The sequence below is a fragment of the Prevotella sp. HJM029 genome (genome assembly GCF_000599605.1).
Taxonomy (GTDB): domain Bacteria; phylum Bacteroidota; class Bacteroidia; order Bacteroidales; family Bacteroidaceae; genus Prevotella.
In genome coordinates this window covers 1-47,788 of sequence record NZ_AZHT01000015.1, presented here as the reverse complement: position 1 = coordinate 47,788, position 47,788 = coordinate 1, and the positions used below count along the sequence as shown (strand labels likewise).

The window sequence follows — 47,788 nt, the reverse complement described above, 5'->3', positions numbered from 1 at the left end:
CGGCAATGTGAAAGTGCACTTTCCATTGCCCTCATTTGCAAACTCATTTGAGCATCGTTGAGAGGCTTGGCGGGTTCTAGCGGTGCAAAGATACAGTATAAATCCTATCTATCCTCAATTCCGCAGCATTATTCCTTGTGAGGTACTTTTATATATTGAAGTGACATTTTGGGGATTTATCCATTGATATGGGGATTTCCTGGGGTTCTTGGTTCTTGCATAAGCATGAAATCCCCCACCCAAACCAATGGGGAAGTATGAAAAGCCACAAAGAAATGATGTAAATTCCACCGAAAGAAGTGATATTCTCGTTTTTAGTTGCTACCTTTGTCCTGTCAGTTTTTTGCTTACTTGTTATGTTTGCAGCACCAAGATAGGTGAAAATTCTGACATATCAAAGTGTTTTGAGAACTTTGTTCCCCAGGCACTTGGATTTCTCACAAGAATTTATGCTGCGGAGTTAAGGTAATAAAACAATGAAATATCAGAGTAAATAACTACATTTGCAGTTGTGTACTTTTGTTTGACAACGTACAATATAATTCATACTAAAACCCCAAACTTAATTGAGGTCCCAGTTGTAATACAAATTTCAAAAGAATCAGAATTAATTAATACATACTATTTTATGAAAGAAAATAAAAATTACATCCTACCCCTTGCCATTTTGGGATTGATGTTCTTCTCAGGAGGCTTCGCAGCAAGTGTAAATGGAATCTTAATTCCTATCCTAAACCAATCGTTAGAAGTGTCTTTTGCAGGAGCATACGCCATCATTGCAGCTATGTTTATACCTTTTGTGCTGTTCGGTTACCCAGCAGGTCAACTTATAAAGGCCATTGGTTACAAGAAAACAATTGCCTTTTCGTATGCTATTTACGCTGTTAGTTTCCTCATCTTTGTGGTTTCTGCAAAGCAAGAAAGCTATCCTCTTTTCCTTACAGCATCATTCTTAGGCGGTATTGGTAACACCTTTTTGCAAGCAGCAATTAACCCTTATATCACCATATTAGGTCCTATTGAGAGTGCAGCAAAGCGCATAAGCATCATCGGAATACTTAATAAATTGGCATGGCCAATATCTCCTTTGTTCATTGCAGCAGTGCTTGGAAGTACTCTCGACATCAAAGTTACACAATTAGATGTTCCTTTCTATATTCTAAGCGGATTGTTCTTGCTTCTTGGTTTGATTGCTCTTGTTTCTCCATTACCTGAAATTAAGGCTACAGGAGAAGACGATTCAAACGAAGAAGAATCACAAGAAGTGGCACAATATGCTAACAGCAAGACTTCTATTTTGCAGTTCCCACACCTTGTATTAGGTAGTATTGCTATTTTCTTCTACGTTGGTGTAGAAACAATTGCATTGGGTTCAGTTATCGACTATGCTAAAACACTAGGACTTGCAGCGGCTGAAAACTACTCATGGATTACCCCTATTGCAATGAGTATTGGCTATATTTCGGGCGTATTGCTCATTCCTAAGTATCTAAGTCAAAACACTGCGCTTAAAATTTGCGCTATCGTTGCACTCATAGGAACCATATGTGTGGCTACTCTTCCTGCACATTTAAGTATCTATAGCATTGGTATTGTGGCTCTAGGTTGCTCGTTAATGTGGCCTGCACTGTGGCCTTTGGCAATGAAAGATCTTGGAAAGTTCACCAAAACAGGTTCTTCTCTTCTAACAATGGGCTTGTTCGGAGGTGCTATTCTAACTGTTCTTTTCGGTTGGTTTAAAGATCTTTTCGGCGCACAAAACGCTTATTGGCTTTGTCTTCCTTGCTTCATTTACATTGCTTTCTACGCATTTAAAGGTTGCAAGCTAAGATAATTACAAATAAAAGATACTCTCGAAGGTATCTATAAGACATAAGAAAAGGGGTCTAAAACGAATTGCTTTAGACCTCTTCTTTTTGTGTACGTTGTCAAACGAAAGTGCACAACTGGGACCTCAATTAAGTTTGGGGTTTAGTATGAATTATATTAATAAAAAAGTATATTTGCACAATGACAACAAAAAAGAATCTTTCAGCAGGTTCTCAGCAGAGGACCTCAGAATCCATGTTAAAGGATATCCGTCGTAATACGAAACGAATTTTCACTTCAGAACAAAAGGTTTTAATTGTGATGGAAGGAATCCGTGGTGAAATTCAGATACTATAACTTCCGTATAAGCTGTTTTCAAGTATAGAATGCAGATTTTCGGCAGGAAAGTCTCGTGCATATCAAGAAAATTATGTAAGTTTGCAGCTATGCAAGAAGTAACAAAGCAAGAGCAGCCACGCTGGAATGGCATACTTGTGGAGGTGTTTTCCACTTTCATCTCGTTTTGTACGCGTCATCAGTTGCGTTATTTTTGTGCGGGTGGGACGGCTATTGGTGCCGTACGCCATCAGGGAATGATACCTTGGGATGACGATATTGACGTGTGCATGCCGCGTCCCGACTACGAAAGGTTCAGAGAATTGTGGCATGAGCAGCCTGTGGAGGACTATGAGTTGATAGGGCCTGAAAGCGATGATGCCTATCCGCTACCTTCGCTTAAGTTGTGCAATGCGCACACGACACTCGTCGAGTTTGCCGAAATTCCGTGCCTGACGGGGCTGTATATCGACATTTTCCCCGTGGACGGTGCGCCCGATGATGACACGGAGGCCTTGCAGTTGCTGCGCCGTTATCAGCGGTTAAAGAATCGATTAAGTGCTATCAGTCACCGCTATTCGTTTGCAAAATACTTAGGGTTGTTGGCTCAGCCACAGCAATGGGGGCAGTTTTGCTACAAGACAATAGGTTTTCTGTGGCGGAAAGGCTATCGACAACGGTTGCTTAAGCAGATGAACGCCATCAGCAGCAGCTATGCTTTCGACCGTGGTGAGCGTGTGGTGGTGTATGCGGGTTCGTATGGGGCGCGTGAAATCTTTCCCAAATCATGGGTTGAAACGCAGGTTATGGGCGCGTTTGAAGGGCTGCAAGTGGCGCTGCCCCAATGCACAGACGCTTATCTGCGCCACTATTTCGGCGACTACATGCAGTTGCCACCCGAGGCTGAACGTGTGGCCAAACATGCCAAAGCCTATTTTAATTTGAATGAGCGCAAGTCGTTCGAAGAAGTAAAACATCAAATAAAGTAACATGAATTATGCATTATTAATTGCCGGCGGAAGTGGGAACCGCATGGGACAAGAGATTCCCAAACAATTTATCCATGTGGATGATTGCCCGATTATTGTGCACACGATGAAGGCTTTTGAGCGCCATCCCGACATTGAAGCTATTGCAGTGGTGTGTTTGGAAGGCTGGGAAACGGTGTTGCGCTCGTATGCCAACCAGTTTTCGATCACCAAACTGCGGTGGATTTTCAAAGGTGGCGAGACGGGGATGGAGTCGATTCACAACGGCATCTATGGGCTGAAGGCTGAGGGATGCAACGACGACGACCTCATTTTGGTGCACGATGGTGTGCGCCCATTGGTGTCGCAAGACATCATCTCGTCGAACATTGCTACGTGTAAACGCTTCGGCAACGCCATCACAGGCATTCAATGTCGGGAGGCTATCTTGGTGAGCGATGATGGTTTCAACGCCGAAAAAAGTATTCCGCGCGATAAACTCATTCGCACCCAAACGCCACACACCTTCCCTTTGGGCGAGCTTCTTGCTGCACACGAGGCCGCCAAGCAACGCGGCATCACCAATTCGGTGGCCACATGCACGTTGATGGCCGAACTGGGTGGGCATAAGATGTTTATCATTCCGGGCTCGGAGCGCAACATTAAGATTACGACTGTTGAGGATTTGGAGATTTTAAAGGCGCTGATGCACACGCAGAAAGACACATGGTTGAAATGAATAGCTATGCGGAAGACTTACAGGCCATAGCGCAGGAACCGCTGTCCTGGGCACAATTAGCGGGCAAATCGGTGTTGGTGGCCGGTGCAACGGGCTTGGTTGGAGCTGCCCTTGTCGAAGCATTATTGGCCTTGCCCGTGCCCGTTGAGGTGTATGCAGCGGGACGGAATGCCAAGCGAGCTGCGGCATGGTTTGCTGCTTATGTAGACAACCCACGGTTCCATTTCGTGCAGATGGATGTGTGTCGACCCATTCAGGGTGCACAGTTGTTTGATTACATCATTGATGCAGCCAGCAGTGCCAATCCAAAAAGTTTTGCCACTCAGCCTGTGGAGGTGATGCTTTCGAACTTCGAAGGCGTGAGAAACCTGTTGGACTATGGGCTGCTTCACGGCATGCAACGCTTTCTCTACGTGTCGACGGGCGAGATTTATGGTGAGGGCGAGGGAAACTTCTCTGAGCACGATAGTGGCTATGTGGACTGCGCCACGCCACGCGCATGCTATCCTTCGGCCAAACGTGCGGCCGAAACCTTGTGTGTGGCTTATGCTGCAGAGCACCAAGCCGACGTGGTTATCGCACGCCTCTGCCATGTTTATGGACCGCGTTTCACCGAGCACGACAACCGCGTCTACGCCCAATTCCTACGCAACATTGCGGCAGGCAACGACCTGATTTTAAAGAGCTCGGGGCGGCAGTTGCGCTCTTGGTGCTACGTGGTCGACGCCGTTCGCGCCCTGCTCTATGTGCTGTTGAAGGGCGAACGCGCAGCAGCCTATAACGTGGCCGACCCCAACTCGGTGTTCACCATCCGCCAGTTGGCCGACACCTTGGCTGCGTTGGGTGGAAAACGCGTGGTGATGGCCGAAGCATCGGCAATTGAAAAGCAAGGTGGAACGCCCATCACCTTAGCCACTTTTAACACCGAAAAGCTACAAAGTCTGGGCTTCACGATTGAAGGAACGTGGCAGGAAAAACTGCAAAAGACGCTCGAAGCCTACATCTGTTAGCCGAATATCCCTGTTTTGGTTGGCGCAAGCATAAGGTTATGCCTGCTGTTCCTTGTTTCGGTTGGCGCAAGCATAAGGTTATGCCAGCGTTCCTTGTTCCGGTTGAGAAAAGCATAAGGTTATGCCAGCTGTTCCCTGTTTCGGTTGGCGGGAGCATAAGGTTATGCCTGCTATTCCTTGTTTCGGTTGAGAAAAGCATAAGGTTATGCCAGCTGTTCCTTGTTTCGGTTGGTGAAAGCATAAGGTTATGCCAGCCATTCCCTGTTTCGGTTGGCGGAAGCATAAGGTTATGCTAACCATTCTGCAAATCGGGTTATCGTCTACAAGTCTTCTGATGAAACATTTGCGTTAAACTATCTAAAAACAAAACAAGCTAACGATTAATTTGATAATTTCGTGGCACTAACAAACAAATAACGAACCTTAAAACAAAGATTTAACAATGACGATTCCATCCGTTTTTTGGCTTGTGCCGATAGCATCTGTGACAAGCCTGTGTATGGCGTGGTACTTCTTCCGCCAAATGATGAAAGAAGAAGAGGGTAATGACCGCATGATTGAGATTGCTTCGCATGTCAGAAAGGGTGCGATGGCCTATCTCAAGCAGCAGTATAAGGTGGTGGGTGCAGTGTTTATAGTGCTCGCTTTGCTCTTTGCTTTCATGGCTTATTACTTGAAAATACAAAATCCTTGGGTGCCTGTGGCTTTCCTCACCGGCGGTTTCTTCTCGGCTTTGGCAGGCTTCTTTGGCATGAAGACCGCTACCTATGCTTCGGCTCGCACAGCCAATGCCGCGCGCAAAGGCTTAGATCAGGGGCTGAAGGTGGCTTTTCGCAGCGGTGCTGTCATGGGACTCGTGGTGGTAGGCTTAGGTTTGTTGGACATTGCGCTGTGGTTTTTCATCCTCAATGCAGTCTATGCTGACTCGCCTTTGGCACTTGTAACCATCACCACCACGATGCTCACCTTTGGTATGGGCGCATCGACGCAGGCGCTATTTGCACGTGTTGGCGGCGGCATCTATACCAAAGCGGCCGACGTGGGGGCTGACTTGGTGGGTAAGGTGGAAACCGATATTCCCGAAGACGATCCGCGTAATCCTGCCACCATCGCCGACAATGTGGGTGACAATGTGGGCGATGTGGCTGGTATGGGAGCCGATCTCTATGAGAGTTATTGTGGTAGCATCCTTTCAACTGCGGCTTTGGGTGCCACGGCCTTCGCGCTATCGCCCGACCTTCAGCTGCGTGCCGTCATTGCACCGATGCTCATTGCCGCCGTGGGCATCTTCCTTTCGCTCATCGGTATCTTCTTGGTGCGCACCAAAGAAGGCGCTACCATGAAGCAGCTGTTGCATGCTTTGGGCGTCGGAACCAATGTCAGTGCAGCACTTATCGCCGTAGCCTCGTTCGCCATCCTCTATCTGTTGGGCATGAATAACTGGCTGGGACTGTCGTTTTCAGTTCTGACTGGTTTAGTCGCAGGTGTCATCATAGGGCAAGCTACCGAATATTACACCTCACAAAGCTATCGCCCTACCCAGCGTATTGCTGAAGCCAGTCAGACAGGTGCTGCCACAGTGCTCATCAAAGGTTTGGGCACAGGCATGATTTCCACCTGCATTCCCGTGCTTGTTATTGCCGTAGCCATCATGCTGAGCTATCTTTTTGCCAACGGATTTAATTTAGATATGCGTGCCGACGCTATCGCTACCGGCCTCTATGGCATCGGCATTGCCGCCGTGGGCATGCTCTCAACGCTTGGCATTACCTTGGCAACCGACGCCTATGGGCCGATTGCTGACAACGCCGGCGGCAATGCTGAGATGAGCGGTTTGGGCGAAGAAGTGCGTCATCGCACAGATGCTTTGGATGCCTTAGGCAACACTACTGCCGCCACAGGAAAAGGCTTTGCCATCGGTAGTGCGGCACTCACTGCCTTAGCCTTGTTGGCATCGTATATTGAAGAAATCAAAATTGCTATGGTGCGTGCGGTGGAGAAGGGACAAACCTTTATCGATATGGCTGGGCAAACCTTCGATCCCCACACGGCCACTATGCCCGACTTCATGGCCTATTTTCAAGTTAATCTCATGAATCCGCGCGTGCTCATCGGCGTGTTTATCGGCGCAATGGCGGCCTTTCTCTTCTGTGGTTTGACCATGGGTGCTGTGGGGCGTGCTGCACAATCTATGGTTGAAGAGGTGAGGAGGCAGTTCAAAGAAATCAAAGGTATTTTGTCGTATGAAGCAGAACCCGATTATGGACGTTGCGTAGAAATATCCACCCGCAGTGCACAAGCCGAGATGATTGTACCTGGTTTGCTCGCTATTGCCATCCCCATTGTGGTGGGCATATTGCTTGGTGTGGCTGGCATTTTGGGACTGTTGGCCGGCAGTTTATCCACCGGGTTCACCTTAGCTGTGTTCATGGCTAACGCTGGTGGCGCATGGGATAATGCAAAAAAAATGGTTGAAGAGGGGCACTTCGGTGGCAAAGGTTCATCCTGTCACAAAGCGACTATTGTGGGTGATACCGTTGGTGACCCCTTTAAAGACACTGCAGGGCCAAGTCTTAACATTCTCATCAAGCTCATGTCGATGGTGAGTATCGTGATGGCAGGCCTCACTATAGCCTTTCTATAAAAGGGGATACAAGCTCTTAGCTACAATAAAAGGCGTTTGATTGCTTTTTATTGTAGCTTGTAGAAGCGGGTTAGGTGGATGCAGAAAGAATGCTTCGTGCCATTGATTGCACTCGACTTTATCAAGACAGCGTGAATTTTATGCTTGATTACATTCACCTGTACTTGTTTCTTGTAGAGAGAAAGCCAAATTCTAATTGCACCCATTCCGATTTGATGTTGCCATCTTCGGTCACCGAATTTGATACGGTCAAGCCCATCAGACGGATAGGGTGTATGTTGCTGTAGTGTATTTGTTGTAGCAATTGTTTGGCTAAAGGTAGGATATCATTTTTCGTTCGCAACCTTTTGTGGGTGGTGATACTACGTGTGATTTGTTGAAAATCATTGAATTTTATTTTCAAGGTCACAGTCTTGCCCACAAATTTGCTTTTCTCTAAGCGTTCGGTAAGCTCCACAACCAAGTGATAGAGCTCAATTAAGATGGCCGATGGTAGGCTGAGATCTTCTAAAAAGGTGCGTTCGCAGCCCACAGATTTGCGCGCATAGTTGGTTACTACGGGGCGTTCGTCGATGCCTCGAGCATAGTTGTAAAATGCAGGACCTATTTTTCCGAAGACGGCTTTGAGATGGTTTTCTGAGCATTGTCGCAGTTGCTCGCCGTTGAAGATGCCCATTTTGTGCATCTTTTGTGCGGTCTTTGGTCCCACGCCCCATAGGTCTTCCACAGGTAGCTGTGCGATAAAGTCGAGTGCCTGATGAGGTCGGATGATGTATAAGCCATCGGGCTTGTGAAAATCAGATGCGATTTTAGCCAATAGTTTGTTGTAGGAGATACCTGCTGACGCGGTGAGATGCAGTTCCTTTTTGATGCGCTGTTTGATCTCTTTAGCTATTTCGGAAGCAAATGGTATATCTTTTTTGTTGTGCGTTACGTCTAAGAATGCTTCGTCAAGCGAGATAGGTTCTACTAAATCTGTGTAGTCATGAAAGATAGAATGGATGGCTAATGACACCTCTTTATAACGATCATAGCGTCCTGGAATGACTATCAAATCCTTACATATGCGTTTGGCTATTTGCATTGACATAGCTGAACGCACACCATATTTTCTTGCTTCATAGCTGGCTGTTGACACCACACCGCGTACACCATCATAGCCAACTGCAATGGGTTTTCCTCGCAGTTCGGGATGGTCGCGTTGCTCTACGCTGGCGAAAAAGGCATCCATGTCGATATGAATAATCTTGCGCATGTGCCGAAGGATGATGCTTTATGTGGCGATGATGGTTTGGAATATTGCCGTTAGAGTTGAAAGAAAAAGGTCGCAAGCGTAACCTCTACGCTCGCGACCAACGAACTATTTAAATTCCTAATAATATTTTAGAAACCAAATTATGAGTATCTTAAAATCATTCCTGGGCGTACCTTAGCGTTAGCACTGAGGTGGTTGAGGCTGCAAATCTTTTCTATGGTTACCCCTCTGAGTTTAGCTATTGACGCAAGTGTCTCGCCATTCTTCACCTTGTGATAGAGCAACTCGTCATTACTTGCGTGCGTCTTGTTCTGGTAGCTACCGAGTTCGCCATTCTGTACTAAATCACGTGTGTAGCCACCATTGCCCACTTTTCCGCGAAGACGTGTTGCTTCAACTGATTCTTCATTGTAGGTGTTCACGTTATATACATAGTAATCGCCCGTGACATCTTGGTTTCTGAAGTCGAACATCAGCGCAGGATTGAGTGCCACACCACACAATCGTGTCTCGAAGTGCAGGTGAGAACCAGTGCTTCGCCCTGTGTTTCCACCCAAACCAATCACTTCTCCAGCTCTTACCGATTGGTTTTCGCTCACCAATTGCTCTGAAAGATGTCCGTAAATGGTCTCCAAACCATTGGGATGTCTGATGACGATATATTTGCCATAGCCACCTGCCTCATAGCGTACGATGCGCACTTTGCCACTGAATGCAGCACGAATAGTGTCGCCAATATACACCTTGATGTCTAATCCTTTGTGAGGTCTTCCCCAGCGGTTACCAAAATTACTGGTCACCACACGGCTGGGAGTAGGCATGCAAAAATGGCGCAAGTCAATCTTAAAGGTGTCAGGCATCTCAGTTCTTTTGTGTGCATAGCGATTGTCCCACTCTTGATAAAGTTCAGAAGCGGGTGATTGTTCTTGCTCTTTCTCTATGATACTTCTCAGTGTGAGTGTATCGACAGCCTTCATTTTCCTATCAATAGGTGCCTGACGTGCTAATAAGTCCTGTGCATGTGCAGGAAGAATTGCACAAACGAATGATGCAATTATTGTAATCTTTTGAATGCTCTTTTTAAAACTCATATACCAGTTTTTAGATTCAGACCCGAACAAGATGAAAGCAAAGTGCATCAAGAAAGCATCGGGTAAGGCCTAAATACAGACCTGTTTTCTAATGAAAAGCGAAGCAAAGTTAGTAAAAAAAATAGCACATGCCCTTATTGTTAACCTATTTTAGGTAAGTTTTAGAAACGCCATTTGCCTGTTTTGGATAGCTTTTGGTTGTTTACGAGGTGTGTTTTTAAGAGATAGCCGCCCAGTTGATGTTGGTTTTACGCAAGGCTTTTAGACGTTGCCACAGCATCTGGTGTGCAGGATTTTCACCTAAGGGGTCGCTTTCTATAATCTTTTGTGCCACCTCTCGTGCCATTTGCACCAATTGTCCATCGCGTGCAATGTCGGCAATCTTCAGGTCAAAGGCAATACCACTTTGTTGTGTTCCCTCAAGGTCGCCGGGACCACGCAGCTTTAAATCGGCTTCGGCAATGCGGAAACCATCGTTGGTTTCGCACATAATGTCAATGCGTTTACGAGTCTCTTCGCTGAGTTTATAGCCTGTGACGAGAATGCAATAGGATTGTTTGGCGCCACGTCCCACGCGCCCACGCAATTGATGAAGCTGCGAAAGGCCAAACCGTTGAGCATCCATGATGACCATTACCGATGCATTGGGCACGTTGACTCCCACTTCTATTACTGTTGTTGCTACTAAGATTTGGGTCTCGCCCTGCACAAATTTGCGCATTTCCTCTTCCTTTTCTGCTGGTTTCAGTTTGCCATGCACTTTGCTAATGGCATATTGTGGAAAGATTTCACAGAGGCTTTCATAACCTTTTTCTAAATCTTTTAAATCGTTTTTCTCATTCTCTTTGATGAGCGGGAATACCACATAGACCTGCCTTCCCTGTTCAATCTGCTGACGTATGCCTTGATACAGACTCGTGATTTGGGTGTCATATTTGTGAAGTGTCTCAATAGGTTTGCGGCCAGGAGGCAGCTCATCAATCACACTTACGTCCAAATCGCCATAGATGGTCATGGCTAAGGTGCGCGGAATGGGAGTTGCTGTCATCACGAGAATGTGGGGTGGTTGTTCGCTTTTAGCCCACAATCGTGCACGTTGTGCCACACCAAAGCGATGTTGTTCGTCGACAACAGCCAAGCCAAGGTGTGCAAATTGCACGGTGTCTTCGATGACAGCGTGGGTGCCAACGAGAATATTTATTTCGCCTTTGGCTAAGCGTTCGAGCAGGTTTTGGCGGCGTTTTCCTTTTACGATGCCTGTCAACAATGCCACTTCTACGGGCATATCGTGTAGAAATTCCTTGATGGTGGCAAAATGTTGCTCGGCTAAAATTTCAGTAGGAGCCATGATGCAGGCCTGAAAACCGTTACCAATAGCAATCAACATTGTCATCAAAGCAACCAGTGTTTTGCCCGAGCCCACATCGCCTTGCAGCAGTCGGTTCATCTGTTTCCCACTATCCATGTCAGCTCTTATCTCGTGCATGACGCGCTTTTGCGCACCCGTCAGGGCAAAGGGCAAGTTGTTTTTGTAGAACTGATGAAACACTTGTCCCACCTGATGGAAGCGGTATCCCCTATATTTTTGCCGGCGGTCGTGCGCATAGCGCAAGATATTAAGCTGCACATAGAAAAGCTCTTCAAACTTCAATCGCACTTGTGCGCGCTGCAATTCGTCCAAAGAGTGGGGGTAGTGAATGCCATGAAAGGCTGCTTCGCGAGAAAGAAGATGCAGTGGTTGCGTGATGAATGGTGGTAGAGTCTCGGATAAACAGCCTTGCGGAAGCCTTGCAATGAGCGTCTTGGTGAGCTTCTCTATGGCCCGACTTGTGATGCCCCCGTTCTTCATTCGCTCCGTAGTCATATAATAAGGTTGCATGCCCATCTCGTTGAGTTGCAAGGCGGTTGCCTCCTCCATTTCGGGATGTGCAAACTGAAAACGGCCACCATAGACCGATGGTTTGCCAAAAACAATATATTCAACGCCTAACTTATAGGTCTTGCTGACATATTGAACGCCACGAAACCACACCAAGTCGACCACGCCATGCCCATCGCTGAAATGTGCCACCAAGCGCTTTTTGCGTGGCGTTGTGGCAAACTCCTCGAAACTGAGTATCTTACCTTTGAGTTGCACAAAAGGCATATTGCCGTTCAACTCGTTGATGGTGTAAACCTTACTTCTATCCACATATTTATAAGGATAGTATTCTAAGAGGTTACCCCACGTGTTGATTTGGAGCTCTTTCGCCAAAATTTCTTTGCGTTTGGGTCCCACTCCGGGCAGATACATGATGTCTTGTTCGAGAATGTCGGGCATAGTTACAGCAGGGTTTCAGCCACTTTTAAATCAAAGGGGGTCGTGATTTTGATGTTCTCTCGCGTTCCCTCTACCAAGGTTATTGGCTCTCCCAAGGCTTCAACTACCGATGCATCGTCGGTGAAATGGTCTTGGAAGGGCTGTTGATAGGCGCGCCGAAGAAGGGCGATGTCAAACACTTGTGGGGTTTGCGCCAAGCGGTATTGCTCGCGTGGCACATGCCGTGCCTCGCCATTCTGCCCCACATGGCAGAGCGAGTCGTGGGGGAGAAGTGCCGGTAGTGCAGCTGCATGCTCGCGGGCGGCTGTGAAACAGCGGTCAATGAGGTCGGGTGTAACGAACGGACGCACGCCATCGTGGATGCCCACCACGCCGCTTTCGCCTGCGGGAATAGCGGCTAACCCATGCTTACACGAGTCGAAACGGGTCTGTCCTCCATCGACAATATGATGCGGAATGGTGAAATTGTAATCGTTACACAGTTGTTTCCAATGGTGCTGTTGTGCTTTGGGGAGCACCACAATCAGCTGTAAGTCTGCCGAATAGTTGTAGAACTGCTCCATGGTGCGCATGAGAATGGGTCTCCCCCCGAGCAAAAGAAACTGCTTGGGAATATCGGCTCCCATGCGCATGCCTTTGCCACCAGCGACGATAATGATATAGTCCATAATAACGTTAGCGGCACCATGTCTTGCAAAAGCTATGCTTTTAGGCGGTAAAAGCATGGCTATTGTGGCTCAATTTCCATGCTTTTATCAACCAATGGCTATGCTTTTGTGTGACGTGTGCCTTATGCTTTGCTGTTTTATCTTTGTTTGCCCGCCCACAAAGGCCAGGCCGTTGGTTTATTTTTGGCTTAGCAAGTGGGTATATTGCATGCCATCCTGCAGCTGTTTCACAGCAGACTTGTCAACGAAATAACTTAAAATTTGATAAGCATAGGGTAGGGTAGCTGCCGGACCTTCGCCCGTGATGACATTGCCATCCTCTTGAAACAGTGTGCCGGTGTAGGTGGTTGACGTATTGAAATAGCGTTCAAACCCTGGACTACACGTCGCTTTCTTGCCATCGAGAATACCACATTCAGCTAAAACTGAAGGTGCAGCACAGATGGCTCCTATACGCTTCGCAGCTTGATGGTGGCATTTGAGTAGTGTTTTCAGGCCTTCGTGCTCTTTTAAATGTGTCGTACCTGGCAGACCACCTGGCAGCAAGAGCATGTCGGCATCGTCGAAATGTCCCGCCTCTTCAAAACGAAGGTCGGCCAAAATAGTTATGCCATGTGAACCTGTTACTTCTAACTGACCAGTGAGACTAACGGTTTTTACCTCTACACCGCCGCGACGCAGGATGTCAACAGCAGCCAATGCTTCTATTTCTTCGAAGCCATCGGCTAAAAACTCATATACTTTTGCCATTATCTTTAATATTTTGTTTATATTTGCAAATATAATAATAAAAATTGATTTAGCAAAGCATTTCTATCCATGCAACGGCAACTAACATTTGCTTTCTTAGGCAATGAATATCGAAGTGAGGCAATTGCCCCCTATCTCAAGCAAGCCATGAGTTTTTTAGCAGCGCACCATGCACAGCTTTTTATTGAGCCAGAGACATTGGAACAGGTCGATTTTGTACTCTCAATGGGTGGTGATGGCACCTTTCTGCGTGCTGTAAATCGCATTGGTGCACGCGAAATCCCTATCATTGGGGTGAATATGGGGCGTTTAGGTTTCTTGGCTGATGTGCATCCTGAGCAGTTTTTGCCGATGTTGTCAGAGGTGCTTGCAGGCCATTACACCCTTGAAAACCACACTGTGATTCAGCTTCATGCCACCTGTTCGTTGGGTGAGTGGAACCCATTTGCACTGAATGATATTGCCATTTTGAAGCGCGATACGGCCGCTATGATACGCATTTCGGCACGTGTTGATGGCGCGTTGTTGGGAGAATATCAAGCCGATGGTTTGATTGTCGCAACCCCCACGGGCAGCACGGCCTACAGCTTGTCGAATGGAGGCCCCATCATTGTGCCCCAGAGCGGTAGCCTTTGCCTGACGCCTGTGGCACCCCATAGTCTCAATCTGCGTCCCATCGTCATCAATGATAGCAGCAAGATTGATTTAGAAGTGGAGTCGCGGTCGCATAGTTTCTTAGTAGCCATTGATGGACGCAGCATGAAAATGGCTGATGGTGTGCAGCTTTCGATTACCAAGGCACAGCATGTGGTGAAGGTGGTGAAGCTGCAAGGGCAAAGTTTCTTTACCACGTTGCGTGAAAAATTGATGTGGGGTGTAGATCAACGATGAAGGCATGCGAATAAAGACATTATTAAAGATTCCTGATTTCAAGTACGATGCACGTACCATTATGAAATGGTTGTGGCATGCTTGGCGTGGCAACCAGTTGCAGGCGGTGCTCAATGCGCTCATTGGTTTGTTGGGAGTTGTAGTGAATTTGGCACAGGTGTGGGCCATCAAACATGCGATTGACGTGGCCTCAGGCACACTTCCTGGCAGCATTTATGGTGCGGTGGGGCTGATGGCAGCCTTGATATTACTCGACTTTTCGCTGAACATTGCTGGCGTATGGGTGCGCAACATTTTGGGCATTCAAGCGCAAAATCGGATGCAGCAACGTATGCTCGACCGGCTGTTGAAAGCTGTTTGGCAGGGTAGGGAGCATCATCACTCTGCCGATGTGCTCAATCGTTTGGAGTTTGATGTGAATAATGTGGTGACTTTCTTAACTGAAGTTATTCCCAATACCTTGTCTGTTCTGGCATTGTTTATTGGTGCTTTTTGTTATCTTTTCTCGATGGATAAGTTGCTCTCCATCATAGTTATTGCCATTTTTCCATTGTTTTTGCTCTTCAGTAAGCTTTATGTTGGACAGATGCGCAGGCTCACTCGACAAGTGAGAGATAGTGACAGTAAGGTGCAAAGCGTGCTGCAAGAAACACTGCAACATCGCATGTTGATTAAGACTCTGGAACGCAATCGCACAATGGTTGAACGCTTAGAGGATATACAAAGTGAGCTGCGCCACCACGTTGTGCGGCGAACAAAGTTCAGTGTCTTTAGCAATGTCATCGTGAATTTGGGCTTTGCTGTGGGCTATTTGATAGCTTTTTTGTGGGCAGCTTTGCGCATGTTGGATCACACTTTGACTTTTGGTGGGATGACAGCTTTCTTGCAATTGGTGAATAAGATTCAAGGACCAGCGCGCAATTTAACGAAGCTCTTTCCTGCATTTGTCAGTGTTTTCACCGCTGCAGAGCGGTTGATGGAACTCGAAGAGGAACCCTTGGAAGAGCAGGGTGCACCTATTTATATGAAAATGCCATGTGGTATTCGGTTGAATGCTATTGGTTATACCTATGCCGATGGTACAGAGAAGGTGATTAATCAACTCTCATTCGACTTTAAACCCGGCAGTTGTACTGCTATCTTGGGCGAAACGGGAGCCGGAAAGACAACGCTCGTTCGGATGTTGCTGGCGCTCTTGTCGCCACAAGAGGGAAAGGTTGAGATTTATGATGGGCGACATAATGAGGTTCTCACACCGCGACACCGCTGTAATTTTGTCTATGTGCCACAAGGTAACACGCTGTTGAGTGGCACGATACGCGAAAATTTGCGTTTGGGTAAACTCGATGCTACCGACGAAGAGATGTATAATGCCTTGCATACCAGTTGTGCTGACTTTGTGAAATTGCTGCCCTTGGGGCTCGATACCCTTTGTTCGGAGCAAGGAGGTGGACTTAGTGAAGGTCAAGCACAGCGCATAGCTATCGCTCGAAGCCTGCTCAGAGATCGTGCTATCATGCTTTTTGATGAGGCAACGAGTGCATTAGATCCCGTAACAGAAAAGCAGTTGTTGACAAATATCCTCTCTGATCATACCAAGACCATTATCTTTATTACACATCGTCCTGCAGTGATAGATTATTGTGACGCAACCTTAAAAATAAAAAAAATATAAGTTTTGAGGTGTAAGAAATTATAGATTGTGGAATATTCTGTTTAACTTTGGAGTCAAACAATCGTATGATACATTTAAAAAACATCCACAAAACCTATCAAGGTGCACAACCTTTACATGTACTGAAAGGCATAAACCTCGACATTGCTGATGGTGAATTCGTTTCTATCATGGGGTCTTCGGGCTCGGGTAAGTCGACTTTACTCAACATTTTAGGTATCCTTGATAACTATGATTGTGGAGAGTATGTGCTCGGTGGCACGCTCATACGCAATCTTTCTGAAACAAAAGCTGCGCATTATCGCAATAAAATGATTGGTTTTATCTTTCAGAGTTTCAACCTTATCGGATTTAAAACGGCTGTGGAAAATGTTGAATTGCCGCTGTTCTATCAAGGGGTGGGACGGCGAAAGCGTAGGCAGTTGGCCATGGAATATCTTGAGAAGATGGGACTTCTGCCATGGGCAGAGCATTATCCTAATGAAATGTCGGGTGGACAACGACAGCGTGTGGCCATCGCGCGCGCCTTGATTACGCAACCGAAGCTCATCCTTGCCGATGAACCTACGGGTGCACTGGATAGTAAAACGTCGGTTGAGGTGATGCAGTTGCTCAAGCAACTCAATGCCGAAGAGCATAAGACTATAGTCGTGGTGACGCATGAAAGTGGTGTTGCCAACGAAACCAATAAGATTATTCATATCAAAGATGGCATCATAGGGCGCATTGAAGAGAACTGCAATCACGATGCTTCACCCTTTGGTATCAATGGTATGATGAAATGAAAAAGGCTCCAAATCTTGCAATATGCGTTGTCACTATTGGGTAAGGACATTCGTATGAGGCATGATTTATGAAGGCTCATCGGCTCATTTGCCATGTCATTCATGCGCATGGGAGTAATAAATAGCAAGTTATGAGAGATATCCTATTCGAAATTTGGTCTACAGCAAAGCGTAATAAGTTGCGCACTGCGCTCACAGGTTTTGCCGTGGCGTGGGGTATTTTTATGCTCATCTTCCTTTTGGGTGCAGGAAATGGACTCATTCATGCCACCGAACAAAACACCAATCAGTTTTTGGCTAACTCGATGGAGGTATCTGGTGGAGAGACTTCTAAAGCCTATAAGGGATTTAAAGAAGGACGTAGTGTGCAATTAAACGATAAGGATTTTGTTCTGACCCAACGTCATTTTGCACAAAATATTGATGAGATGGGATCACAAGTGTCGGAAGGACCGCTCAATATGGCTTATAAAGATAATAGCACAACCATCACTTTGATGGGCGTCTATCCAAGCGAACAGCATATCAATAAGATTGTTATGCGCTATGGAAGGTTCATCAATGCTATTGATAATGCACGACAACGGAAGGTTGTGGTGCTGCCCGATCAGTATGCAAAAGAGCTTGTCTCGCATGGCATACAGCAGCTTGTTGGGCAGGCAGTCAATGTAGGCGGCTATGCTTTTCAAGTGGTAGGTATTTATAAACAAAATGAAGCGATGAGTGCAGCTCCTACTTATGCTCCCTTCCAAACAGTGAGGGTGATGTATGGTGGAGGGGATAAGATGGGACAAATCAGTTTTTCTTTCCACGGTTTGGAAACCGAAGAGGCCAATGAAGCTTTTGAAAATCAATTGCGATCGGCCATCAACAACCAGCATGATGCGGCTCCTGATGATGACCGTGCAGTGTGGATTTCAAATCATTTCACATCGAACATGCAGATGAATACAGGGATGGATATCGTTCGTACAGCACTATGGATTGTGGGATTGTTCACATTGTTGAGTGGCATTGTGGGCGTTTCCAACATCATGCTCATCACAGTAAAAGAACGAACGCGTGAGTTTGGTATCCGTAAAGCCATAGGAGCTACTCCCTGGGCTGTGCTGAAACTGATTATCATCGAGAGCGTAATCATCACTACTTTCTTTGGTTATATCGGTATGGTACTTGGCATTGTGGCCAACGAATATATGAACATCATGTATGGTAACAAAGAAGTTGACACAGGATTGTTTCATGCTTCGATGTTTGTTAACCCCACTGTGGGTTTGGATGTGTGTGTCAAAGCATTGCTTGTGATGATTGTTGCGGGTACATTGGCTGGGTTAATGCCAGCACGAAAAGCGGCCAAGATTCGTCCTATTGAGGCATTGAGAGCCGAATAAATGGCATGATGGTTACACCTTATTATATATATGGGGAGAAAGAAATGGTCGTTTGGCAACGCAATTTAAAATAAAACGCAGCATGAAATTAGACATAGATACCTATAAAGAGATTTTTACAACCCTCTCACGTAATAAGAGTCGTTCGTTCTTAACAGGCTTTGGCGTGTTTTGGGGCGTGTTTATGTTGCTCGGTTTGATTGGTGGCGGAAACGGATTGCAGCAATTGTTATCGCGCAATTTCGAAGGCTTTGCTACCAATTCTGTGATTATTTTTGCACAGAAAACAACGAAACCTTATGCGGGTTTCCGCAAAGGTCGTTTGTGGACGATGAACTATGACGATATTGAACGCCTGAAAGCGCAGGTTAATGGATTAGATATTGTTGCACCAGTGTTGGCAAGGTGGGGACCAAATGCAACCCATGGTGACAAGAAATATTCATGTAATGTGAAAGGCGTATTGCCCGAATATCAAGGTGTTGAGACGCCTAAACTCAAGTATGGACGTTACATCAATGCCATGGATATGCAGCAAAAGCGCAAGGTATGTGTCATTGGAAAGCGCGTTTACAAAACGCTTTTTCCTAATGGTGACAATCCTTTAGGGAAACTTATCCGTGTAGATTCTATTTACTATCGCGTGGTGGGCGTCGACTATGCCAGTGGAAATATCAGCATCGATGGAAGTAGTGAAGAGGCCATAGTGCTGCCCATTACACTTATGCGTGAGGCTTATAACTATGGAGATGAGGTGCCTCTCATCTGTGGAACGGCGAAACCAGGAGTACATGTGAGCGACATCATGCCCAAGATACGGCGTGTCATTGCGCAAAATCATCAGCTTGATCCCACTGATGAGAAAGGAATCAGCATCTTTAACACAGAAGTGATGTTTGGAATGGTTGATAATCTTTTTCGCGGTGTAAACTTCTTAATTCTCCTTGTGGGCATTGGAACGATACTCGCAGGTGCTATTGGTGTCTCGAATATTATGATGGTAACGGTGAAAGAACGTACCAACGAGATTGGAATACGGCGAGCCATTGGAGCCACACCGCGCATTATCCTCGGACAAATTATTGCTGAAAGCATCGTCCTTACAATTTCTGCCGGCATGGGTGGACTGCTTTTTGCAGTGGGAATCTTGCAGTTAGCCGAGTTAGCTTCGACAACAGACGGCATCGTTACGACGCATTATCAGATAGGTTTTTGGACGGCTTTGGGCGCCGTTGCTTTGCTGAGTACTCTTGGTGTGTTGGCGGGTTTGGCACCAGCCCTGCGCGCTATGGCTATCAAACCTGTTGATGCGATGCGTGAAGAATAATAAAGTTTGACATAAGAAAAAAATAAAACTTTCGATAAACAGCATGAAAAAGTATCTAAAAATCATCGTAGCAAGCCTTGTAGCCTTGCTTTTTGTGGGCACATTTGTGTTTCTTTGGGCGAAATCGCGTCCAAAGGAAATGGTGTATGAGGAGTTTACACCACGTGTGTTAGATTTGAAAAAGACAACAGTTATTACAGGTAAAATTGAGCCGCGTACAGAGATTAACGTAAAACCGCAGATGAGTGGCATCATCTCTGAGGTGTTGAAAGTGGCTGGACAGACTGTAACTGCAGGCGAAGTGATAGCTAAAATCAAGGTTATTCCCGATATGGGGCAACTCAGTTCAGCACAGGCACGAGTGCGATTAGCCAATATCAATGTGCAGCAAGCAAAGGTTGATTATCAGCGCATGAAGACACTTTTTGACAAGGGTCTTATTGCAGCTGAAGAGTTTGAGAAGACAAAACAGGCCTACAAACAGAATCAAGAAGAAGTGAAGTCGGCAGTAGAGTCGCTCGAAGTAGTGCGCGATGGTGTTTCGAAGAGTAATGCTAAGTCGAGCTCTACGTTGATACGTTCGACTATTAGCGGGCTGATTCTCGATATTCCTGTGAAGGTGGGAAACACCGTTATTTTGAGTAATACCTTCAATGATGGTACAACTATCGCTACGGTTGCAGATATGAGCAATCTCATTTTCCGTGGAAATATCGACGAAACCGAAGTAGGACGTTTGGTAGTAGGCATGCCGATGAAAATTACAATCGGCGCGTTGCAGGATGAAACGTTAGAGGCACGTTTGGAATATATCTCGCCAAAGGCAATCGATAATAATGGTGCTAATCAGTTTGAGATTAAGGCTGCTGTGACTAAATTAGGCAAATCACAGATACGATCAGGCTATAGTGCTAACGCAGAAATCATTTTAGCTGCAGCCAATCATGTGCTAACGATTCCTGAAAGCGCAGTAGAGTTTGAAGGAAATAACACATACGTGTATGTAGTGCAAGGTTCAGGAAAGACGAAGACCTATGTGCGACGCAAGATAGTCACGGGGCTAAGTGATGGCATCAATATCGAAGTGAAGCAGGGATTGACGGCAAAAGACCATGTTCGTGGAGCACAGAAGATGGATGATGCGGCGAAATCGACCGATTGATAGTTGTCATAATAGCTACCAGATAGTTTGCTATAAACAGTTCTTAAAGATAGATAATCACACTCTTACAGGAAGAATACCCTATAAGGGTGCATGGAGTGAGTCATAGATGGAACTCACTCCATACTAAAAGATATCTTTTTAGTGTGTATTATGCAGCATTATTGATGCAAAACAAGCATACTTTGTGCATCAATTAATACGTGATTACCTTCCACGGTTCCTAAACCTGTTTCATTGATTTCTCCATCACAGGCTGCAATCGTATAACGACCTTGGGGAATATGAACGTCACGTGCCTCGTTATTGGCATTGAATATCACAATGATATTCTTCCAAGTGTCACCGCCAGCATGGCCTGATAGCATGAATCCAACAAGGTTAGGCTGTGTCGGTAGGAATGATAAATGCTGGCGTATTAAGTCGGCATTGCCCAAACGAAAGGCAGGATGGTGATGACGTAGAGCGATGAGCCGCTGATAATAATTGAATACTTGTGGATAGCGCTGCAGGTTTTGCCAAGGTAGTGCATTGATTTCAATGGGCGAATTATAGCTGTTATGCACACCTTGCTTATCGCGCAGCATCTCTTCACCACTTAATATGAAAGGTATTCCCTGTGAAAGCATCACAACACTTTGCGCCAAGCAATCGAGGCGCACGAGCATTTCGGGTGTAAGGTTTGATACAGATGCGCGCAGACGGTCGACTAAGCACATGTCATCATGGCAGCTTACATAGCTGATGAACTGCATAGGATTGTTGTTCCACGGCAGATAATCACCTCCCACCTGTTGCATATTGACCTGCGGATGAGCTATGCCGCCCACAATACCAAACTTGATACGCTCTTCTGCACCAGGTAATCCTGCGAGGAAAGCCCCTTGCTTGTCGTCATAGAATGGACCACGCAATCCGTCGCGTAGCTCATCACTGAATGCAGCTATGCCCGGCATTTGCTTCATGTGAGCCTTGATTGCGAGTAGATGAGATGGATAAGCACATTGTCCTGCGCTCCATCCTTCACCATAGATGAACATAGTTGGGTCGATTTTATCTAAAGCTGCACGTATTTTGTTCATGGTAGTGATGTCGTGTACGCCCATTAAATCAAAGCGAAAACCATCAATATGATATTCTTTTACCCAATAGTTTACACTTTCAATCATGAATGCTTGCATCAAAGATTTCTCTGAAGCTGTTTCGTTGCCACATCCAGAACCATTAGAATAGGTGCCATCAGCATGTTTGCGATAATAATAATCAGGGTAGGTGCGTTGGAAGTTGCTGTTTTGAATATCTGCAGTATGGTTATAGACCACATCTAAGATGACGCGAATACCCGCACGATGTAGTGCCTGTACCATTTGTTTGAATTCCTTGATGCGCGTGGCAGGCTCATAAGCATTGGTGGCATAACTCCCTTCTGGAACATTGTAATTCTGCGGATCGTAGCCCCAGTTGTATGCTGGGAACTGGGGTTTCGTCTCGTCGATAGAGGCGAAATCAAAGCTCGGAAGCAAATGTACTGCTGTCACCCCGAGCTGCTTTAGGTGGGCAATTGCCGTGGAGTCTGTTACGCCGAGGAACTTATCGGGATAACGATTGTGGGGCATATTATGGGTGAAGTCGCGTACATGCAGTTCATAAATCACTTGATCCGCAGTTGAGGTGAGTGCTGGTCGGCTATCGTTCTCCCATCCATCAGGATTGGTAGTTGTCATGTCGATGATGGCAGCACGCTTACCATTCACGCCAACAGCCTTAGCAAATACGCCAGGTGTCTCTCCATGTCCAATATCAAAGGTATAGAACTTCCCTTGCAAATTGCGTGAAAGTGTCAGTCTCCACAAATTTTTCCCTACCGCCTTCATTTTGAATTGTTGTAGAGGCTTCCCTCCTTCGCCTGCAGCATAGAGTCGTAGTGTTGGTTGCTGTGGTGTATGTAATGTGAAGATGCTTTGATGAGGTTGGTAAATAAGCTCATCAAAGAAGTGCTGTGCTTGTGCTGTTTGTAAGATGATGGTGGTTAGTAAGACCACCAATAAACGTCTGATATGCATTGTCTGAAGTAGGAATAAAATGGTGTTGTTGTATTCAAAATAATCTGTTATGCGTATGAAGTGCTTTTGAAAGGTCCTTTTTTGCGCATGTTTGAGATGGAGAATGCTAATCAGTATGATAACATTTAATAGCGTCCAGATTGTAGAATGAGTTCTGAAATATTTTCTTTGAAGTCATCGTTATGTAGTAAATCTTCAAGGTTTACGTGCATACGATATCGCCAGTAATGTTGAGGGTTGGATGGAACATTAATGCGTTCGGCAGCACTATCGGGTAAGCGGAGTTTCTCGTCGATAGCCATCCAGTCTTGTATTGATAGCACACATAGCATGCTTGAACTATCCAATTGGTGTGAGAGGATATCACGTGCTAACCAACCAGGTAGTGGATGGGGTGCTGCTCCACCGCGATAAAGCATGGCATTATAATAGCATTGCGCACGTGTAGTATCTTCATCCCACCACTGTCTCAATGTAGGCATGTCGTGGGTTGATGGTGTACAAACCGACCGATAGGGGACATTGTGCAAGTTGGTGAATTGAGTGTTGGTTGCTTTTGGCATGCTTTGTACTTCTAAGCTTAAGATACGCAATTGCTGCATTACCCAAGATACGCAAGTTGGAACCATTCCTAAGTCTTCAGCACAGACGAGCATATGCGTTGCCTCAATGAGCTTTGGTAGCTTTTTCATAGCTTCACGGTACCAGAATTGATTGTTGCGTTGATAAAAGTAATCGTTATACAATCGGTTGAAGCAGTTTTTATGGTGCTCGGAAAGAGCCTCATAAGTGAATGTCGTATGTGCAATGATGCGTGGATGGAATAGTTTGTTGTCTTGCTTATCGTTTAGGAAAAGCACATTGTTGAGCAGTGTGTAAAGGCCATTGCGCAGCATGTAATCTTGTGAAGTATGCTTGTTAGCAAAAGCTGTTGCTACTTTCTGCTGTGTATCGAACTGTGGTTTTAATGTATAAATATCGTCATGTAGATGCACCAAATAGTGCTCTTTGACGTAGGAAGCTTGTGCATGGAACACACGCTCTATCATCTGGTTGTTAATGAAAGGGCACGCAAATTGCTGCTCAGAGAAAGTTATACCATAGGATTCAATCTCTTGTTGGGTGAGTCCTAATGCGGGTGAGAATTGCCCAAGAAGGCCTTGCGTCGCAGAAACAGGGATTTCCCATATGCGAAAAAAGCCTAAGACATGGTCGATACGATAAGCATCAAAGTAGCAACTCATGTGTTTTAATCGTTTTATCCACCATGTGTACCCATCCTGTTGCAGCTGTTTCCAATTATAGGTAGGGAATCCCCAGTTCTGTCCTTCGATAGCAAAATCATCTGGTGGTGCACCTGCTTGTCCATCTAAGTTGAAGAAATGGGGTGTAGTCCATACGTCACAGCCTAATCGATTAACGCCTATGGGGATGTCGCCTTTGAGCACAATGCCATGTTTGCGTGCTGTAATATGTGCGGCTTCCATCTGTCGGTGTAAGATATATTGCACATAATAGAAGAAGGCAACATGTAGATATTCCTTTGTTCCAGGCGTGCTCAATGGTAATCTGTCTACCTCATTCCACTGTGAATGTCCTTTCCATTGCATAAAATTGGCTGTACCCAGCTTGTCGCGCAAGTAAGAATAATAGGCATAAGGCACGAGCCATTCTTGCGATGCTTGGAAAAATGTTTTGAAGTCATCACTCTTCAGAGTAGCCTCTCCTTCCTGTTGATAGATTGCTTTAAGATAAGTCATCTTGGCTTCATTCACACGTTCATAATCAATCTCAGGAAGGACGTTAAGTGTTTTTTGTAATTGAGCAAAGTGTTTGCGTTGCTGTATATCGTTTAATGGTGGCAGGTCATTGAGATTAACATATTGTGGATGGAGTGCGAAAACACTGATACAGCTATAAGGATAGGAGTCATGCCATGAATGTGTGGTGGTAGTATCGTTGATGGGTAGCAGTTGAATAACACGCTGATGCGTAGTAGCGGCCCACTCAATAAGTAGTTTTAAATCGCCAAAATCGCCCACCCCGAAGCTTTGTTTGGTGCGCAATGAAAATAATGGTACGAGCGTTCCTGCCACACGATGGTTGTCTATGGCAAAAAAGGCTTGCGAAAGGTCATAGACCAAGACCTCTCCTTTCTTCATCTTCGGTAGGTGAAGTGTGCGATTGGAGCCTGTTTCCCAAAGCAATTCCCGTGGATTATTTTGCTGTACGGCAATAAACTTGAAAGCGAGCTGGTCGGTATCCAGCATATCTGCATTTAAATCTACGACCCATTCGTTGCGTTGATGCTCATACATAGGCAATGCTTTGAAAGCATCCCATGCACCTAACACTTTGGATTCACCTGTTAAACAGAGGCGCTCATTACTGCGTAGTTGCGGTGCACGCACTATCAATCGCACCGTCTTTTCAAATGGAAGGGCTGGCAAAGGGGTGAGGTGACGGGGCTCAAAGCAAGAAGTGAAAGCAGCACTATAAAGGTAGGTATCTTCGGGTATCACTGCCCATTGGTTGTAAATGGCATAGCTGTCGCCTTTGATAGCTGTCAAATCTAAACGATGTGGTAGGGTCTTCCATTCTGTTGGTGGCATCTCTCCTCCGTCATCCACACTATAATAATAAGTGAGATGTGTACCCCATGTGAATGAGGTGTCATCACATTCATACCACCAATCTTTTCCATTATGTGAGGACATCCTATACACCCGATCCCTTGTTTCATCATTATCGGTTTGCACTGTAAGATGAATTAATAGCTCCTCACCGATAGTTGTTACATAGTTGACATTGAAAAATAGTCGCATAAAAAGGGTCTGTTATTGTTTGTAAAAATAATAAAGTATGAAAGGATATCCGTAGGGCGGCTTTAAAATTTTAAACTTAATTCCATTTGGGATAGGAATGCAATATGCATCTCGTACCATAGCGATTACTGCATGATAACAGTTCCGTCTGGATTCACTTTCATATGTTTTGGCTTCTGTACGGGCTGTTGTGGTGCTTTGGGGGACTTTGTATGCAAAGAGCCATGCTTGGTAACAGTCTTTTTCTTTCCTTTAGTGGGATTTTGAGATGCATATAAAGCCGAGTAGGGTATAAACTTCTCATCGATAGTCGTTTGGGCTTCTGAAGAATCATCGGTAGGATCTAATTGACGCAAGGCTGTATAATAAATACCATCTATGGCGTAAGTGGTGTCTGCAATACATTGTCCATTGACATAACGTCCACTATAGGAAAGTTTACCTTTTCCATTATAAGTGTATTGCATGCCATCCCGCTGTCCATGTCGATAGCATTCGCGCTTATAGAGATATGGTGTGCCCTTTGCATTGCACTTATCATAGTAGGTAAGCTGTTGTCCATGTAACACTCCTGCAGTATAAAATCCATGGAAAAAAGGTTTCCCACTTTCAAAATAGCTAATCATCTCTCCCTCTAATTGACCATTTTTGTAGTGCGTAATTTCGTAAGTGCGCCCCGTTTTGTAATAGCGTCGCCATTCACCCACCTTACAATCATCGATAGTATCAATGAACCCCTCTTCTCGAAGCTGCCCATTCGCATAATAATCGGTATAACGTTTTTGGGCTTGTGCCTTGGCTATTCCGCTGAAACATAGGCCGCATAGTAATGCTATGCTATGTAGCATTGTGCAAACTTTTCTTGTGGTGTGCTTCATTCTTCTGCGTCAGTCAATGTGTAATTGGTGCGCAATCCCTCTCTCATCGTTACAGTGCCTTCGTAAATATCCAAGCGCACAAAACGTGATTCTGCATCACTATCCTTCTCCCAATTATATTGTGATAGCCATAATGCTTTGCCATCGTAAACCGCATATGCGCTCACTTGGCAATGTGGGATGGCCTTTGTCCAAATAATTCCACCCGAATTATCGCGCAATTGAAATACTACGTTAGCATTTTCGCCCATGATAGGATTGTATTTTAAGAGTAGGAAATGCGAATTGTAGTACATGATTATGGCATTAAAGCCTATAAACCAGTTACCAATGGGTTGCGGATTATGGATGCGATTGCCTGGACGCGATTTATAAAATCCATCAAATACCCAGAAATCATAGAACTCGTTGGGGTCGCCAGGAAAGTAAGTTATAGGCACTCGCCATAGTCTTAGGTTACCATTCCCCACCTGTCCGCCCTCATTTTCCTTATGCTCTAACATGAATAGCACTTGCTTTTCCTTCTTACCTTCTAATTCGTTTTCGTTTAAACGTTGTGCATAAGTGAAAGCTTCTTCAGTGTATAAACGATTGGATTGTGGGAAGTAGTAGTACTTCTCTGAAAGATTATTTACAATCAAAAAGCCTTTACCTTCATTATAATTCAAGGGACTTATTCTTGCAATACCAGTCGTTAGTGCTTTTTTCTCTTGTATTAACGTCAGTGTAAGGTCGTTGAGAAGCAGTTTGTCCGTATTTACTTCGTAGAGCCATTGGTTATCAAAAGTGATGAGATAACGGTTGGGCGAAGAGAGTTGTAACATCGATGACGATGGAGATGAGAATATTTCTCTCTTGTTTGCATCTTTGCGTGTCGCTAATTGATGTTCGACAAGGACTTTACCTGTTTCACAATCTTTAAACCCATAGTATATACCTTCTTTTGCATCGCGTTCCTCTTCGTCATAACCTTCATTGTAACTTCGATTTACAATATAAAAACATGTGGCTTTGTTTTTACATAAGATAATCGTGTTGAACAGGATATTATCGTCGACCTCTATTGCCGTTTTGTTTGCAACTTTTGGTATGTGTCTGCTTTCAAAGATGGGCATGATTATAATCAGGAAGAGGACAACGAGGGGAATGCCCACAATCAGTGCTACCTTTTTCAATACATCTGGGCGCAGGCTATCAAAAGATGTCGATCGTGGGGCATCAAAGTGGTGATTAATGTGGATGGTAATATCGTCGTCATCTAAGAAAAACTCGGTGCCACAGCTACGGCATCGGAATCGCTTGTCACCGAGGTCGTCATGTTTCTCGCTACCACATTGTGGGCATTTGATGGGTTTTATCTCTGTAGACATAGCATTCCTATCGTCCTTTTGTGTTGGTTAGAGCCAGAAATAGTACGATTGCTTGGCCGCACGTGAGTACTAAAGTCATGATGAGCCACCAGTTATTGGCCCAAGTTTGTGGCGCAAAGAGACCCGTGAGAAATTCTAAACAGCATACACCTGCAAATAACATTCCTAATGATAAACGATGGGTTGAGGCCATAGGGCGCGTAAATGATGCTAATAAGAGCAGCGTGTTGAGCACGATTGCCATACTTGTGAAAAGCAAGTGCAACCCAGCGTAGCTTGAAATGACTAAGCCAAGTAGTAAATTGGTGAGTAGCACGATGCCCGAAATAATCAGAATGCGTTTCATATTTGTGACAGAATTTCTTGTTTCTTTTGATTGTATTCTTCGTCGTTAATCAGTCCATCGGCATGCCATTGCTTCAATTTTTGCAAGCGCATCCCTGCATCACCTTCCTGAATGGGTGCAGCATCTTTCTTCTCTCGTATGTCAGAAAAGACATCTTTACCCAATTGTGCTCCAGCACTCAGCTGTAATCCTGCACCAGCTAATCCGCCTTCATTGCTGGCAGCATCGCGTAAAGCAGCTAATTTTTGCACGCCCACGTAATCTAAATCAACCTCCTGTGCAGCCTGTTTCTCGGCAGTCATATTGGCAATTTTATTGATTCGTGTTAGTGTTTCGTTGTCGAATGTGGTGGCATCTATGCGAAAATCGGTAAGCGTTAGGCCTAACCGCATAAGCTCTTCGGCGGTGCGTTCTTTCAATACGAAAGAAATCTCAAGCAAATGGCTGTCAATCTCGGTATAGGAGAAGGCTTTAGCTGCGAGATAAGAGGTAAGGGGTGCCACGATTCTTGATGATACTAAGCGTTGCACATCTTGTGCAGTATAATCGCTCACGGTGCCTAATAGTGTGCTAAACATGGTTGCTGCATCAGCAATCTGGACAGAAAAATTACCACAAGCCCCCAGGGCTATGGGGAAATGGTAATGAGGTTCTTCGTATTTCACGGGCGAGGCAGTGCCCCATAGCACATTCACGAGCTCTGCCGTTCGAAAGAAATAAAACCTCATTTTGTGTTCACTTTCAGCCTGTTGTGCCACATTGAGCAGTGTTGTAATAAAAGGATGATTGTCTGTTTGCAATGGATAGATACCCGGCTCCGTTAGCGTATCCATTACTTTGCCATCATAAACAATCAAGCATCCTTGCCCAGGTGCGACAATTAATTTACTAGCATTTTTAATTTCATTTGTGGGAGTGTCCAACTGATGGAACAAAATGTTCATATTCTGTTCTTTCCATTCAATCACCAGTCGAAGCTGTTTTCTAAACAAATTTCTGATGTTCATAGCTGTCTTGTTGGTTTTTTGTCGCTCCTTCATGTCAGCGATATGGCTACAAAGGTATATATTTATTTGAAGAAAGCAAGCAAATACGTGCACTTTCTCTTCGGTGTTGTCTCCTATGTTTATAGCATAATCAACGTATATACTGCGACACATTGGCACCATGCTATTTTGTTTGGTGGACTATAGGTCGTAAAAAAAGTGACCTGTGCACTTGGTACAGGTCACTTTTTACACTTATTATCTTGTGTGGTCACGCTATGGCTGGCGTGATACATGATAATGACAATGTTTAATCCTTAATATACTCAATGCTCATTGGGTTTCCTGTTGTTTTAATAACTGGTCCCCATGTACGTTTTGTCTTTGTGTTGTAGTAATAAAGTCCTGTGGCTTCGTCACTTGAGCAACCGAAAATGATGATGTCGTTATAGCGAGTGACAGCCAAACCATGAGGAACCGACACAGGGATACCTGGGATTGCGGTGATCTTTTTGTGATAAAGGTCGACAGCTACGGCTACAGAAGTCTTTGCTGAATAAGGGTTTGCTGTTACCGATGGATCTAAGGTGTTGCTGGCTACATGGCCATAAGCCATGCCATTACCAGCATATTCGAGGCTCGCAACATAGTCGCCCTTGATGTTGAGGCCTTCGATATTGGTCTGGTCAAGGCGTATGCTGTAGGTGGGATCGATGTCGGTTTCCCCCTTTTTGATACGTGCAAACCCACCATGGAAGCCTGGTACTAAGCCAAATGAACCAATGCAAGCGAAATAGATGTCGCCTTTCTCATCCATGAAGAGTGTTCCACTATCGATGGGACGTGAGGGGAATGCCATGCCGAGTGTTTCGTCTTTGATGTGTTTCTCAATGCGATTGGTCTGGGCATCGACCACAGCAAACTCAAGACTATTCTTTACGGGCATCCATTGTGCATTGAATTGTGAAAGAGCGATGAACACTTTGCCATCGCGCACAATCATGCATGCGGGGCCTACGCGTACTCCTGCACCCGACAGGCTGTTTAAATCGATTTCCCCTGTTTGGCGCATTTGTTTAAAATCAAATACAAGTACCTTACCTAAGTTCTGACATGAGACGTAGGCTATGTGGTCGTTGACTTCAACAACCTGCGAGGCTGCTGCACCAGCAGGTAGCATTAGTTCGCCTTGTTTAGAGAGTTGGTGGTTGTCTTCAACGGCATAGCGTTGCAAAGCCGCACGTGACTCTCCCATGTAGTCGGGGAAGATATAAACGTTTTTGCCTTGCACGGTGAAAGGATTACCGAAGCCAGCAGGCAGCGCATGGGTGTTTCCGAGCGTGACTGCAGCCGTGTCGGTGAGGGTTTGTACATAGCATGCCCCCGACATGCCATTGGGATTGAGCACTGTTGTGGCCAGTACCAGTGTGCCATTTAAATGGTTGGTTAGCACAGGAGGAGTGGGATTGTCGTTCTTTTCGCATGCCACGAGAGCGAAGACGAGTGCCAAAGCACTAAATAAAAAATGTTTCTTCATATATTGAATAGAATAAAAAATAAAATCATCAGAGTGGAGGGCGTTTCGTTAACGCAATAAATAGCGCACCTTTAACGCCACATAGCGTCCAGGAAGAGGGCGATTGAGCTCACTCACCATCTCGCGATTCAACGCATTTTTCATTTTGAGTGTGAAGGTGAGGCGTTGGTTCATGATGCTATGTTCCACGCCAACATCGAAGGTGATGGACGTGGGAATCTTGCGATTTTGAAACACGGTCATCTCAAAATCATAGAAGTATTGATGAATATAGGAAGCATCAACGAGAAAGCGCGTGTTGGAGTGTTTACCAAGGAGTCCTGCCTTGTGACATTCGAAGCCCGCATTCGCCAACAGATAGGGAATGTTAGGGATGCGTTTGTGATAGGTAGGGTTGGGTGCTGTGGAACCAATGAGGAAGGGTTGTGTGTCACGAAGGTTTTGATAACTGGCGTTGGCATAGGCGTAGAGCCAAGAAAGTATGTCGCATTTCATTTCACCTTCGATGCCATAAGTTGTTGTTTCTCCGACATTGGTGTATTGCGCCAGGGTAGGGAGCATGGAAGGTGTATAGCGTATCATGTCGGTGAGATGTGAATAAAATCCGTCAACTTCTACCTCGAGGAAATCACTTTCGCGCAGTGTTTTGCGATAATGCAGACCAAGATTGCCGCCCACCACATGTTCAGGCTTTAAAGTGGGTGAGGGCATGATAGAATAGCCATTGCCTATCAGCTCTTCATTGGAAGGAATGCGCATCTCACTGCTCCACGAAGCCTTGACCATTAATTGTGGTGTGAGGCGATAACGCATCGATTCATTCCAACCAAAAGCCTGCTTGCTCACCCGCACTTTTTCAGGGGTAGACACATACATCGAAGGCAGTTGCTCGGTAGTGGAATGATAGTGGTAATTCCTTAAGGTGAAAGCACTTTGGAAACGGTCATTAAAAAGCACCAAATCATAAGACAATCCCATAGTAATATTGTTCATATAGCTATCGAATTGTGTCCTAAAACCATAGGCTTTATCCATCAGTTCATCTTTAGGGTGAAGTTTTGTAGCATTCTCATAGATATTGAGGTTTACTGAATGGTGAGCATTGATGGTGTAGTTGAGGTTGAGTTTTGCCGTCCAATCGTAACTTTTGTTGTGTCCGTCATAGGGATGCATGCCTGTTTCCCCACCCAAAGGAGATAGTGACGGGCGGCTGTTTCCAAACCAGTCATAGACAAGTTTGGCCTGATCGTTCACGCCATAGCTGCCGAGGTTGAAGGCTGCATCGAAGTCAAAAGCCAGACCATCAATGAAGAATTGTTCGCGTTTGGCTTTTAGGATGGTCGTCAATGATTGTGAATGGCTGAAGGCTTCGCGCACATCTAAGTCTATTCCTTGAAGTTCTTGGTGTGTGTTAGAATAAGTAAATTCGGCTTCAAGCTCGTCAAACCACCATTTTGTGGCTTTAATAGAACCGCCCAGCACGGCTTTTTTGTAAGCATCGTGGTTGCGTCGCACACGCAAATCGCCCAAGTTATGGAGTGTCATGCGGTAGTTGTTGGCCGAGTAAGTGAGGAACCCGCCAATGCCAAATTGTAGTCCAGAGGGTGCATGTGTGCGCTTAAAGACAGTGCTAAGATTGTGGGTGTTGAATGAACCGATTTCGTAGGAGACATCGAAATAGATGGGCGGATATTCCTTGGTTACCACATTCACGGCACCTCCCAATGCACTTCCGCCGAATTTATAGGGGACTATGCCTTTGTAAACCTCAATGCGTTCTATCATGTCAATAGGAATATCGTTGAGTGTAATGAAGTTGCTGATTTGTCCTAAGGCTGTCTCATCGATGAAAAGGCCTAAGCGTTTGCCCTCTAATCCTCGAACAGAGAGCCTTGATGCGCTACCCACACCACCAGTGTTGCGGATGGTTACCCCTGCCACGCGTGCCAATACATCATTCATAGAAGAGGCTGTGCCTTGTAGCTCTTTAGCCGTCATCACTGAAACGGGCATGCCACTCTCACGCAATTTCCGAGCCTCATTACGTCCCGTGATAACAACCTCTTGCAATTGAACGGTTCCATTGGTAAGTTGTTTTTGTTTGTTCAGAGAGTCATTGGCTGCAGTCGGAGCTACAGCTTGTGGTGTTTGTGCGACCATCGCCAGTGATGCCAGAAGCGAAAGCGTGAGTAGAGCAGGTTTACGTTGTAACATATTTGAATTCTCGATAGGTGATAATACTGTTGCAAAAGTAGGTAAAGAACAGCTGGCATGCAATACCTAAAAATAGGTAAAGTGCGGGATTTTAGGGATATGTAGCGAGGGTGGCTTGAACATGTTTTAAAAGGGGGAAGACAAAATGTGGCTTAGGATTGTGCTGGTTTTAGCATTAACCTCCTATGTTTAAAACTTTTTTATTATCTTTGTCCGCAATATTTCATCATAAAAGCATTTAGGATAATGATAGACAAGATTTGGAATGGCGCGGCTTCTTATCGCAAACGTTTAGTTTATGTGTTGTTTGGATGGTTGCTGGCACTACCTATGCATGGGCAGATGCTCTTCTCAGAGAACCTCACGATGAATATTGACAGCACCAAAACTATTCAAGGCTCGTTGCAGCCTGTGCTGGATTTTAAGACGGAGAAGGAGAATGTGTTGACCTTAAAGAATACAGCTAATCTCAACTTGCTGTTGAATCATAGTCGGGTGATTAACTTTATCAACAAGTTAGAGTTCTCTACCTATGGCAAGAAGGTGACGGTGAGTGGAGGTTACGTGCACGCAGAATATCGATACTTGTTGAGCCATGCCTTTGAAGTTTATCCTTGTGTTGAGTCGCAATGGGCTGGTAGCCGTGGCATGACGTTCAAGATTTCGACAGGGCTACAGTCTCGCTATCGTTTAATCAATACCGATCATTGTCTGATGTTTGCTGCAATAGGTGTCTTTTATGAGTTTGAGAAATGGCAATATCCTGATCCTCCAGTAGGAGTTAACGACAATGCCTATAGCCGTAGTGTGAAAAGTCATCTGTCGTTGAGCTTTAAACATTGGATAGGAGAGCATTGGGAACTCACAACGACAGCAATCCATCAAGGCAAGCCCGATAGTTATTTAAAGGCGGCGCGCTTTGGTGGTGCAGTTGATGTGACTTATCATGCTACGCCCACGATAGGCATTCGGGGCACTTATCGTCTTATTTATGACACGCGACCTATTGTGCCTGTGCGCAAAAACTATACTACGGTTGAAGTGGGCTTAGATATAGCTTTCTGAGTTGATGCATGAAAAACGAGTGCTCCACCAATGGGAAATCCATGGTGGAGCACTCGTCTTTTTGATGTGTTGCACGCAGTACAAGGCCTGCGCAAGGCTTACAACCCACTATACTGCGTCGTAGCCTTTTGTGCTGTTGTGCTCGAGCAAGTCTTTAAGATTTTGCTCACGGAAGCCATGTTCCTTCTGCTCTTCGTAGAGAAGTTCAGCCTCTTCTTTTTCAGCTTCCGAATGTTCAAAGTGGATGGTCTTTGCTTTCAGCTCGGCTATTCCCCATCCCATCAGCGCTATGACGATGAGCGCTATGAAAATATATAATCCAGTCATCATTGAATAATGTTTTGAAGTTTTTATTCTTTATTGGCACGTTTACGCTCGGTGTGGTCGAGGATAATCTTGCGCATGCGCATACTCTTGGGCGTCACTTCTACGTATTCGTCGCCTTTGATGTATTCCAAGCACTCTTCAAGGCTCATCACGGTCTTGGGAATGACACGCGCTTTATCGTCCGAACCACTGGCACGCACATTGGTAAGCTGTTTGGCTTTCGTGACGTTGATGACGAGGTCGTTGTCGTGTACGTGCTCGCCGACCACTTGTCCAGCATAAACTTCCTCACCTGGGTCGATGAAGAATTTTCCGCGGTCTTGCAGTTTGTCGAGCGAATAGGCGTAGGCTGTGCCCGTTTCCATGACAATCATCGAGCCATTCAGGCGGCGTGTAATCTCGCCTTTGAAGGGTTGATACTCTTTATAGCGGTGAGCCATGATGGCTTCGCCTTGCGATGCCGTGAGCACATTGGTGCGCAGGCCGATGATGCCGCGTGAAGGAATCTCGAAGGTGATGTTGACACGGTCGCCTTCAGTGTCCATGCCGGTGAGTTCGCCTTTGCGACGTGTCACCATATCAACCATCTTGCTGGAGTAGTCTTGTGGCACATTGATAGAGAGCTCCTCAATAGGCTCGCATTTCACGCCATCGATTTCCTTGAAAATCACCTGTGGTTGCCCCACTTGCAGCTCATATCCTTCGCGGCGCATGGTCTCAACAAGCACCGAAAGGTGGAGCACACCGCGGCCGCTGACAATCCATTTATCGGTCGTGTCTTCGAATGGGCGCACACGAAGAGCCAGGTTCTTCTCTAACTCTTTATTGAGTCGGTCGTTGATGTGGCGAGAGGTGCAGAACTTTCCTTCGCGACCAAAGAAAGGCGAATCGTTGATGGTGAAGAGCATGCTCATTGTAGGTTCGTCGACAGCAATGGGAGGTAATGCCTCGGGATTTTCCCAATCGGCAATGGTGTCGCCGATTTCGAAGCGTTCCAAACCTACAACCGCGCAGATGTCACCGCTGCTTACGCTCTCGGCAGGCGTGCTCCCCATGCCTTCGAAGGTGCGCAGTTCTTTAATCTTTGTCTTCTCTTGTGTGCCGTCGCGGTGGCAAATGGTGATGTTCTGCCCGCTCTTGAGTGTGCCGCGATGCACGCGACCAACGGCGATACGCCCCGTGTAGTTCGAATAGTCGAGCGATGTAATCAGCATCTGTGGTGTGCCGTCGATATGTTTGGGCGCAGGAATAACCTCCACAATCTTGTCCAACAGGTAATCGATGTTGTCGGTAGGTTGCTTCCAATCGGCAGCCATCCAACCATTTTTGGCCGAGCCATAAACCACCTGAAAGTCTAATTGCTCTTCGGTGGCATTGAGGTCGCACATCAAATCGAACACCATCTCATAAACTTCCTCGGGTCGGCAGTTGGGCTTATCCACCTTGTTGACGACAACAATGGGTTTCAGGCCCAATTGCAACGCCTTTTGTAGCACGAAACGTGTTTGTGGCATGGGGCCTTCGAAAGCATCGACGAGCAACAAACAGCCATCGGCCATGTTCAACACGCGTTCCACTTCGCCGCCAAAGTCCGAGTGGCCCGGCGTGTCCAAGATGTTAATTTTCGTGCCTTTCCAGCTTATCGACACATTTTTCGAGAGGATAGTGATACCACGTTCGCGCTCCAAATCGTTGGCGTCGAGCACTTCGCCACTATTATCCTGACCCTCACGAAACAACTTTCCGGCCAGCATCATCTTGTCCACCAGCGTTGTTTTTCCGTGATCGACGTGTGCAATCACCGCAATATTCCTAATGTCCTGCATGTTCTTTCCTTAATTATCCTATGTTAAATGTGCTGCAAAAGTACAAAAAATAACTGAAGTAGGCACGGCTTTGCAGCGAGATAATCAAGATTTTAGTGATATTTGCCGCGCCAGGCAAGGCCATGTTAAATTAATGGGCTACGTCAGTTGCAGCTATATTGCCAGGCGCGCCACGTTGGCCACGAGGGCGCATCCATCGGTAACAGATGTGCATTATGCGTAATGCACAAACATTTCTATACATGGAAACGCCGCTGCGCGGACGTTCGGGCGGGCACACAGGCGCCGCCCCTACCATTTCTCATGTGGTTCCGTGCCCCAAGATTGCCGGCGAGGTATTCGCCGACGAACTAAACTGAGGAAGGTTGCGTGGCAGAGGGGTTTGATAGAGGCTGGTAGGGGCGGTGCCTATGTGCCCGCCCGTGTCGCCCTGCAAGGGCGCATCCCATCGGTAACGGATGTGCATCATGCGTAATCTACAAACATTTCTACGCATGAAAACGCGCCCTTTGCGGCTGGGGATGTGCTCTTTGCGGATGGAAACGTCTCCTTTGCGCATGGGAACGTGCTCTTTACGCATGGAAACGTCGCTGCGCGGACGTTCGGGCGGGCACACAGGCGCCGCCCCTACCATTTCTCGTATGGCTTGCATCATAAGATTGCTGTCGAATAGTTTGCCGCTGCACAAAAATGCGTTTATAGTCGTGGCGAGGTGCTCGCCGCTGCACAAAATGCGTTTATAGTCGTGGCGAGGTGCTCGCCGCTGCACAAAAAAGAGTTTATAGTCGTGGCGAGGTGCTCGCCGCTGCATTAAAAAGAGTTTATAGTCGCAGCGAATAGTTTGCCGCTGCACAAAATGAGTTTATAGTCGTGGCGAATAGTTCGCCGCTGCACTAAAAGAGTTTATAGTCGTGGCGAATAGTTCGCCGCTGCATTAAAAAGAGTTTATAGTCGTGGCGAATAGTTTGCCGCTGCACAAAAATGAATTTATAGTCGTGGCGAATAGTTTGCCGCTGCATTAAACCAAGAAGAGGGTGCTGGCGAGGTGCTCGCTGATGGAGAAAGGGTGTTTTACTGCCTTTTTGAAAGGAGTTTTCTGCAAATAGGTCTGGTTTTCATGGAAAAAGACTATCTTTGCAGCCGTACTTAATACGATAAAATTTTATTCATGCAGTTAGATTACGCGCTTTTCAGTCATGAGGAAGGGAGAAAGAATGTGGGTTGTGGTGTAGCACGCGCATTGCTTTTCGGTTTGTTTCTCAGTGTTTCTTTGCAGCTTTCGGCACGCGATATCACGCCCAAGGCGGCCTTGTCCATTGCGCGCCGCTACGTGGAAGTGGGGCGCGATGCGTTGAAACGGCAGCCCACACGCAGTGGCGCAGCGGCAAACGCCTCACCTTATTATATTGTCAACGACGCGCATGGGCACGGCTTCGTTGTGGTGGCGGGCGACGATGCCATGGGCGAAGTGTTGGCCTATAGCGCACGGGGGCAAATGGATACGACGCGGCTCAACCCCGAGGCGCGCTATCTGTTGCAAGCCTATCGACAGGTTTACACGCAATTGAAGCATGGTGGGCGGCTCGTTCAGGCTGCGAAACCCACAAGAGCGCTTGCCGAACGAGTGGCACCGCTGTTGCGCACGCAGTGGGGACAGAGCTATCCGTATAGCAAGAAAACGGGCTATGTGACAGGATGTGTGGCCACGGCGATGGCGCAAATCATGAATTTCCATCGCTGGCCAGCGCAGGGTAGGGGGCAGAATCGCTACACAGTGAATTATGACCACACGCAGCGCGAAGCCGATTTCAGCCAGTCGCATTATGATTGGGCCAACATGCTCAATGATTATGGGCGCCAGTCGGCCACTGCACAGCAAGAAGATGCTGTGGCGTTGCTGATGAACGATGCGGGGATAGCCGTCTATATGCAATATACGCCGAGTGGAAGTGGCTCTCAAAGCACGGCGGCAGCCAAAGCCTTGCGTGACAATTTTGATTATGATGCCGCGCTCGTGACCAAGGCCGACGAGGGCAATGCCCATTTCGCCGAAATCATTAAAAACGAGCTTCGACAGGGGTTCCCACTCTACATCTCGGGCGATCCGAAGGGTGGTGGTGCCGGACATGCGTGGGTTTGCGATGGTTTCGACAGCGAAGGCATGTTTCATATGAACTTTGGTTGGGACGGGCAGGCCGATGGTTACTACTCGCTCACGGCACTCAATCTCGCCTCTACGGGCAGCGAATTCCAAGGTCGACCGTTGAGTTTTGGCCTGCGATTGCATGTTATTGCAGCGCATCCCAACAAGGCTGGAACACCAAAGATTGATGCAGACATTGCCGTTGGTGTGCCCAACTTGGCGTTTAATCTGAGCGGAGAGATGCACTTTGTCGGCACGCCGCCGACCCATTTGGTGGCCGATGCCAAGCTGGCCTTCAGCCATTTTGTGAATCAGAGCTATCAAAAGTTCTGTGGCGACGTGGGAATTGGCATTTATAACGCCAGCAACCAGTTGGTGAAGGCTTGCGCATCCGACGCGCATCCTCAGGGCGGCTATACGAAAGTGCGTTACAAGGATTATGACGGCAAATTGCCTTCGGGCGGATTGGTGAACGATGATGTGCCCATTGCCGTCGACCTTTCGAGCCTCGCCGATGGGCAATATGTCTTATCGCCCATCTGCGCGACATGGAAAACGGATGGCAGCTGGGGCGAGTGGGCGCGCATCAAGAAGGCGCCACGCGTGGTGATGCTGGTAACCCACGGGCAAATCGCCTATGTGGAGCTGCCCTCAGCCACGACGGCCTATCAGTTGGACACGCCACCATCGTTTGCTAAGAAGTTGCGGTCGGCAGAGAAAAACACGCTCGTGTTGAACATCCGCAAGCTCGATAGTATGCCTTTCGACGGCATCGTGAAAGTGGATTTCATCAATGCACAGGGAGCTTTGGCCTACACTGTGCAGACGCAGAAAGTTGTGGAGTTCGAGCAGTTTGCACCCACCATGGTGACTCTGCCTGTGGAGCTGCCCGCCACGTTGCCCGCAGGCCGTTATGAATTGCGTACAACCATTCTCAAACGCGACACCAATGAGCCTTGCCTTGTGCGCACGGATGCCCAAAATGCACCATGCTATGTCGAGGTGGAGCAGGGCGAGCTGCCCGTGAATTTGTTAGAGAATGCGGTGGGATTTGCGCAAGACAATTCGGGCTACAGCATGCAGAGCGAGGGCATCGACATTAGTTTCACACCCATTTTCAAACTCAATTGCGTGGTGACCTTGGCCGACCACATGCGCTATCAAGGTGGCTTGTCGTTGGCTTTGATTGACACCGAGGACGACCGCGTCATCATGTTGATGAAACATGCGCAGCAGGTGGACCTCAGCGATGCCCACTTCTCTGAGCAAATCGTCACGGGATGGCTCAAACCGGCTGATTTGAAAATCATCAACAACCGCACCTATCGCCTGGCCGTCATGGGCGAGGTCGATGGGAAAGAACGCAACTTGTGGCCTGCAGCTGTTGCACCTTTCTATGTGTCGATTGTCAACGGACCGCTCAATCAGTATCCCAACGACAAGCCCAATGCCCTGCCCACCGTGGCTTTCACTGGCCGTTTGCGCTTTGCCGACGGCATGTTAGAAGTGCAACAAGCAGGGCTTATGCGCGTTGAAGTCTATAGTGTGAATGGCATGCTCGTGAGCCGCAGCCATGCCGTTGAGGACAATCAAGTGGCTATGTCGCTGCCAAAGGGAACCTATGTGGTGCGCATTATCACGCGCAACGGCCAATCTTCAAAAGTCATTCGGTAGGTTGTGGCAAGTTATTCGTTGGGTGGTGGAGTAAATCGCCTTAATGTTGCGGCACACCAAACACCATTGAGGGCGGAAATGCATTGCACACACTGCCCACCCAACGCAAAACCTATGCGGCGTACCCTACGCCGCATAGAACTGGCCAAAATAGTGTGCGGCGTACCCTACGCCGCATAGAACTGACCGAAAAAGTGTGCGGCGTACCCTACGCCGCATAGAATTGGGCGAAAGAGTGTGCGGCGTACCCTACGCCGCATAGAACTGGCCAAAATAGTGTGCAGCGTACCCTACGCCGCATAGAACTGGCCGAAAAAGTGTGCGGCGTACCCTACGCCGCATAGAACTAACCAAAATAGTGTGCGGCGTAGGGTACGCCGCACACTTTTTCTTCATATAAGCTCCTCGCTAAGCCTACACCCAGGCATTCTTTCGCATTGGAGTGGTCGGCGAGCGCATTGCCCATGGGCAACTTTGGCGCGATTTACAGTTTGAACTTCTCGGTTTGCTGCTGAATGAGTGCAGCATCGTTGAAATAATCAATCTGCATGGCGCGTTTCACCGCCTCCATAGTCTGTGTTGCCGCTTGGCGTGCCGCTTCGCTTCCTTGTTTGAGCATGTTGAAAATCTCGGGGATGTCTTGCTCGAAGGTGCGACGACGCATGCGCATCGGTTCCAACATGCGGTTGATGACGCTATTCAAAAGCTTCTTGCATTTCATGTCGCCGATGCCGCCTTGCGTGTAGGCCGCCTTGAGTTCGTCGAGGTTTTTAAACTCGGGCCAGAAGTCGGCAAAGTCTTGATCGGTGGCGAAGGCGTCCAAATAGGTGAACACTGCGTTGCCTTCTACATGACCGGGATCGCTCACATTGAGGTGCGTTGGGTCGGTGTACATGCTCTTCACCTTAGCCCAAACGGTATCGGCATCGTCGCTCAGATAAATGCAGTTGCCAAGGCTTTTGCTCATTTTCTCTTTGCCGTCGGTGCCGGGGAGGCGTCGTGCCGTGGCATTTTCGGGCAGCATAATTTCAGGTTCGGCAAACACCTCGCCATAGGTTTGGTTGAATCGGCGAGCCAGTTCGCGCGTCAACTCAATCATGGGCTCCTGGTCTTCGCCCACGGGAATGGTGGTGGCGTTGAAGGCAAGAATGTCGGCTGCCTGTGAAACGGGATAGCAGAAGAAGCCCAAGGGGATATTGGCTTCGAAGTTGCGCATTTTGATTTCGGTCTTCACCGTGGGGTTTCTTTGCACACGCGACACAGTAACCAAGTTCATCAAATAGGTCGTTAGCTCGGCCAATTCGGGGATTTGGCTCTGAATATAGAGCGTGCACAGCTTTGGATCTAAGCCTGCAGCCAGATAATCCAAAGCCACTTCAACGATGTTTTGGCGTATCTTTTCGGGATTATCGGCATTGTCGGTGAGTGCCTGTACATCGGCCATGAAGACAAACATGCGGTCGAAATCGCCAGCATTTTGTAGTTGAACACGTCGCCGCAAACTGCCCACATAGTGGCCAAGATGCAGCTTTCCGGTGGGGCGGTCGCCCGTTAGTATAATCTTTCCCATGTTAGAACTCGGCTGATTTAGGTGTGCGTGGGAACGGAATGACATCGCGGATGTTCTGCATACCCGTGACAAAGAGTATCAAACGCTCGAAACCGAGGCCAAATCCAGCATGTGGGCACGAGCCATATTTGCGTGTGTCGAGATACCAGCTGTAGCTTTCGGGTGCCATACCACGCGCTTTGATTTCGGCCACCAGCTTCTCATAGCTCTCTTCGCGCACCGAACCGCCAATGATTTCGCCAATTCTTGGGAAGAGCACGTCGGTGCCTTGCATGGTTTTGCCATCGGCATTTTTCTTCATATAGAACGCTTTGATTTCCGAAGGATAGTCGGTCATGATGACAGGACGTTTGAAATGTTCTTCCACTAAATAGCGTTCGTGCTCGCTGCTCAAATCCATTCCCCATTCCGTTACGGGGAATTCGAACTTCTTTCCGTTCTTCACTGCCGCTTGAAGAATTTCAATTCCTTCGGTGTAGGTCAGGCGAACAAAGTCTTCTTTAATGACCGATTGCAACGTCTCCAACAAGTTTTTGTCAATCATCTTGTTGAGGAATTCCAAATCGTCTTTGCAGTGTTCCAACGCCCAGCGCACGCAGAATTTAATGAAATCTTCCTCTAAATCCATCAGCTCATCTTTGTCTAAGAAGGCCACTTCGGGTTCAATCATCCAAAATTCTGCCAAATGGCGCGGCGTATTGCTATTCTCTGCGCGGAACGTTGGGCCAAAGGTGTAGATGCCACCTAAGGCTGTTGCGCCCAATTCGCCCTCTAATTGACCCGACACGGTGAGGCTCGTTTTTTTGCCAAAGAAATCTTTTTCATAGGGCACCTCACCCGTTTTGCCTGTTCTGCTGAGGTCGAGTGTCGTCACTTGAAACATCTCTCCCGCACCTTCGGCATCGCTTGCGGTGATCAATGGCGTGTGGAAATAGTAGTAACCATGCTCGTGGAAATACTGATGAATGGCAATCGCCATGTTGTGACGAATGCGGAAAACGGCACCAAAGGTGTTGGTGCGCAGACGCAGATGCGCATATTTGCGCATGTATTCAAAGCTCTGTCCCTTCTTTTGCATGGGATAATCCGACGGGCAAAGACCATAGATTTCGATGGCTTTGCTTTGAATTTCAACGCTTTGACCAGCACCTTGGCTTTGCACCAATGTTCCTGTTACCCCGATACATGCACCTGTTGTGATGCTTTTCAAGGCTTCAGCATCCATCGAAGTGGGGTCAACCACAATCTGAATGTTGTTGATGGTCGACCCATCGTTGAGGGCAATAAAGTCGACAGCCTTACTGTTTCTGTGGGAGCGCACCCATCCTTTCACGAGTATATCGTGATTAAAGTCGACGCTTTTGAGGGCGTCGACTATTTTTGTTCTTTTCATTTTCAATTCTGAATATTACTCAAACATCCCACTCCGGAGGATTTCTACCTCTTGTTCCGTGAGGAATCTCCAGTCACCACGACGAAGATTCTTTTTTGTTAGACCTGCAAATTGCACACGATCCAAGCGTGTTACGCGATAGCCTAAGTGTTCAAAAATGCGACGAACGATGCGGTTCTTGCCGCTGTGAATCTCTATGCCCACTTGCTTTTTGTCGTGTGGGTCAGTATATTCTATCGCATCTGCATGAATCTCTCCATCTTCTAATTCAATGCCGCTGGCAATCTTTTGCAAGTCTTCCTCAGCCACATTCTTATCTAAATGCACATGATAGACTTTCTTTTTCAAGAATTTGGGATGCGTGAGTTTGCTTGCTAAATCGCCATCATTTGTCAACAACAGCACGCCCGTTGTGTTGCGGTCTAAGCGACCCACGGGATAAATTCGCTCAGGACAAACATCTTTAACCAAGTCCATGACTATCTTGCGTTGTTGTGGGTCATCGCTTGTTGTCACATAATCTTTAGGCTTATTGAGCAACACATAGACCTTCTTCTCCAAAGAAACTATCTGGTCGTGGAATTTCACCTCGTCAGAACGCAACACCTTTGTACCCAATTCGGTAACAACATTGCCGTTCACCGTCACTACTCCTGCTTGGATAAATTCATCCGCTTCACGACGAGAGCATACACCTGCGTTGGCCAAATATTTATTCAAACGAATGGGCTCGTTGGGGTCGATGTGTGTTTCTTTATATTCAATGCGCTTCTTTAAGCTGTATTTCGCATTGGGGTCATAGCCTGGGCGATTGTTCTTAAAGTTGCGGTTGTTGTTGAAATTCTGTTGTGGGTGGTTATGGTAGCCTCCATAATTATTATTATAGTTGCGATTGTTATATCCACCTTGTTGGGGATAACCGCCACCATTGTTATTGTAGTTACGGTTGTTTGGGTATCCGCCGCGAGGTTGATAGCCTCCTTGTTGTGGGCGTCCATAACCTTGTTGCTGCCGAGGTTGGTAGCCTCCTTGCTGCTCTTCGCCATTCGCATTGTAGCGAGGACGATAGCCTTGCTGCTGAGGACGTGCATAATTACCTTGTGGGCGGGGCTGGTAACCTCCTTGTTGCTCGCCACCATTGTTATTGAAACGTGGGCGATAACCACCTTGTTGTGGTCTACTATTGCCACCACGGCTGTTGTATCCCCCTTGTTGGCGGTTATAACCTCCTTGGTAAGGTTGGTAACTGCGTTGTGGACGTTCGTTGTTTTGCAGCGCACTGCCGAAACCTTCTGGACGGAATCCGCCTTCGTTTTCGTTGCCTGCACCTTCTGAACTATACGCCCGTTGTGAATGAATGCGTGGGCGTTGTGGCCTACTTGCATTGCGATAGTTGGGTGAGTAACTTTCTGTTTGTCGTGAGTAACCCTCACGGGCGCCCTCAGTCTGTTCGTTAGACAGAGGTTGAGCATTTTTTTCTAATTCTGAATCCATAATTTTTAATTCATGATTTTTGTAGCCTCGCGGCCGGGTTAATACTTTATGATAACTTTCTTTTATATTTTCGAGTGGTCTACATGCCCGTATAATTCAGCGGCGTGATGGCCATCAATTCAGCTTTTACGTTTTGAGGCACATCGAGTTGTGCAATGAATTGCTGAATCGTTTCTTGGGTCATGTGTTGGTTGGTTCGTGTCAATGCTTTTAAAGCTTCGTAAGGATGGGGATAGTTCTCTCGGCGAAGAATGGTTTGTATGGCTTCGGCCACTACTGCCCACGTGTTGTCTAAGTCGGCTTTCAATTTATCTTCGTTGAGAATGAGCTTTTGCAATCCTTTCAAGGTGCTTTGCATTGCGATGAGACTATGTGCCAAAGGAACGCCAATATTGCGCAGCACGGTGCTGTCGGTGAGGTCGCGTTGCAGGCGGCTCACGGGCAGTTTCTGTGCTAAGAATTGCAAGAGTGCATTGGCCACCCCTAAGTTTCCTTCGCTATTCTCATAGTCGATGGGGTTCACTTTGTGGGGCATGGCACTCGAACCCACTTCGCCTGCTTTTATCTTCTGCTTGAAATAATCCATAGAAATATACAGCCAAAAGTCGCGATCAAGGTCGATGAGGATGGTGTTGATGCGACGGATGCCATCAAAAACGGCACCCATGTGGTCGTAATTGCTAATCTGTGTGGTCCATGTCTCGCGTTCCAAGCCCAACTTCTGACCAACAAACTGCGCACCGAATTCTGGCCAATTGATTTGTGGGTAGGCCACATGGTGTGCATTGAAATTGCCCGTTGCGCCGCCAAATTTGGCTGTGAATTTGCAAGTCTTTAGCATGGCCAACTGCTCTTTCAGGCGATAAACATACACCATAATCTCCTTTCCCAATCGTGTGGGTGAGGCCGGTTGTCCATGTGTCTTGGCCAACATGGGCACTGCTTTCCACTCCTCGGCATAGGTTTCGAGTTGCTGGATGAGCACTTCCGTTTGTGGATAATACACATTTTCCAAAGCTTCTTTCAGTGAAAGTGGCACGCTGGTGTTGTTGATATCTTGCGATGTCAGTCCAAAGTGAATAAATTCCTTGTATGCTTCAAGCCCACCGATGCGGTCGAATGCCTCTTTAATGAAATATTCTACGGCTTTTACATCGTGATTGGTGGTTTGTTCAATCGTCTTTACACGGCTTGCATCGGCCTCAGAAAAGTGGCGGTAGATGTCGCGCAAAGCATCAAACTTGCTGCTATCAACACCTTGTAGTTGTGGAAGTCCCCACTCGCAGAGGGCAATGAAATACTCTATTTCTACACGAACACGATAGCGTATTAACGCATATTCCGAAAAATAATCGGCAAGTTCTTGGCATTTATTTCTATAACGTCCATCGATAGGTGAAATGGCGGTCAGTGAATCAAGAATCATCTCTTTTAATTGATGTTTAAAACCTTATTGAATACGAAAGATATCGACACCGCAAAGATACTGTTTTTTCACAAAACTGCTTTCTTCCAGAATGATAAAGTTTTTTAAATTCTAAGAAAGATGGTTTGGTTAGTAACTTATGGTGTGGCTTATCTTGTGCGTATTGAGAAACTGTGAACAATTGAAATTTTGTCCCATTGCAAGTTATCTACGTAGCCAAGGAATGGAATGAATGAGCTTATTCCCACAGAAAGAGATGAGGAGAGATGTGCAATAACTGATGACGAGTAGTGTCGCATAAATGATAATGGGATATTTAAACCCATAAATAAAATCATGAAAGAAATAATTGCAAAAATAAGTGTGTATGAGCCACATGACCATAGACTGTTTTCCCATAGCAGATAGAAAACTTTTTATGGAAGAAACGATCCGTATTTGTAAGAAAAGCACAGCCAGTGCTATTTCGAAGATGAGATTGGTAATGGCGTTGGAAAGCGAACAGTCGATAACGATTAGCCCAAGCAAAAGGATATAAACGAGCCATTGATGCTGAGAGAAAATGGCAATTCTTAGCTGATGGGTGGTGCCAATGTGGTGTAGGGCTGCCCCAATCATAAAAGGAAGTAGTAAATCGAAATAGGTGCAAACAAAATAAGCCCAAGTTCCATACGCCCCATTGGGTGCAATATAACGGCTAATGGTATAGATGCTTGCGAGATAAAGGACTCCAGAGGTGAGGATACTCATTGGGACTCCAATCTTTCTCATGCCTTTAAACAAGTAGAAAGCCGATAGAGATAGTAACGCGTATGGAAATAGAAACCAAGTTTCTGTGTTATAGTTACTCCGTAAGCCAATTGCATTGAGCACTGCAGTCTCCCAATCCCCAGGATAGCCTTCCTTACCTATCCAATGGCCTATGTTGACAAAAATGAGCAAAGTGAGCCAATAGAAAATATATAGTTTACATAATTTCTTTATCTGCCCTTTGATGGTTATCTGTCCTTTTGTGTAAATATAATGTAGGCCATAACCACTTATGATGAGGAAAATAGCAACAGGATGTGCGGCGTGACTTAGGAAATAGACAAGTGGTGTGCTACCGATGTAAAGTAGAGGGGTGCACATGGCATCTACTTGTGGGTGATTAAAAAGATGTAAAAATAGCATCATTAAGATGGCTACACCTTTAAGCAGGACCGATTGTTCTTTATTCATAAAAACGGATTCTGTTGTGAAATGAATGCGAATACTATCCCTTTTATCGTTACTGATGATGTGCAAAGTTACAATTTTATTTTTTAATCGTCGTTTATCGTTGTCATCTTTAGCAAGTAAAAGCGATGAAAGAAGACTGAAACAGAGCTTTCGTAGTTGCTTTATTTCTCGTTGGGAGCGACTGGGGAATATTTAAAATGCTTCTAATGGAATCCTTGCTTAGCATGTCTATTTCGATGGGTAGACAACAAGCGGGTACTTGATTGCCAATAAAAATGGTGCACTTTACCTCATAAAAGCTATGCTGTTGCACAGCAATCACGATGAGATTGTGACACCATTTGCACTGCTTTTCTATAGCGTTGCATAGCAGGTAGGAGCGATGGGGTAGAGAAGTGGGTGGGACAAGGGTAAAACTGTAGCAAGAAGTGGGCTTGTATAGGAGTCGGTTCTTGCCACTTCGTTGTACGTAGATAGTGTGTCTTTCATGTTTTTCCCATTTCGACGCATGACGATGATGCATTTTTGGGGATAGAAACGAGACCTCTGCAAAACCTACCATCCACTCAATTCTCACCCATACACTCTTAGAAGAATAAATCTTTTTGA

At 46.4% G+C, this 47,788-nt stretch carries 36 protein-coding genes; 14 read left to right on the top strand and 22 right to left on the bottom strand.

The window, feature by feature from the left end; all coding sequences use genetic code 11:
• Window positions 1-628: 628 nt before the first annotated feature.
• From gluP to X919_RS0101480, 6 genes are all read left to right on the top strand, one after another.
• The gene (gene gluP / locus X919_RS0101505; RefSeq protein ID WP_028898732.1) at window positions 629-1,834 is read left to right on the top strand and encodes a glucose/galactose MFS transporter; all 1,206 of its coding nucleotides are present in this window, start codon (window positions 629-631) and stop codon (window positions 1,832-1,834) included.
• Window positions 1,835-2,010: 176 nt separating this feature from the next.
• On the top strand, window positions 2,011-2,166 hold the full coding sequence (locus tag X919_RS16375) for a hypothetical protein (RefSeq protein WP_155949632.1): 156 nt from the start codon (window positions 2,011-2,013) through the stop codon (window positions 2,164-2,166).
• Between the two features lie 89 nt (window positions 2,167-2,255).
• Window positions 2,256-3,134, top strand: a complete 879-nt coding sequence (locus X919_RS0101495) for a LicD family protein (RefSeq protein ID WP_028898731.1) — start codon at window positions 2,256-2,258, stop codon at window positions 3,132-3,134.
• Window position 3,135: 1 nt separating this feature from the next.
• Window positions 3,136-3,852 carry an IspD/TarI family cytidylyltransferase gene (locus X919_RS0101490; RefSeq protein ID WP_028898730.1) on the top strand — a complete coding sequence of 239 codons (717 nt, stop codon included), beginning with the start codon at window positions 3,136-3,138 and terminating at the stop codon, window positions 3,850-3,852.
• Entirely contained in the window at window positions 3,849-4,862 is a 1,014-nt protein-coding gene (locus tag X919_RS0101485; RefSeq protein WP_028898729.1) for an NAD-dependent epimerase/dehydratase, read from the top strand. The genes X919_RS0101490 and X919_RS0101485 overlap by 4 nt, the downstream gene beginning before the upstream one ends.
• Window positions 4,863-5,304: 442 nt before the next feature.
• Window positions 5,305-7,506: a sodium-translocating pyrophosphatase gene (locus tag X919_RS0101480; RefSeq protein ID WP_028898728.1), complete on the top strand. Its 2,202-nt coding sequence runs from the start codon at window positions 5,305-5,307 to the stop codon at window positions 7,504-7,506.
• Between the two features lie 154 nt (window positions 7,507-7,660).
• Here X919_RS0101480 and dinB read toward each other — a convergent pair whose 3' ends face one another.
• The 5 genes from dinB to X919_RS0101455 all read right to left on the bottom strand — a co-directional run bounded on the left by dinB (window position 7,661) and on the right by X919_RS0101455 (window position 13,590).
• Window positions 7,661-8,761 carry a DNA polymerase IV gene (gene dinB / locus X919_RS0101475; RefSeq protein WP_028898727.1) on the bottom strand — a complete coding sequence of 367 codons (1,101 nt, stop codon included), beginning with the start codon at window positions 8,759-8,761 and terminating at the stop codon, window positions 7,661-7,663.
• A 140-nt stretch (window positions 8,762-8,901) separates the two neighbouring features.
• Window positions 8,902-9,852 (bottom strand): peptidoglycan DD-metalloendopeptidase family protein, encoded by a 951-nt coding sequence (locus X919_RS0101470; protein ID WP_028898726.1) that lies wholly within the window; start codon window positions 9,850-9,852, stop codon window positions 8,902-8,904.
• Window positions 9,853-10,069: 217 nt separating this feature from the next.
• The gene (gene recG / locus X919_RS0101465; protein WP_028898725.1) at window positions 10,070-12,172 is read right to left on the bottom strand and encodes an ATP-dependent DNA helicase RecG; all 2,103 of its coding nucleotides are present in this window, start codon (window positions 12,170-12,172) and stop codon (window positions 10,070-10,072) included.
• Between the two features lie 2 nt (window positions 12,173-12,174).
• Complete coding sequence (locus X919_RS0101460) at window positions 12,175-12,840, bottom strand: 2-C-methyl-D-erythritol 4-phosphate cytidylyltransferase (RefSeq protein ID WP_028898724.1); 666 nt, start codon at window positions 12,838-12,840, stop codon at window positions 12,175-12,177.
• 177 nt (window positions 12,841-13,017) lie between these two features.
• Window positions 13,018-13,590 (bottom strand): DJ-1 family glyoxalase III, encoded by a 573-nt coding sequence (locus X919_RS0101455; protein ID WP_028898723.1) that lies wholly within the window; start codon window positions 13,588-13,590, stop codon window positions 13,018-13,020.
• A 69-nt stretch (window positions 13,591-13,659) separates the two neighbouring features.
• On the opposite strand from X919_RS0101455, the gene X919_RS0101450 reads away from it, so the two are divergent.
• From X919_RS0101450 to X919_RS0101425, 6 genes are all read left to right on the top strand, one after another.
• Entirely contained in the window at window positions 13,660-14,481 is an 822-nt protein-coding gene (locus X919_RS0101450; protein ID WP_028898722.1) for an NAD kinase, read from the top strand.
• Window positions 14,482-14,485: 4 nt separating this feature from the next.
• A complete protein-coding gene (locus X919_RS0101445; protein WP_028898721.1) occupies window positions 14,486-16,156 on the top strand; it encodes an ABC transporter ATP-binding protein in 1,671 nt (556 codons plus the stop codon).
• Between the two features lie 65 nt (window positions 16,157-16,221).
• The gene (locus X919_RS0101440; protein WP_028898720.1) at window positions 16,222-16,941 is read left to right on the top strand and encodes an ABC transporter ATP-binding protein; all 720 of its coding nucleotides are present in this window, start codon (window positions 16,222-16,224) and stop codon (window positions 16,939-16,941) included.
• Window positions 16,942-17,072: 131 nt separating this feature from the next.
• Window positions 17,073-18,332 carry an ABC transporter permease gene (locus tag X919_RS0101435; protein ID WP_028898719.1) on the top strand — a complete coding sequence of 420 codons (1,260 nt, stop codon included), beginning with the start codon at window positions 17,073-17,075 and terminating at the stop codon, window positions 18,330-18,332.
• Window positions 18,333-18,414: 82 nt separating this feature from the next.
• A complete protein-coding gene (locus tag X919_RS0101430) occupies window positions 18,415-19,659 on the top strand; it encodes an ABC transporter permease (protein WP_028898718.1) in 1,245 nt (414 codons plus the stop codon).
• Window positions 19,660-19,702: 43 nt separating this feature from the next.
• The gene (locus X919_RS0101425) at window positions 19,703-20,821 is read left to right on the top strand and encodes an efflux RND transporter periplasmic adaptor subunit (RefSeq protein WP_028898717.1); all 1,119 of its coding nucleotides are present in this window, start codon (window positions 19,703-19,705) and stop codon (window positions 20,819-20,821) included.
• A gap of 161 nt (window positions 20,822-20,982) precedes the next feature.
• Here the strand turns inward: X919_RS0101425 and pulA are convergent, their stop codons facing one another.
• The 8 genes from pulA to X919_RS0101385 all read right to left on the bottom strand — a co-directional run bounded on the left by pulA (window position 20,983) and on the right by X919_RS0101385 (window position 33,040).
• Complete coding sequence (gene pulA, locus X919_RS0101420) at window positions 20,983-22,884, bottom strand: type I pullulanase (protein WP_028898716.1); 1,902 nt, start codon at window positions 22,882-22,884, stop codon at window positions 20,983-20,985.
• 125 nt (window positions 22,885-23,009) lie between these two features.
• Entirely contained in the window at window positions 23,010-25,709 is a 2,700-nt protein-coding gene (locus X919_RS0101415; RefSeq protein ID WP_028898715.1) for a 4-alpha-glucanotransferase, read from the bottom strand.
• A gap of 125 nt (window positions 25,710-25,834) precedes the next feature.
• Complete coding sequence (locus X919_RS0101410) at window positions 25,835-26,557, bottom strand: toxin-antitoxin system YwqK family antitoxin (RefSeq protein WP_036916668.1); 723 nt, start codon at window positions 26,555-26,557, stop codon at window positions 25,835-25,837.
• 26 nt (window positions 26,558-26,583) lie between these two features.
• Window positions 26,584-27,957: a hypothetical protein gene (locus X919_RS0101405; protein WP_028898713.1), complete on the bottom strand. Its 1,374-nt coding sequence runs from the start codon at window positions 27,955-27,957 to the stop codon at window positions 26,584-26,586.
• 7 nt (window positions 27,958-27,964) lie between these two features.
• A complete protein-coding gene (locus X919_RS15795; protein WP_081759391.1) occupies window positions 27,965-28,303 on the bottom strand; it encodes a transporter in 339 nt (112 codons plus the stop codon).
• The gene (locus X919_RS0101395; RefSeq protein WP_028898711.1) at window positions 28,300-29,310 is read right to left on the bottom strand and encodes an SPFH domain-containing protein; all 1,011 of its coding nucleotides are present in this window, start codon (window positions 29,308-29,310) and stop codon (window positions 28,300-28,302) included. The genes X919_RS15795 and X919_RS0101395 overlap by 4 nt, the downstream gene beginning before the upstream one ends.
• Before the next feature lie 289 nt (window positions 29,311-29,599).
• Window positions 29,600-30,826 (bottom strand): hypothetical protein, encoded by a 1,227-nt coding sequence (locus tag X919_RS0101390; protein ID WP_028898710.1) that lies wholly within the window; start codon window positions 30,824-30,826, stop codon window positions 29,600-29,602.
• 48 nt (window positions 30,827-30,874) lie between these two features.
• Complete coding sequence (locus X919_RS0101385) at window positions 30,875-33,040, bottom strand: TonB-dependent receptor plug domain-containing protein (RefSeq protein WP_081759390.1); 2,166 nt, start codon at window positions 33,038-33,040, stop codon at window positions 30,875-30,877.
• Between the two features lie 330 nt (window positions 33,041-33,370).
• Here X919_RS0101385 and X919_RS0101380 point away from each other — a divergent pair, with 330 nt between their 5' ends.
• A complete protein-coding gene (locus X919_RS0101380) occupies window positions 33,371-34,105 on the top strand; it encodes a hypothetical protein (RefSeq protein WP_253270061.1) in 735 nt (244 codons plus the stop codon).
• Window positions 34,106-34,213: 108 nt separating this feature from the next.
• On the opposite strand, the gene X919_RS0101375 is transcribed toward X919_RS0101380, so the two are convergent.
• From X919_RS0101375 to X919_RS16370, 3 genes are all read right to left on the bottom strand, one after another.
• Window positions 34,214-34,432: a hypothetical protein gene (locus tag X919_RS0101375; RefSeq protein WP_028898707.1), complete on the bottom strand. Its 219-nt coding sequence runs from the start codon at window positions 34,430-34,432 to the stop codon at window positions 34,214-34,216.
• 23 nt (window positions 34,433-34,455) lie between these two features.
• Complete coding sequence (gene typA, locus X919_RS0101370) at window positions 34,456-36,258, bottom strand: translational GTPase TypA (protein WP_028898706.1); 1,803 nt, start codon at window positions 36,256-36,258, stop codon at window positions 34,456-34,458.
• Window positions 36,259-36,559: 301 nt separating this feature from the next.
• Window positions 36,560-37,069 carry a hypothetical protein gene (locus tag X919_RS16370; protein ID WP_028898705.1) on the bottom strand — a complete coding sequence of 170 codons (510 nt, stop codon included), beginning with the start codon at window positions 37,067-37,069 and terminating at the stop codon, window positions 36,560-36,562.
• Between the two features lie 357 nt (window positions 37,070-37,426).
• Here X919_RS16370 and X919_RS0101360 point away from each other — a divergent pair, with 357 nt between their 5' ends.
• Window positions 37,427-40,075: a thiol protease/hemagglutinin PrtT gene (locus X919_RS0101360; protein ID WP_028898704.1), complete on the top strand. Its 2,649-nt coding sequence runs from the start codon at window positions 37,427-37,429 to the stop codon at window positions 40,073-40,075.
• Between the two features lie 484 nt (window positions 40,076-40,559).
• Here X919_RS0101360 and trpS read toward each other — a convergent pair whose 3' ends face one another.
• From trpS to X919_RS16985, 6 genes are all read right to left on the bottom strand, one after another.
• On the bottom strand, window positions 40,560-41,645 hold the full coding sequence (trpS, locus tag X919_RS0101355; protein ID WP_028898703.1) for a tryptophan--tRNA ligase: 1,086 nt from the start codon (window positions 41,643-41,645) through the stop codon (window positions 40,560-40,562).
• Between the two features lies 1 nt (window position 41,646).
• Entirely contained in the window at window positions 41,647-43,038 is a 1,392-nt protein-coding gene (asnS, locus tag X919_RS0101350; RefSeq protein ID WP_028898702.1) for an asparagine--tRNA ligase, read from the bottom strand.
• Window positions 43,039-43,053: 15 nt separating this feature from the next.
• Complete coding sequence (locus tag X919_RS0101345; protein ID WP_028898701.1) at window positions 43,054-44,532, bottom strand: pseudouridine synthase; 1,479 nt, start codon at window positions 44,530-44,532, stop codon at window positions 43,054-43,056.
• Window positions 44,533-44,611: 79 nt separating this feature from the next.
• Window positions 44,612-45,958, bottom strand: a complete 1,347-nt coding sequence (gene purB / locus X919_RS0101340; RefSeq protein ID WP_028898700.1) for an adenylosuccinate lyase — start codon at window positions 45,956-45,958, stop codon at window positions 44,612-44,614.
• Between the two features lie 204 nt (window positions 45,959-46,162).
• Complete coding sequence (locus X919_RS0101335) at window positions 46,163-47,179, bottom strand: acyltransferase family protein (RefSeq protein WP_028898699.1); 1,017 nt, start codon at window positions 47,177-47,179, stop codon at window positions 46,163-46,165.
• A gap of 109 nt (window positions 47,180-47,288) precedes the next feature.
• Window positions 47,289-47,788 (bottom strand): hypothetical protein (locus X919_RS16985; RefSeq protein ID WP_216592147.1); only part of this gene is annotated, 500 nt, incomplete at its 5' end.

Bases quoted from the DNA above. Each gene is read 5' to 3' on its own strand.
- gluP (WP_028898732.1), top strand. From the start codon at position 629: ATGAAAGAAAATAAAAATTACATCCTACCCCTTGCCATTTTGGGATTG.
- X919_RS16375 (WP_155949632.1), top strand. From the start codon at position 2,011: ATGACAACAAAAAAGAATCTTTCAGCAGGTTCTCAGCAGAGGACCTCA.
- X919_RS0101495 (WP_028898731.1), top strand. From the start codon at position 2,256: ATGCAAGAAGTAACAAAGCAAGAGCAGCCACGCTGGAATGGCATACTT.
- X919_RS0101490 (WP_028898730.1), top strand. From the start codon at position 3,136: ATGAATTATGCATTATTAATTGCCGGCGGAAGTGGGAACCGCATGGGA.
- X919_RS0101485 (WP_028898729.1), top strand. From the start codon at position 3,849: ATGAATAGCTATGCGGAAGACTTACAGGCCATAGCGCAGGAACCGCTG.
- X919_RS0101480 (WP_028898728.1), top strand. From the start codon at position 5,305: ATGACGATTCCATCCGTTTTTTGGCTTGTGCCGATAGCATCTGTGACA.
- dinB (WP_028898727.1), bottom strand. From the start codon at position 8,761: ATGCGCAAGATTATTCATATCGACATGGATGCCTTTTTCGCCAGCGTA.
- X919_RS0101470 (WP_028898726.1), bottom strand. From the start codon at position 9,852: ATGAGTTTTAAAAAGAGCATTCAAAAGATTACAATAATTGCATCATTC.
- recG (WP_028898725.1), bottom strand. From the start codon at position 12,172: ATGCCCGACATTCTCGAACAAGACATCATGTATCTGCCCGGAGTGGGA.
- X919_RS0101460 (WP_028898724.1), bottom strand. From the start codon at position 12,840: ATGGACTATATCATTATCGTCGCTGGTGGCAAAGGCATGCGCATGGGA.
- X919_RS0101455 (WP_028898723.1), bottom strand. From the start codon at position 13,590: ATGGCAAAAGTATATGAGTTTTTAGCCGATGGCTTCGAAGAAATAGAA.
- X919_RS0101450 (WP_028898722.1), top strand. From the start codon at position 13,660: ATGCAACGGCAACTAACATTTGCTTTCTTAGGCAATGAATATCGAAGT.
- X919_RS0101445 (WP_028898721.1), top strand. From the start codon at position 14,486: ATGCGAATAAAGACATTATTAAAGATTCCTGATTTCAAGTACGATGCA.
- X919_RS0101440 (WP_028898720.1), top strand. From the start codon at position 16,222: ATGATACATTTAAAAAACATCCACAAAACCTATCAAGGTGCACAACCT.
- X919_RS0101435 (WP_028898719.1), top strand. From the start codon at position 17,073: ATGAGAGATATCCTATTCGAAATTTGGTCTACAGCAAAGCGTAATAAG.
- X919_RS0101430 (WP_028898718.1), top strand. From the start codon at position 18,415: ATGAAATTAGACATAGATACCTATAAAGAGATTTTTACAACCCTCTCA.
- X919_RS0101425 (WP_028898717.1), top strand. From the start codon at position 19,703: ATGAAAAAGTATCTAAAAATCATCGTAGCAAGCCTTGTAGCCTTGCTT.
- pulA (WP_028898716.1), bottom strand. From the start codon at position 22,884: ATGCATATCAGACGTTTATTGGTGGTCTTACTAACCACCATCATCTTA.
- X919_RS0101415 (WP_028898715.1), bottom strand. From the start codon at position 25,709: ATGCGACTATTTTTCAATGTCAACTATGTAACAACTATCGGTGAGGAG.
- X919_RS0101410 (WP_036916668.1), bottom strand. From the start codon at position 26,557: ATGCTACATAGCATAGCATTACTATGCGGCCTATGTTTCAGCGGAATA.
- X919_RS0101405 (WP_028898713.1), bottom strand. From the start codon at position 27,957: ATGTCTACAGAGATAAAACCCATCAAATGCCCACAATGTGGTAGCGAG.
- X919_RS15795 (WP_081759391.1), bottom strand. From the start codon at position 28,303: ATGAAACGCATTCTGATTATTTCGGGCATCGTGCTACTCACCAATTTA.
- X919_RS0101395 (WP_028898711.1), bottom strand. From the start codon at position 29,310: ATGAACATCAGAAATTTGTTTAGAAAACAGCTTCGACTGGTGATTGAA.
- X919_RS0101390 (WP_028898710.1), bottom strand. From the start codon at position 30,826: ATGAAGAAACATTTTTTATTTAGTGCTTTGGCACTCGTCTTCGCTCTC.
- X919_RS0101385 (WP_081759390.1), bottom strand. From the start codon at position 33,040: ATGTTACAACGTAAACCTGCTCTACTCACGCTTTCGCTTCTGGCATCA.
- X919_RS0101380 (WP_253270061.1), top strand. From the start codon at position 33,371: ATGCATGGGCAGATGCTCTTCTCAGAGAACCTCACGATGAATATTGAC.
- X919_RS0101375 (WP_028898707.1), bottom strand. From the start codon at position 34,432: ATGACTGGATTATATATTTTCATAGCGCTCATCGTCATAGCGCTGATG.
- typA (WP_028898706.1), bottom strand. From the start codon at position 36,258: ATGCAGGACATTAGGAATATTGCGGTGATTGCACACGTCGATCACGGA.
- X919_RS16370 (WP_028898705.1), bottom strand. From the start codon at position 37,069: ATGCAGCGGCGAGCACCTCGCCACGACTATAAACTCTTTTTTGTGCAG.
- X919_RS0101360 (WP_028898704.1), top strand. From the start codon at position 37,427: ATGCAGTTAGATTACGCGCTTTTCAGTCATGAGGAAGGGAGAAAGAAT.
- trpS (WP_028898703.1), bottom strand. From the start codon at position 41,645: ATGGGAAAGATTATACTAACGGGCGACCGCCCCACCGGAAAGCTGCAT.
- asnS (WP_028898702.1), bottom strand. From the start codon at position 43,038: ATGAAAAGAACAAAAATAGTCGACGCCCTCAAAAGCGTCGACTTTAAT.
- X919_RS0101345 (WP_028898701.1), bottom strand. From the start codon at position 44,532: ATGGATTCAGAATTAGAAAAAAATGCTCAACCTCTGTCTAACGAACAG.
- purB (WP_028898700.1), bottom strand. From the start codon at position 45,958: ATGATTCTTGATTCACTGACCGCCATTTCACCTATCGATGGACGTTAT.
- X919_RS0101335 (WP_028898699.1), bottom strand. From the start codon at position 47,179: ATGAATAAAGAACAATCGGTCCTGCTTAAAGGTGTAGCCATCTTAATG.